Genomic DNA, 54,389 nt, shown 5'->3' on the forward strand with positions numbered 1-54,389 from the left:
CCCGTACGAGGCGCGGGCCCCGCAGGGCGGGCGTGAGGGCGTCGCGGGAGCCCACGGGGCGGCCGGCGCGGTGGCGTCGCGGGCTTACAGAGGGCAGCGGGCACGGTGGCGTCCCCCGGGGGCCCGCACGGGGCAGCGGGCGCAGTGGCGGCGCGAGGGGCCCGCACGGGGCGGAGGCGCGGGCGCGGACCCTCAAGGGCAGGCCCTCTCGGCAGGCGGCGGCGGTGTGGGAGGTGCGGGCTCGGGCCCGCACGGCAGGCGGCGGGGCGCGGCGCGGGCGCCGAGGGGCAGCGCCTATCGGCGGGGCGCAGACCGTAGCGGGGGGCCGGGTGGGGCGCGGGTGGGGCCCGCGCCGTTACCAGTGGCCTTGGGTCCAGGTGGGGTGGGTGGAGAGCATGGCGGCGGTGTCGTCGCGGTTGTGGTGGGTGCCGTCGTCGGTGAGCCAGCGGTGGTGGAGGGCGGCGAGGGCGGGGCGGTCGAGGTGGACGCCGAGGCCTGGGGTGTCGGGGACGGGAAGGTGGCCGGCGCGGAAGGTGGGGCGGGGGGTGATGACGTCTTCGGTCTGCCAGGGGTAGTGGGTGTCGCAGGCGTGGTGGAGGTCGGGGAGGGTGGCGGCGACGTGGGTCATGGCGGCGAGGCTGATGCCGAGGTGGGTGTTGGAGTGCATGGAGAGGCCGATGCCGTGGGTGCGGCAGAGGGCGGCCAGTTCGCGGGTGCGGTGGAGGCCGCCCCAGTAGTGATGGTCGGCGAGGACGATCCGTACCGCGCCCTTCGCGAAGGCCTCGGGGATCTCTTCGAACGTGGTGACGCACATGTTGGTGGCGAGCGGTACGTCGGTGCCGGCCGCGACCCGGGCCATCGCGTCGGTGCCGCTCGACGGGTCTTCCAGGTATTCGAGGACGTCCCCCAGCTCGCGCGCCACGGCGAGTGAGGTCTCGACGGACCAGGCGCCGTTGGGGTCGAGGCGGAGGGGGCGGCCGGGGAAGGCCTCGGCGAGGGCGCGGATCGCGGCGATCTCGCGTTCGGGCTCGAAGACCCCGCCCTTGAGCTTGAAGGAGCGGAATCCGTGGAGGCGGTCGAAGCGGCGCGCCTGGGCGACGACGCCCGCCGGGTCGAGGGCCGCGCCCCAGTCGTCCCTGGGGCCTGCGCCCGGGTGGGCGGCCCAGCGGTGGAAGAGGTAGGCGCTGTATTCGACGGTGTCGCGCACCTTGCCGCCGAGCAGGGCGTGGACGGGCAGGCCAAGGGTCTTGCCGAGGGCGTCGAGGCAGGCGGTCTCGAAGGCGGAGACGACGGAGAGGCGGAGTTTGGCGGCCGTCCTGACGCCGCGGAGACCGCCGGCGTCGACTCCCGCGTCCGTGGCGGGCGGCGGCGTCTCACTCACCCGCGACGGGCCGCTCACTTCCTCCGTCATCGCAGTCTCCGTCGTCGCAGTCTCCGTCGTCGCCACCGCCGCCGTCACCGATGTCGTATCCGTCGTCGCCGTCCCCGCCTCCGTCGCCGTCGCCGTCGCACGAACGTCCTCCGCCAGCGCGAAGAGTCCGTTCACGTCCGTGACCGAGCGTCCGGGGAGGGCTTCGGCCAGTGGGCGGGCGAGGTCCAGGTAGACGTGGTCGCCGTAGGTTTCGCCGAGGCCGGTGACGCCTCCGCGGGTGACGACTTCGACGACGAGGCGGGGGGTGTAGGGCTGGTGGACGCCCTGGAGGTTGAGGAGGGGCGGGTCGGAGATGAGGATCGGGGTGAGTCGGACTTCGTCGACGATCAGCTTCGAATCCATATGTGAACTGTATTCAGGGATGGAATCGAGGGCCAGGGTGCGGGGCGCTGTTTGCCGTCGAACTCTGGACGACATACCGACTGGTCGGTCATGATGAGCGCGACCGAAGCCGACCCGGAGGTACACGCTCATGAGCTCCGCCCCGCTGCCAGGACTCGACCCCGAGCAGCTGCGCCGCTTCCTCGACCGGGAGCGGCCCGGTCTGGTGGCCGGCCCTCTCGAAGCGCGGTTGATCGAGGGCGGCCGGTCGAATCTGACGTACGCGGTGACCGACGGCGCCGGGCGCTGGGTGGTGCGCAGGCCGCCGCTCGGGCACGTGCTGGCGACGGCGCACGACATGCGGCGCGAGCACCGGGTGATCAGTGCGCTGGCCGGGACCGGTGTGCCCGTCCCCCGGGCGGTGGTGTTCTGCGAGGACGAGGCGGTGCTCGGGGCGCCGTTCTATGTGATGGAGTTCGCCGACGGGACGCCGTACCGCTCGGCCCGCGAGCTCGCCCCGCTCGGTCCCGAGCGCACGCGGGCCGCCGTGCTCGGTCTGGTCGACACGCTCGTCGACCTGCATGCGGTGGACCCGGCGGCGGTCGGACTCGGCGACTTCGGCAGGCCGGAGGGTTTCCTCGACCGGCAGCTGCGCCGCTGGGGGAAGCAGCTGGACGCGTCGCGCGGACGGGAGCTGGCGGGCATCGACGAGCTGCACGCCGCGCTCGGCCGGTCGCTGCCGGTGTCGCCGGCGCCGACCGTGATCCACGGCGACTACCGGCTCGACAACGTCCTCATCGGCGAGGACGACCGCATCCGGGCGGTCCTGGACTGGGAGATGTCCACGCTCGGCGACCCGCTGACCGACCTCGGTCTCCTCGTCATGTACAGCACGCCGCTCCACCTGCCGAACTCCCCCATCTCCACGACCGCGACGGCGCCCGGGCACCCGAGCGCCGCCGAGCTCGTCGAGCGCTACGCGGCCCGCTCGGGCCGGGACACGTCCGCCCTCGCGTGGTACACGGCGTTCGCCTGGTTCAAGCTCGCCGTGATCCTGGAGGGCATCCACTACCGCTACTCCCTCGGGCAGACGGTCGGTGCCGGCTTCGACCGCATCGGCGAACTCGTCCCCGTGTTCATCGAGCACGGCCTCACGACCCTTCAGGAAGGCTGATCCGTCATGGACTTCGCGTACGACGCCCGCACCGAGGAACTGCGGACGAGGCTGCTCGCCTTCATGGACGAGCACGTGTACCCGGCCGAGGCCGTCGCCGAGGAGCAGCGGGCCCTGCTCGCCTCGCCGTGGGACACCCCGCGGGTCGTGGAGGAGCTGAAGGCCGAGGCGAAGCGGCAGGGTCTGTGGAACCTGTTCCTACCGGACGCGGAGTACGGCGCCGGGCTGACGAACCTCCAGTACGCGCCGCTCGCCGAGATCACCGGCCGCAGCCCGCACCTGGCCCCGACCGCCCTGAACTGCGCGGCGCCCGACACCGGGAACATGGAGCTGCTCGCCCAGTTCGGCGACGAGGCGCAGAAGAAGCAGTGGCTGGAGCCGCTGCTCGCGGGCGAGATCCGCTCGGCCTTCGCGATGACCGAGCCGGAGGTCGCGTCGTCGGACGCCACGAACATCGAGACCCGGATCCGGCGGGACGGCGACGAGTACGTCGTCGACGGGCGCAAGTGGTACATCTCCGGGGCCATGAACCCCGACTGCCGGATCTTCATCGTCATGGGCAAGACGGACCCCGACGGCGCCGACCTCCGCCGACAGCAGTCGATGATCCTCGTGCCCCGCGACACCCCCGGCGTCGAGGTGCGGCGCGCCATGCAGGTGTACGGGTACGAGGACCACTCCCACGGCGGCCACGCCGAGGTGGTGTTCGACGGCGTCCGCGTCCCGGCCTCGCACCTCATCGGCGCGGAGGGCGACGGCTTCGCCATCGCCCAGGCCCGGCTCGGCCCCGGCCGCATCCACCACTGCATGCGCCTGATCGGGATGGCTGAGCGGGCCGTCGAGCTGATGTGCCGCCGTGCCGTCTCCCGTACCGCCTTCGGGAAGTCGCTGGCCCAGCAGGGCGTCGTCCAGAACTGGATCGCGGACGCGCGGGTGACGATCGAGCAGCTGCGGCTCCTCGTCCTCAAGACGGCCTGGCTGATGGACACCGTCGGCAACCGGGGCGCGCACACCGAGATCCAGGCGATCAAGATCGCGACCCCGCGCGCGGTCGTCGACATCATCGACAAGGCCGTGCAGGCGCACGGGGCCGGCGGCGTGTCCCAGGACTTCCCGCTGGCCGAGCTGTGGACGGCGGCGCGGACCCTGAAGCTCGCGGACGGTCCCGACGAGGTCCACCAGCGGTCGCTGGCGCGCCGGGAGCTGAAGAAGTACCTGTAGCGCGGGGCCAGGCGTCAGCAAGCCGCAGGCAGAGGATGCCCGTCGCGGTGTGGACGCAGAGCCGTTCGTCGTCGAGCCAGTCCAGGTCGAGGATCTCGCCGCCGAGGTGGACGCGGTGCAGCACCTCGGTGGTGTCGGCGGCGAACAGCGTCAGGCCGCCGCCGGCGCCCTCGGTCAGGACCGTGGGGCGGCCGCGCCTCCTCCGGGTCCCGGGCCGCCTTCGCGTAGGCCCGCTGGAAGGCCGCGTCGCGGTCGTAGTCCGGGGCGCAGCAGGTGAAACGTTCCTGGTCTGCAGCCGGAAGGCGGTGACGCGGACCCGGTCGGGGCACGGGACGATGCCCCGCGCCGGCGGGTCCGCCCTGAGCGAGGCGGACGCGCCGGCGGGTCCGCCCTGAACGAGGCGGGGAAGCGGGTGTGGACGGCGAGCTCGCCGTCGCGTTCGACGTCACTCAGGACGGCGGGCCCTCCAGCCACCGGCCCAGGTCGTGGACGATCTCCACGGAGCTCCCTCGGAGGGCCAACCGGACCGTGTCGTCCGGCAGCGAGCGCACCGTCAGCTAGAACACGGCCGGTGGCGCCTCGTCGCTGCTGCTGCCGCCGCCGACGTACCGGTACCCGACGGCGACCGCGAGGACGCGTGCGCCGTCCGGCACGAGCCGCAGCGAGGAGACGTCGTCCAGGCCGAGGTGCAGGCGCTCCTTCACGCGGCCGTCCGGCGCGTACAGGGCCAGGTAGTGCTCGGACTTCGTGTGCTGCGCGAGGCTCCGACGAAGCGGGGAGCCCCGGCGCCCGGCACGGGGAAGCCCCAGGCCAGATCGCCCACCTCGGGGAAGGCGACGGGCGGCCCGCCCGCCCACACCCGCACCTCGACCCGGGTGGCGTCGCTTCGTCACCGCGAGCCGGTGGAGGACCGGGGCGCCCGGGTGGGCGTCGACGAGCGGCCCGCCGCCCCGCTCCTCCAAGCGGTCCAGCAGGGCGCCGCTCGCACCGTCCAGGAGACGCCGTGCCCGAGGCGTCCTGCACGACCACGACGGGCCGGCCGGAGCTGCGCCCCGTCCGGACAGTCGTCGTGGGCTCGTCGGCGGTGTCGCCGTCCGCGGGCGGCCCGTCCGGACAGTCGTCGTGGGCTCGTCGGCGATGTCGCCGTCCGCGGGCGGCGGGCCGAGCTGCCAGCCCTTGGCGGACCAGGCGTCGGCCCCGGGGGAGACCAGCCGCAGCCCGCCCTGGTCGTGCCCGGCGGCGGGGAGGTGCCGCACAGGCGCGTGGGTGCGGGTCCTGCCGAGGACTGTGCCGTCGGCGCTCCGCGCGGTCACGGCGTTCGCGGTCGCCGAGAGGCACATGATCGGGCCGGAGTCGTCCTCCGCTCCGGCGCCCGGGGCCGGAAGCAGAGCGGGGCCGTGGGGATGCCCGGACCACTCGACGACCCGGAGGCCGTCGGACCGGACGGTGGACCGAATCCCCACCCGGGACCCGTACAGGGTGAGATGGGTGGCCATGACGGCCTCGCCCCGGTGGAGCGCGAACGCCTCGACGAGGCGGCCGCGCAGGACCCGGCGCCGTGTCCGCTCGACGGTCCGGGAGCCGGCGCCGGCGGAGGCACCGGTGAGGTCCAGACCGCGAGACGGGCCCTGCGCAGCTTCTCGGTCACCGGTGCACGCGGGTCGCGGACACCCGGAGCCGCCCCTCGTGGTGCGCGACGGCCGGCCGGACACCGTCGACGGCACGCCACAGAAGCGCCCGTCGCCGGGCGGCCCGCAGGGTGAGCGGCGGGTCCTCTCCCGAGTCGGATGCCAGGGTGACGGTGCCGCTCCGGTCGAGCGCGATGACCAGGCACTCCCCGCCGACGTCGGTCACCGCGCAGTCCACGGTGTCGCGGGGCGCGGCCACGGCGCCGATCAGGTCGCGGCTCTCCACGTCCCACGCCCAGTCCGGTCGGCGGTCCCGAGGGCGGCCCACAGGCGGGTGGGGCAGCCGTGGACGGCGGTGATCGGACCGAGGTCGGTGGGGAGTTCGGCGAGGAGTTCGCCGCCCTCGGTGTCCCAGACCCGTACGGGCCCGTCGCGCTCCGCGGTCACCACCGCGTGCCGGCCGCCGACGGGCGCTTCTGTGGCGTGCCTTCGACGGCGCCCGCGAAGGTGCCGAGCGTCGTGTACGGCACCGGGGCGACCTCCGCCCCCTCGGTGTCCCACGGCAGCCGCGGGTACCGGCGCCGTACGGCCTCGGCCAGTTCCCTGGCACCGGGCTGGAAGGCGGAGAGCCGCAGTGGGGCGGCGCGGGTGCCCTGGTCGGTGGGGGCGTGCAGCAGGGCGGCGCAGTGCCCCACCGCCCGCGCGGCGGCGCGCCCCCGCTCCGTCCCGGCCCGGTTCAGGACCCGCTGGAGCGCGGACATCGCGGTGGTGAGCTGGTACTCGGCGTCGAGGGCCAGCACGTCGAGCAGCTCCGTCCCCTCGGCGTGCTCGGCGAGGTGGCGGCGTACGTACGGGGGTGCCGCCGCGCAGTCCGGTCCGTGCCTCCTGCGCCTGGACCCGCTCCAGCCTCCGCTGCCGCCTCCGCCGCCGCTCCCGCTCCGTGCCAGCCGGGGTTCGGTGGTGTCGACGGGGCGGGCGGGCGACGACGACGGTCGCTGCCGGCGCCGTCCGTCCGATAAGGCCCAGTCGAGGACGCGGGCCCCGGGTGGCGCCGAGGCAGGCCTCGGCGATCCGCTCGTAGACGCGGTAGCCGAGTCCGCCGAAGAGCTGAACGGCGGCACGTAACTCCTCCGGCATCAGGGGGAGTTCGGGGGCGTGGCGCTAGCTGCCCGTGCCCACGACGACGAGTCTGCGGTCGATGCCCGCCCGCTCGCGCGTCCCGTCGGCCGGGAAATAACCCGCCCGTCCACGGGCCGGTCATACCCCGCGGGGCCGTCAGGGGCGGAGGGCTCGGAGCAGGAGGTCGGCGAGGTGGCCGGCGACCTGCTCGGGGGTGAGCGGTCCGTCGGGGCGGTACCAGGTGGAGAGGTGGTGCACGGAGCCGAAGTGGTAGTCGACGACCAGGTCGGCGGGGGTCGCCGAGGAGAACACCCCGGAGCGCTGGCCCTCCTCGACCAGGGCGCGGAAGCGCTCGTGGTAGCGGCGCCGCTCTGAGCGGACCTGCTTGTGCTTCTCCGGGCTGAGGTGGTGCATGGAGCGGAAGAAGATGGAGGCGTCGTCGAGGTTCTCGATGGTGGTGACGACGACGTCGGCGGCGGCTTCGCGGAGCCGGTCCTCGATGGGGGCGTCGGCGTCCGCGAAGGCGTCGAGCCGCTCCTGCTGGAGACGCAGGACCCGGGAGTAGACCTCCTGGAGGAGGTCCTCCTTGGAGCCGAAGTAGTGGTAGAGCGCGCCCTTGGTGACACCGGCGGCCTCGACGATCTCCTGGACGGAGGTGCGGTCGTAGCCCTGCTCCGCGAAGAGCCGGGTGGCGGCGGCGAGGAGCCTCTGGGGGACGGGCGTGCCGCTCCCGTCCGTCGTCCTGGCCATGCTCCGCCGCCTTCCTTCGTGATCGTCCGCGATCTTCCGTGATCGCCCGTGATCGTCCTGGGTCGGGAAACACCGTTCCCGTCCGTAGATCTTCCCATCCGCCGGGACGACTCCTAGCGGGTGCCCGTCTCCCATGCCTGCTGGACGTGGTTCATGGTGCCGAGCCAGCGCTCCGGATCGGTGGCGCGGTTGCGGTAGTAGCCGGCGACCTCGGGGTGGGGCAGGACGAGGAAGCGGTCCGCCGCGATGGCGTCGAGGAGGGCGTCGGCGACGTCCTCGGGCTCGATGGCGGTCGGTGCGAGGACCAGCTCGCCGGCCGTTCCGGCGGCCGTCAGCATGTCCGTGCGGACGCCCTGCGGGCAGATGGCGTGGACCTTGAGGCCGCGGTGCCGGTAGGTGAGGGAGAGCCATTCGGCGAAGGCGTACGCGCCGTGCTTGGAGACGCTGTACGGCGCCGCGCCGATCATGGTGAGCAGTCCGGCGGCGGAGACGGTGGAGACGAACCGGCCGCCGCCGCGCTCCAGCCACTCCGGGAGCAGGGCGCGGGCCGCACGCACGTGCGCCATCACGTTGACGTCCCAGGCCGCGGCCCAGACGTCCTCGTCGGCGAAGGCGTCGCCGGGCGAGGAGAGCCCGGCGTTGGCGCACCAGACGTCGACGGTGCCGCCGAGCGCCTCCCGCGCCTCGTCGACCACGGCGGAGGCGTCGCCGGGGACGGCGACGGCGCCGATCTCCTCGGCGACCGCCTTGGCACGGACGGCGTCGACGTCGTTGACCACGACCCGGGCCCCCTCCGCGGCGAAGCGGCGGGCCAGGGCGGCACCGATGCCACCGCCCGCCCCGGTGACGACGACCCCGGCGCCCCGGAGCTCGTCCGCACCCGCGCCCGCGCTCGTACCCGCACCCGTACCCGACTCCGTACCCGCGGCCATGGACCCACCTCTCGGCTGTGACGACGTGTTGTGACGACCCGCTGTGAAGCACCGCCGCGGTCGCATGAACCGCTGCGAGGACCCGGACAGACTAACCAGTCGGTATGGAGTGACGGAAGACCCGTTCCGCACGCCTCGTTCCCCGGCGCGGTCAGGAGCGCTAGCGTGCGTGCCCATGTCACCCCGAGGAGGTTCCATGGGTCTGTCGCGACGGAGTCTGCTGGCCGCCGGAGGGGCCCTGGGTGCGGTGGCGGCGTCGGCTTCCGCCGGTCCGGCCGCCGCCGCAGCGGGTCACGGCCGGGTGCGGACCGGCTTCGAGCGGCTGGCGGCGGACGGGTACGCCCTGCTGGCCGGCGAGCGGGTCGGGATCGTCACCAACCCGACCGGGATCACCCCGGACGCGCGGCACGTGGTCGACGTCATGGCCGCCGACGAGCGGGTGGACCTCGTCGCCGTCTTCGGCCCCGAGCACGGCTTCCGGGGCACCGCGCAGGCGGGAGGCTCCGAGGGTCGGTACGACGACCCGGCGACCGGGCTGCCCGTCTACGACACGTACCTGAAGAGCGGGCAGCCGCTGGCGGACGTCTTCACCGCCTCCGGGGTGGACACCGTCGTCTTCGACATCCAGGACGTCGGCGCGCGCTTCTACACGTACATCTGGACGCTGTACGACTGCATGGCGGCCGCCGCGCTCGCCGGGAAGCGGTTCGTGGTCCTCGACCGGCCCAACCCGGTGACGGGGAGGGCGGCGCTCGGCCCCGTCCTTGACCGGGCGTTCGCGACGTTCGTGGGGCGCGAGCCGATCGCGCAGGCGCACGGCATGACGGTCGCCGAGCTGGCCCGGCTCTTCAACGGCGAGTTCCTGGCCGCGCCCGTGGCCCTGGAGACCGTACGGATGACGGGGTGGCGGCGCACGGAGTTCTTCGACGCGACGGGGCTGCCCTGGGTGCCGCCGAGCCCGAACATGCCGACGCCGGACACCGCGCTCGTCTACTCCGGCACCTGCCTCTTCGAGGGAACCAACCTGTCCGAGGGCCGGGGCACCACCCGCCCCTTCGAACTCCTCGGCGCGGAAGGGATCGACCGGCGGTGGGCGGAGGCCGCGAACGCCCTCGACCTGCCCGGCGTCCGCCTGCGCGAGGCGTACTTCGCGCCCACCTTCTCCAAGTTCCAGGGCAAGACCGTCGGCGGTGTCCAACTGCACGTCCACGATCGGGAGGCCTTCGACCCGGTACGCACCGGGATCGGGCTCCTCGTCACCGCCCGCGTCTCGTGGACGGGCTTCGCCTGGCGCCCCGACCACTGGATCGACAAGCTCACCGGCTCGACCCTGGTACGGACCCTGATCGACGCGGGCGCGGGCGTCGACGAGGTCGTCGGGGCGTGGGAGGCGGGCCTTGCCGCCTTCCGCGCGGTGCGCGAGGAGTACCTGCTCTACCGCTGATCCGCTCCACGCGCAGGGACCGCCCCGTCCCGTACGGGGGCGGGGCTGCCCCCGTACGGTACGGGTGGGGTCTGCCCCCTCCTCCGGTACGGGCGAGGTCTGGCCCCTCGTCCGGTACAGGAGGGGGGCCGGCCCCCCGTCCGGTACGGGTGCGTGCGGGATGTCCCCCGGGCGTGCCGCGGACCACCGAGCCCACCATCCGGTCGAGCGGCCTTAGATCGGTCAAGGGGTGTGCGGAGCGGGCCAAGGGCCGGATCTTCGAACACCTCGTGGAATCACGGGGGTTCACGACCTTCGCCCTGGAGGCGAACTGGTCCAGCGGACTGCGCGTCGACGAGTGGGTCCGCACCGGACGGGGCGACATCCGGGCGATCATGCGGGACGAGTTCCAGGAGTCGTACCGCCTCTGGAACACCGAGGAGTACCTCGACCTCTTCCGGTGGATGCGGCGGCACAACCTGGCCCACCCCGACCACCAGGTCCGCTTCATGGGCAACGACCTCGGCTACGCGGGCCCGAACCTCTTCGACGCCGTCACCTCGTACGTCGCCCGCGTCCACCCGGCACTGCTCCCCCGCTTCCGGGAGCTGTACCGGGCTTCCCGGCCCAGCGGCGGGGTGGAGACCTGGATGAAGGGCTACATGGACCGGCCGCGCCCCGAGCGGCAGCGGATGGCCGCCGACGTGAACCGTGCCCTCGCGCTCCTGGAAGGGCAGCGGCCCGGCGAGGGGGCCGGGGAGAGGGAGGCCCACGCCTGGGCCGTGCAGCACGCGCGGGCCATCGCCCAGGTCGGGACCGAGTACGCCCACGACCTGACGACGGAGGCGGGCGTCGCGGCCGCGATGCTCTACCGGGACCGGGTCATGGCCGAGAACACCGTGTGGTGGCAGCGGCGGACCGGCGACCGGATCGTGCTCTCCGCGCACAACGGGCACATCGGGTACGAGACCACCCAGCCGGCCCAGTACCCGCGGCTCCAGGGTGCCTTCCTGCGGGACGCGCTCGGCCGGGACTACGTCGGCGTGGGCGCCTCCTTCGGGCAGGGCTCGTTCAACGCGCACGACACCGGGGCCCCCGGCGAACCGCTCCGGGTCTTCACGGTCGCCCCGCTCGGCCCCGACAGCGGCTCCCACACCCTGGACCGGGTCTCCCCAGGCGCCTTCTACCTGGACCTGCGCCGGACGACTCCGGCCGCGCGGGACTGGCTCGCCGCGCCCCGGCCGGCCCGGAGCATCGGAACGGCGTACCCCTGGCCGGGCGACACCCTGCCCGTGCGGCTCTCCGCCTCGTACGACCTCCTGATCCACTTCCCGCGGATCTCGGCGGCGCGGCTGCGCTGACGACCCGCCCCACGTCTGGACGGGGCCGTGCGCGGGCATGCTGGCCGTGGAGTCGCCGCCCGCGCACGCGCGCGCCCACGGCATGGCGGCCCGCCTCGACGTGGAGGGACGGTCGGGCCGTGACCGGGATGAGTGTGGATCCGTACCGGGAAATCACCTTCGACAAGGACGGCGACGGGCCGGCGGGCCAGGCCGCGTCCCTCGCCTCACTGGCCCGGCAGGGCGTCACCGACCTGGTGTTGCTCGCCCACGGGTGGAACAGCTCCCCGTCCGGCGCCACCCGCCTCTGCTCGGACTTCTTCGCCCCCTTCCCCGGCCTCCTCACCCCCGGTGTCGAGGCCGGTTACGCGGGCCTGATCTGGCCCTCGATGATGTTCACCGGCGAGCCCGTCCCCGACTACCGGGCCCTGGTGACGGTCCTTCCGGAGAAGGAGCCGGTCCTCGCCCGGATCACCGAGCTCCTCTCCTCGGCACCCGCGGACGAACGGGCCTTCGCCGAGTTCGGCGCCCTGCTGCGCGAGCTGACGGACGTGCCCGGCCCGGACCTCCGAGGTGCCACCGCCACCCGGGAGCGGGTTCCCGACTTCCTGCTCGCGGACCCGGTGGAGGTGTGCGCGCTGTTCACGGAGGCACTGGAGGCCGGAACGGGGGGCGAGGGCCGGGATGACTTCCGGGGGGAAGGGGCCGGGGACGGATTTGGGGAGGGGTCCGGGGACGGGGACGGGGCCGGGGACGGCTTGGAGGAGGGATCCGGGGACGGATTCGGCGAGGGGCTCGGGGAGGGGTTCGGGAACGGATTCGGGGAGGGCTTCGGGGACGGATTCGAGGAGGCGTTCGGGGACGGATTCGGGGAGGGGCTGAAGCGGTACTGGAAGGGGGGCCGGGAGGCCCTGCGCCAGGCCACGTACTACGTCATGAAGAAGCGCGCCGGGCACGTCGGCGAGCAGGGGCTCGGGCCGCTGCTCGCCGAGGTCGCCCGGACGGCGCCCGGTCTCCGCGTCCACCTGGTGGGCCACAGCATGGGTGCCCGGCTCGTCGCGTACGCCCTGCGGAGCCTGCCCGCCGGGGTCCGGCCGGTCGCCTCCGTGACCCTCCTTCAGGGCGCCTTCTCGCACTACGCCTTCGCGGCCCGACTGCCGCACGACCCCCGGCGGTCCGGCGCGCTGAGGGACGCCCAGTACCGGGTGCGCGGCCCGGTGGTGGCCTGCTACTCGCGGCACGACTCGGCACTCGGGGTGATGTACCCCCTGGCCTCCCGGGTCGCGGGCGACTCCGCGTCGCTCGGCGGGATCGGGATCGGGATCGGGGCAGGGGCCGAGGCAGGGGCCGAGGCTGGCTCCCGGGCCGGACTGCTCGGCTCGGACGACTCGAAGTGGGGTGCGATCGGGCATGACGGCGTGCAGGCGGTGCCGGGGACGCCCGACCGGAGCCTGGACGCGGTGCTGCGCGAGGGAGTGCCGGCGGCGGGCTGCGTGAGCGTCGACGCGGCGGCCGTCGTCCGCTCGCACAGCGACATCCTCCGGCCCGAGCTGGCCAGGGTGGTGGTGTCGGCGGCCCGGATGGGGCGAGCGTAGAGGCGAGCGTAGAGGCGAGCGTATGAGGCGGGCGGGAGAAGGCGGGCGAAAAAGGCGTGCCCGGGGGCCGCGCCCGGCTGACCGTACGGGAGCCGGGCGAACCGGTGTACGCATCCTGACCTGCCGCGTCGAGAGGCCGCGCCCTGCACCCGAACCCACCGGACGCGCTGGTTCCGGTGGGTTCCGGGAGTCCCTCGGGCCCCGCTGATGGCTGCCATCCGCATTTCGATGGAACATCGCGGGCCGCTCGTTCGTCCCTCTGATATCGCGGAAGGACCAGCGGCGGAGGTGGCGAGAGATGGCCGGTTTCCGGAGTCTCGCGAGACAGGTGCGCGATCCGGGGTACGACACGGCGCTGCGCAGGTACTCCCTGCGCAAGTGCCTGGAGCGGTTCGCGCCGTACGGGCACCGCGCGACCTGGGACCATCTGTGCCGTCGGCACAGGTTCGGGCCCGAGGACCGGGAGCTCGATCCGGGGCGGCTGGTGGCCGCGCTCGACGAACTGGAGGAGGCGCGGGCCGTGTGGCTCGCGTACGAGGAGGAGTTCGCCGCCCGGCGCCGGCGCGAGAAGCACGAGGGCCTGCGGCGGCTCGGCGCCCTCGACGACTGGCACCGGCGCGTCTGGGGTGGCAACGGGGTCGTCCGGTGCGGCGACCCGGCCGTGCACCCGTCCGACCCCCTGCCCGAGGTGCTGCGGCGGCTGATCACGGCCCTGGAGACCGGACCCGGCGAGGGATGCCCGGTGTGCGCGGGCCCCCGGATCGAGTGGGCCGGCCCCGGCGACCCGTACGAACCCTCACCCGGCCCCGTCTGCGCGGACTGCGGCGTCGGCGTCCCCCGGGCGGTGCTCACCTCGGGCGCGCTGGCCAGGGCCCGCACGGACCGGCACCGCCCACTCGCCTCGGCGGCATGACCCGGGCTCCGTCCGCCGTGCTCCAGGTCTGCCTCAACGGGTCCCGGGGGCCCGGGGATTCCGCTGCGGTGCCGATGTCACCGGAGTCCCTCGCCGCCTCCGCCGCCGCGGCGGTGGCCGCCGGAGCGGGCGAGGTGCGGGTCCACCCCCGTACGCCCTGCGGCCGTACGTCGCTGTCGCCACGGGTGCTCACGCCGGTCCTCACGTCCCTCCGGGCGGCGGTCGGCCCGTCGGGCGCCGCGCCCGGCACGCTGCCGGGCGCCCCGGTCCGCGTGACGACGGCCCTGTCCGCCGAACCCGACGCGGAACGCCGTACGGAGCGCGTCCGCTCCTGGACCGTCCACCCCGACCTCGTCTCGGTCGACTGGCACGAGCCGGGTGCCGAACAGATCGCGACGGCGCTCCTTGACCGCGGAATCGCCGTCGAGGCCGCCCTGCGGCCGGACACGGACGGCCCCGCCCGGTTCGCCCGCTCCCCGCTGGCCCCCCGCGTCGCACGGATTCTGGCGACGGCGCGAAGCACGGTCCCGCCCGTGCGGCCGCGACCCTCGGGGCCGACGGCGCAGGGTTCCGGCCCTGGGGCGGGTCCAGGGCTGGGGTCCGGTCCAGGCCTGGGGTCGGGTCCCGGCCCGGCCGCGGGTTACGACCTGGCCGCGGGTTACGACCCGGCTGCTGCCGAGGCCGTGGCCCTGGCGCTCGCCCTGCTCGCGGAGACCGGCGCACGCCCGGCCGGCATTCCGGTGCTGCTCCACGGCGTGGACTGCGGTGCCTGGCCGGTGTTGCGGCTGGCCGGCCGCCTGGGTCTCGCCGCCCGGATCGGTCTGGAGGACACGCTGTTCCTGCCGGACGGCACCCGGGCCCGCTCGAACGCCGAACTGGTGGCGGCGGCAGTCCGGTACTAGCTGGTGTCCGGCCTCGGCCCGCCGGACCTGCAGGCCCCGGCGAGGGGGTGTCTTGGCTTGCCCAGCCTGATCGGCAAGAACGTCCTAGGAGGCATCGGTGGAGCGGCGGACGGGGAGGAGGCGGGAGCCGGCCATGCGCTCGCCGATGACGTCGTCGGGGTTGGAGAGGACGCAGGTCTCCAGGGAGAGGCAGCCGCAGCCGATGCAGTCGGTCAGGTGGTCGCGGAGCCGGCCGAGCTGCTTGATGCGTTCGTCGAGTTCGGTGCGCCAGGCGGCCGAAAGGCGGGCCCAGTCCTCGTTCGTGGGGGTGCGTTCCTCGGGGAGCTGCGCGAGCGCCTGCCGGATGGTGGCGAGGGGGATGCCGACGCGTTGCGCGGCGCGGACGAAGGCGACGCGGCGGAGGGTGTCGCGGCCGTAGCGGCGCTGGTTTCCGGTGGTGCGGCGGCTGCTGATGAGCCCCTTCGCCTCGTAGAAGTGCAGGGCGGACACGGCGGCCCCGCTCCGGGCGGAGAGCTGGCCGACGGTGAGCTCGTGGATCTTCTCTGGAATCTGCGGCACTCACCGAACCCTACTGCTGCGGCACCGTGGGCCGTTGACAGTGGCCCCTTCACCCCACATGCTGAGCAAGCGCTTAGATACCGACCGTTGGGTATGCCGTACCAGAAGGGACACGAACATGGCCGAGCCGAGGATCTTCACCTCCGCCGAGGAGCTGCGCGCGGGGGTCGGCGAGCAGCTGGGACACAGCGACTGGCTGGAGGTCGACCAGAAGCGGATCGACCTCTTCGCCGAGGCGACCGGCGACCACCAGTGGATCCACGTCGACCCCGAGCGCGCCGCCTCCGGCCCGTTCGGCACGACCATCGCGCACGGCTATCTGACGCTGTCGCTGCTGCCGCTGTTCGTCCCGCAGGTGCTGTCGGTCCAGGGCATGAAGATGGGCCTCAACTACGGCACGGAGAAGGTCCGCTTCCCCGCTCCCGTACCCGTCGGATCGCGGCTGCGCGCCACGGCCGTCCTGACGAAGGTCGAGGACGCGGGCGAGGGCGTGCAGGTGACGGCGGCGGTGACCGTGGAGCGCGAGGGCTCCGCCAAGCCGGTCTGCGTCGCCGAGTCGGTCTCCCGCTACTACTTCTGACCGCCGCCAGGAGGCCCTGGCGGCGGAAACGCCCCCAGGCCCCTCCTACGGGGTGCGGACCCCCACCATCCTGAGGACGAGGTCGGCGTAGAGCGCGCCGACCTCGTCGGCCGTCCGGCGGCCCTGCGCGTTGAACCAGCGCGAGACGTCGATGCAGAGGGAGAGCACGGCGACGGTGGTGCCGGCCGCGTCCGGCACGTCGAACTCGCCGGCGGCCACGCCCTCGTCGATGATCCCGCGCACGGTCGCGTCGGACTGGCGGCGCAGCTCCACGATCTCGGCGCGGTGCTCCGGGCCGAGGGCGTCGAGCTCGTACTGGACCACCCGCGCGGTGGTGTGGCGCTCGGCGTGCCAGCGGACGAACGAGCGGACGGCGTCGGCCAGGCGCTCGGCGGCCGTGCCGTCGCCGGCGGCCGCGGCCCGGAGGATCTCCAGGGCCTTGTCGTGACCGATGCGGCTGATCCGGTGGAGCAGCTCTTCCTTGGTCTTGTAGTGGATGTAGAGCGCGGCCGGGCTCATTCCGGCGCGACCGGCGATGTCCCGGGTGGTGGTGGCGTGGTATCCGCGCTCGGCGAACGCCTCCACGGCGGCCACCAGCAGCCGCCGCGCCGCCTCGGGCGTGACCTCGCCCCAGGGCATGTCGTCGCCCCCGGGCGTCTCCTCCGCCACGCTCATCGCACACTCCTTCTCGGACCCCGTCAGGACGAACACCATACAACGAGGGTGAGCAAGCGCTTAGAGCGTCTCGGCATCAGAGCTTCTGGAAGGGGTCGTGCTCGGCGAGGAGCTTCTCCAGGCGGGCCTGGTCGACCCTGCTGACGATCTGGCCGGCCTCCTGCCGGTCGCGGACGACCTTGGCCAGCGTGAAGGCCGAGGTCGTGAGGTAGAGGACCGAGACGGCGAGGAAAGCCCGCACCCAGGCGCTGGCTTCGAGCTGGTAGACCCCGATGGCCACGGCCAGGGCGGCGACCGCGAAGGAGATCACGGCCTGCATGTAGTAGGCGGCGGTGTTCTGCTGCTTGACCGGTGTGTCGCTCATGGGAAGAGTTTCGGGCGGATGCGCACCGCACCACATCCGCCCGCGTACTCATCCCAGGTACTCATCTCGCCTGCGCATCCCGCGCATGCCCCGGTGCGCACATCCCTCGTACGCATCCCTCGTACGCCCCGGTTCGCACATCCCTCGTACGCACTCCTCGTACGCATCCCATGCCACGCATCCCGTGCACGCGTCCCGCGTACGCGTCCGGTCAGAAGGCCGAGACTCCCGTAAGCGCCCGCCCGATGATGAGCTTCTGGATCTGGCTGGTGCCCTCATAGAGGGTCATGACGCGCGCGTCGCGGAGGAGCTTGCCGACGGGGTACTCGTCGATGTAGCCGTAGCCGCCGAAGACCTGGAGGGCGTTGTTGGCGGCGCGGACGGCGGCCTCGGAGGCGTACAGCTTCGCCTTGGAGGCGGCGGTGGCGAAGTCCTGCCCCCGGTCGACCAGGTCGGCGACCCGCCAGGTCAGCAGCCTGGCGGCGTCCACGTCGACGGCGATGTCGCTGATCAGCTCCTGCACGAGCTGGTACGAGGCGATGGGCTTCCCGAACTGCTCGCGCTCCCCCGCGTACCGCACGGCGGCGTCGAGCGCGGCCTGTGCGATGCCGACGCAGCCCGCGGCGACCGACATCCGCCCCTTGGCCAGGGCGGACATGGCGACGGTGAAGCCCTTGCCCTCGGGGCCGAGCATCGCGGCGGCGGGGACGCGGACGTCCTCCAGGACCAGTTCGGCGGTCGCCTGGCCGCGCAGGCCGAGCTTGCCGTGGATGGCGCGGCGGGTGAGGCCGGGGGTGTCGGCGGGGACGAGGAAGGCGGAGACGCCCTGGTGGCCCGGGGTGTCGTTGGTGCGGGCGAAGAGCAGCACGACATCGGCCCAGGTGCCGTTGGTGATGAACGTCTTGCCGCCGTTGATCACGTACTCGCCGGTGGCGCCGTCCAGGGCCGCCCGGGTGGTCAGGTTCCCGGCGTCGGAGCCGGTGCCCGGCTCGGTGAGGCCGAAGCAGCCGAGTGCCTCGCCGGCGGTGAGGCGGGGCAGCCAGGCCCGCTTCTGCTCCTCCGTGCCCCAGGAGGCGATCGTCTTGGCGACCAGGCCGAGGGAGACGGAGACGATGCCGCGCACGGAGGAGTCGCCGCGACCGAGCTCCTCGGTCACGAGGCAGTACGCGAGGTGGTCGCCGCCGGAGCCCCCGTACTCCTCCGGGATCGTGAGCCCGAGGAATCCGACGGAGCCGAGCTTCTTCACGATCGCCCGGTCCACCTCCTCGGCGCGGTCCCACGCGACGACGTGCGGAGAGACCTCACGGGCGACGAAGTCCCCGGCGAGCCGCCGCACGGCCTCCTGCTCCTCGCTCAGCGCCAGATCCACCGTGCACCACCTCGCCAGTCCGTTTAATTACCACTGCTAGTTTTAAAGCGCAGGCCTACTATGTGCGCCATGGCCCGACCGCGCAAGCCCCTCCTCAGCCGAGACCGCATCGTCGAGACGGCGGGCGCGCTGGTCGACGCGGAGGGCCTCGCCGCGCTCTCCACCCGCAGGCTCGCCGCCGAACTGGGGGTGAGCGGACCGTCGCTCTACAACCACTTCCGCACGAAGGACGAGATCCTCGACGCGGTCGCCGACGCCGTGAGCGCGAAGATCGACCTGTCGATGTTCGCGGAGGACGACGTCCGGGACTGGCGCACCGCCCTCCACGACTGGGCCGTCTCCTACCGCGCCGCCCTCGCCGACCATCCCCACATCGTCCCGGTCCTCGCCCAGGGCCCCGGCCGCCGCCCCGCCGGCCTCCGCGTCGCCGACGCGGTCTTCGGCGCCATGGTCCGCGCCGGCTGGCCCCCCGCACAGGCCACCTCGATCGGCGCCCTCATGCGCTACTTCGTCACCGGCTCCGCCCTCGGCTCCTTCGCCCGCGGCTTCGTCGACGACGAGACCGCCTACGACCCCGCCGACTACCCCCACCTCGGCCAGGCCCACCTCCTCGCCGAACACCGCCAGAAGGTCGACCAGCGTGCCTTCGACACGGGCCTGCGCGCCCTCATCGACGGGCTCGGAGCGCAGTACGACGCCGTGGCGGCCCGCACGACGACGGCGCCGTCGGACGTTTCGGCCGCGACCGAAGGGTGAGTGCGGCACGCTGGGGTCATGGCAGCCAGTGACCTCGCCGCGTTCGCGGCGCTCTTCGCGGACGAGAGCCGTGCCGCGTTCCTGCTCGCCCTGCTCGACGGACGCGCCTGGACGGCGGGCGAGCTCGCCCGGCACGCCGGGGTGGCGCCGTCGACGGCGAGCGAGCACCTCGGGAAACTGGTCGCGGGCGGGATCCTCGCCGAGGAACGGCAGGGCAGGCACCGGTACGTGCGGCTCGCCGACCCGGGGATCGCGCACCTCGTGGAGGACCTGGCCGCCCGGTCCGAACCCGAGGTTCGCGCGCGGCCGCGCTCGCTGCGGGAGGCGAGCGCCGGGGAGGCGATGACCCGGGGCCGGACCTGCTACGACCATCTCGCCGGGCGGCTCGGCATCGCGATCACGGAGGCGATGACCACGCGCGGACTGCTGCGCCAGGACACCGGTTTCGCGCTCACGGACCGAGGCCTCGCCTGGTTCGACGAGCGGGGCATCGCCCTCGTGCGCAGCGGGCGGCGGCCCGTGGCGCGCGGCTGCCTCGACTGGACCGAGCGGCGGCCTCACCTCGCGGGGCTCGCCGGCGCCGCCCTGTGCCGGCACGCCCTCGACGCCGGGTGGTGCGTACGGATCGGGTCCGAGCGGGCCGTGAAGGTGACCGGGGAGGGCGAGTCCGCCCTGCACGCGTCCCTGGGCATCGCCCCGGCCGCCCTGCGGTGACCCGCGAGGGGGTCGATATTGCGGTGAGCGCCGAAGGGTTCACGCCCTACGGTCGAGCCATGCAGAAGCAATCGTCGCGGCTCGCGCTCGGCGCCGCCGGTGTGACCGTGGTCCTGTGGGCCTCCGCGTTCGTCTCGATCCGCAGCGCCGGGGCCGCCTACTCCCCCGGCGCGCTGGCCCTCGGCCGCCTGCTCGCCGGGGTGGTGGTCCTGGGGCTGGTGCTGGTGGTGCGGCGGGAGGGGCTGCCGCCGCGGGCGGCGTGGCCGGGGATCGTGACGTCGGGGCTGCTGTGGTTCGGGGTGTACATGGTGGTGCTCAACTGGGGTGAGCAGGAGGTCGACGCGGGGACCGCGGCGATGGTCGTGAACATCGGGCCGATCCTGATCGCGCTGCTCGGCGCGCGGTTCCTCAAGGAGTCGCTGCCGCCCCGGCTGCTCGCCGGCATGGCCGTGTCGTTCGCGGGTGCGGTCGCCGTGGGGCTGTCGATGTCCGCCTCGTCGTCCGGCGGTCACGCCTCGGTGCTCGGCGTCGTGCTGTGCCTGCTCGCGGCGATGGCGTACGCGGGCGGGGTGGTGGCGCAGAAGCCGGCGCTCGCGCACGGCAGCGCGCTCCAGGTGACGACGTTCGGGTGTCTGGTGGGCGCGGTGGCGTGCCTGCCGTTCGCCGGACAGCTGGTCGAGGAGGCGGGCCGGGCCCCGCTGTCGGCGACGCTCAACATGGTCTACCTGGGGGTGTTCCCGACCGCGCTCGCGTTCACCACCTGGGCCTATGCCCTGGCCCGTACGACCGCGGGCCGCATGGGCGCGACGACGTACGCCGTGCCCGCGCTGGTCGTGCTGCTGGCCTGGGTGTTCCTCGGCGAGCTGCCGGGGCTGCTCACGCTCGCCGGCGGCGCGCTCTGCCTGGCCGGCGTGGCCGTCTCCCGCTCCCGGTCGAGGGCCTCCGTCGCCGCGGGAACGGCCGGATCCTCCTGACGGCCGTTGCCCAGGGTCCCTTCCTTCTGGGTGCGACGGGGGAGCTCATGGCGATTCAGACGGGGAGCTCATGGCGATTCAGCAGCGGGCGGAGCGGACGAGACAGGCGATACGGGAACGCCGGTCGCCGCGGTCGGCGACCTGAACGTCGTCGTCCTCGACACGGCCGGCTCTCGTCGGCGGCCCGCGCCTTCGACCGGCTCGGCTACGAACGCGGCGTGGACGCGGCGGCCGTCGCGGCGCTCGTCGCGGCGGTCGTCGCGGCGCCGATCGGCTACGTCGTGACCGGCGTCGAGCTGGAGATGCGCTGCCCGCGCGCCCCCGCCGACGCCCCCTGGCCGCCGGGGCGCGGCCCCGCCGGAAACACCGCACCGCGCCGCCCCTCCGACAGCGGCGCCCTGCGGGGCCCCGCCGAGGAACGCCGCTGCCGCATCTGGGAGTTGATCCTGCCCGGCCTCGTACGCCCGGCCGCCCCACGACCTGGCGTCACCCGACCCCGCGTCACCCGACCCGGCGGCTCCGCCTTGGGACGTGGGGAGCCGGGCACGGCCTCCGCCCCGGCCTGACCGGCAGCCGACCCGGCCCGCCCGTCAGCCGCCGCCCGCCCCTCAGCCCCCGCCGACCCGTCAACGCCCGCTCCCACCCCCGCCCTCACCCCGATCCCCGCCCCCGCCCCCGGGTGCGAGGAGCCGGCGGGCGAAGGTCGTCAGAGAGTGGCCGATGCGCTCGACGGACAGGCCGAGTTCGTGCCGCTGGAACCGGAAGAGCTCGGGTGACAGCGGGCTGAGGGCGATGTCGATCAGCGGGTCGGGGTCGCGGACGCCGTGGGCGACGAGCAGCGTGCGGACGTGGACGCGCCAGAAGCCGTAGGCGCCGGTCCGGAAGCGGGCGGGGCCGGTCTCCGCGCCGAGCGCCAGCGGGAGATGACGCTCCAGCAGGTCGAGCATCGCCAGGTAGAAGGCGGCGAGCCGTTCGCCCGCGGGCGCGCCGGGGCCGAGCGGCGGGGGGCCGTAGATGAGCTGTCCCTGGAGGCGGCGCTCGTGTTCGTCGAGCAGTGCCACGGCGACCGACGAGGGGTCGGGGAAGCTCCGGTAGAGCGTGGCGCGGCCCACTCCCGCGGCCTTGGCGATCCGGTCCATGGTGACCGTCCGCGGGTCCTGTTCGGCTTCGGCGAAGAGCCGCTCGGCCGCCGCCAGGATCTGGGCGCGGTTGCGCTCCGCGTCTGCCCGTCGCCGCGGGGTGACCGGCTGCTCGTCCGCGGCCTGCAGATCTCCCAGGAGCCCGCCGACCCGGTGCACGGAGGCGGCTCCACGTCCACGCTGCTCGTCGTCGCTCATGGATCAGACCCTACTTCCCTCCAGACCAAGTGGACACCTTGTCCGTTTAGCTTGCCCCGTGGCATGCTAAACGGACGCAGTGTCCACTTATCCGCTCGCGTCCCCGCCCCAGGGAGATCCAGATGCACACCGCGCTTCTCGCCGCGGCCCTGCTGGTCGGCTGCCTCCTGGCCGTCCAGGCCTCGGTGAACCTCCAGCTCAACTCGGCCGTCGGCACCCCGTACGGCGCTTCGACCATCCAGCTCGGCGTCGCGACCGGACTGCTCGCCGTGCTCGCGGTGGCCGCCGGCGCGCTGGGCGCGCTCGGCGGACTTCCCGACGTGGAGCCCTGGCAGCTGCTCGGCGGACTGGCCAGTCCGCTCTACATCACCACCGGCATCCTGCTCTTCCCCCGGCTCGGCGCCCTCGCCGCCGTGGGCCTGTTCGTGACCGGCCAGATGTTCACCTCGCTCGCCCTCGACCTCTTCGGCCTGCTCGGGCTCGAACAGAAGGACCTCAGCGCCGGGATCGTCACCGGGGCCCTGGCCGTGCTCGCCGGCATCGTCGTGATCATCCGGGGCATGAACGCGGCGGCCCCTCCCGGAGCCCCGCGGATGTCGAACGCCGGCCGCGCGGGCTGGCTCGCCCTCGGCGTCGTCGCCGGCGGCGTCCTGCCGGTGCAGGGCGCGGTCAACGCCCAGCTGCGCGCCCAGCTCAAGGAGCCCCTCACCGTCGCCGTGATCAGCTTCGCCGTCGCGACCTTCACGATCGCGGTGGTCCTGCTCGTGCTGTACGCGACCCGGCGCACCCCGAAGCCCAGGATCGCCCCGCTGAAGAGGATGCCCTGGTGGGGCTGGCTGGGTGGCGCCTGCGCAGCCGCCTACGTCACCGGCACCTTCCTGCTCATCCCGTCGATCGGCGCGGCGGTGACGATCGCGCTCACGGTGACCGGCCAGCAGCTGACGTCGGCACTGATCGACCACAAGGGCCTGTTCAAACTCCCCCAGCGCTCCCTGACGAAACCGCGCGCCCTGGGCCTCGCCCTGCTGATCGCCGGCTCCCTGACCATCCAGCTCGCCTGACGACGCGTCACGACGGTCCGTCATGAAAGCGGACGCGTCACGAAAGGTCCGCCGTGAAAGCGGAACCCGTCACGAAAGGTCCGTCATGAAGGCGTCGTACACCGCCGGTCCCGACATCCACGTCCTCCCCTCGGCGCTGCCCCTGCCGGGCCTCGGCGACCAGCCCGTCAACGCCTTCCTCTTACGGTCGGGGCAGCCCCTCCTCGTGGACACCGGCATGCCCGTCGACCGGGAGGGCTTCCTCGACTCGCTCTGGTCGCTCGTCGACCCGGCCGATCTGCGCTGGGTCGTCGTCACCCACGACGACCGCGACCACACCGGCGCGCTCGCCCGCGTCCTGGAGGCGGCCCCGCACGCGAAGGTGCTCGCCCACGCGATATCGGTGACGCGAATATCGGAGGAGTTCGACATTCCGCGGGAGCGGGTAGTGACAGCGAACCCGGGCAGCCGGGTGAAAGTCGGCGACCGCGAGCTGAGTTTTCATCGGCCGCCCACCTTCGATTCACCGGGCACGCTCGCTGTGTTCGACCATTCCGATGGGACGCTCTACAGCTCCGACAGTTTCGGCACCGTCATCGAAGAGATCGCCCAGGATTTCACCGAACTGTCCGAGGAGGAGTTCTTCCGCGGATTCGACGTACTGAACCGGGCCATCGCCCCGTGGACCGCCCTGGTCGACGAGGCGAGGTTCGTCCGGCCCGTACGCGACCTGGCCGCGCTGCGCCCCGCGCGGCTCCTGAGCGCCCACGGGCCGACCGTCCGCGCGGACGCCGTGCCCCGGCTCTTCGAGGCGATGGCCCGCATCCCCTCCCTGCCCGCCTGGCTGCCGGGCGCCGACCTCGACCTGGGGGCCGCGCTCGACGCCCACGAGCCCCCCGCCGGCTGAGCCCACGCCCGCCGACACACGACCGGAACCGACCCACGACCCGAGGAGAACCATGTCCGACCCGACCATGTCCGACCCGACCACCGCCGATCTGACCCCGCCGCGCGGAGTCATCACCGTCTTCTCCGACATCTGGTGTTCGTTCGCGCACATCGCCGTCCACCGGCTGCACACCACCAGGGCCCGCCTCGGCCTGGAGGAGCGCGTCTCCTTCGACCTGCGCGCCTTCCCGCTGGAACTGCTGAACGACGCCCCCAGCCCGCGCCCCGGCACGGACAGCGAGGTGGCGCGGATGGGGAGCCTGGAGCCGGCCGCCGGCTGGCAGCTGTGGCAGGCCAAGGACTGGCTCTACCCCTCGACGACACTGCCCGCCCTGGAGGCCGTCCTCGCGGCGAAGGAACAGAGTCTGAACGCCTCCGAGCAGCTCGACCTCGGGCTCCGCCGAGCCTTCTGGGCCGAGTCACGCTGCATCAGCCACCGAAAGGTGATCCTCGACGTGGCCGCGGACACCGGCGTCGTCGACGTCGACGCCCTGGCCGAGGCACTGGACGACGGGCGGGCCCGCCGAACGCTCGCCGACCATGCGGCCGTGTCCAGGACGGACCGGGTGAACTGCAGCCCGCACCTCTTCCTGCCCGACGGGTCCGACCATGCCAACCCGGGCATCGACGTGGGCTGGGAGGGCGCGTACGGCATCGGCTGGCCGGTGATCGCCTCGGACGACCCGAAGGTGTACGAGGACATCCTGACGCGGGCCGCCACCGCATAGCGGAGAAAGCCGCCGCGGCGGCCGAACAGCGAGAACGACGGCCAGGCATTCACTTCCGCGGAATGCCTGGCCGTCGTTCTCTACTCATCCCCGCAGAACATCGCGATGACTATTCATTGCGTTACCCTGCCGTGCCGCCATTCGCAAGCCGGTCGAAACTCATGAAGTCGTTCCCGCCGTCCGGAATTCCGGACGGCGGGACGACATGGCATCCCCGGCCGCATTCGCCACGTCAGTCGCATCGAAAGCGGGACTTCTTGTGAGCTGAGAACAGGTCGGCCGCTGTGACGACCTCCTGTGGGCGTACGAGCGGGGAGTTCAGGACGCGTACTGACCCTTCATGGACGTCCTGCACACCGACCTGCCGTCAACCGGGTCGGCTACGACGAGGGGGACGTCCGCCGGGCCTTGACCGCACCCGGGCTCGACGGACTGCCCACCCATGAACGGCTCGTCCTCGCGCAGGTCTTCGGCAAGGGGGGCGTGCTCCGCACAGCGAGCCCCCGGCTACTCCGTACACCCGGACTTCCCGTCGAACCGATCGTGCGGGAGGGCACTCGACGCCCGGTGGAGGAACCCTCGTTCCCCGACCACCTGAAGGAGCTCTACCAGCGGTCGCTGGTCCTGACGACGGTCGCGGGCCGCACACCTCTGAACGGGCCGCCCCACCCACCCCGAACCACCTCCGGCACACCTCCCGAAGGGCACCCCAGTCACGCCTGGCACCTACTCCGGGACCACCCTCCCGCTGATCACCCCGCTCGACGAGTACGGCACCGTAGACGAGCGGAGCGTCGTACACCTCCCTGACCACGTCCGCGCCGAGGTCACCGGCCTCATGCCGGCCCTGCCCTCCGGCGAGGGCTGGAAGCTCGTCGGCGAGGCCATGGGGCGGCGATCACCCGGGCGCGGGAGACCGTCGCGTGACGGCCGTGCCCGCCGGGCGGCGGGCGCCGGTGAGCCCGCCGTCCGCCAGCTGACCGAGGAGCTGGTCGAGGCCGGCGGCGGGAGGTCCTCGCGGCCGCCGTCTACCCCCACTGCGGGGTCGGCTCAAGTACGGCCGACTCGACGGGGACCGGCTGCGCATCACTTGCTGCCTGCACCACACGGTCTTCGACCTCACCAGCGGCGAGCGCCTCTCGGGGGCGGCGCGTGCCGCCCTGCGGGTGGTCGACGCGCTACCGCCGGGCGATCCCGGCGAGCGGGACCGGGCCGGGGGCACCCCATGACCACCACACCGCCGGGGCGGCGTCCACCGTGACGCCGCCCTGTGCGGCGGCCGGCCAGGACGGCATCGCGCCGGTGCCGGCGGCCGACCGGACCTCGGCACCGGCCGCGTTCGGCCGGACCTGGCCGTCCGCGCAGTTCTCGCTCCCACCGTCCGTTCCCACCGTCGTCGTCCTGGGCGGGCGCGTTGCCCGGCGTCCTCGGCCTGAGCCGGTGAGCCTCGGCGAGCGCCCTCACGGTGGGCGTCGCGGTCGGCACGGTGCTGCCGGCGCCGCTCGCCCGGTTCGGCGGCCGTACCAGCAGCACTGATCCGGTGGCGAGCGGGGCGCGCTTCGCGGGGCAGGGTCGTCGGCAACGTGCTCACGACAGTGACGGCGCTCGGCTTCTTCGCCATCGCGATGTGGACCGGCGGCACCGCGGCCATGGCCGCGGGACACCGGCTGCTCGACACGCCCGCGGGTCCCGGCGCGCTGACCGTCGCCATGTTCGCGACGGCGGCGGCGGTCGCGCTGGTCGCCGTACGCGGCCACGGGACGCTGGTGCGCACGTACCGGATCACGCGGTCACCGGCGGGGCCGTGCTGCTCGGCACCGTCCTCGTGCTCGCGCACCGGTTCGACCCGGGGTACCCCGGGCGGGGCGCTCGCGCTCGACGGCACAGGCTGCACCTGGCTGTTCGCGGCGACGGCGTCCGCGGCCGTGCCCCTGTCGTACGCCACCCTCCACAGGCCTGGCTGTGCCTGTACGCGGCCGGGCTCTCGGCGAACTCGGTGTTCTGGCGCTCCTCCCGGGCCGTCGTGGCCGGGGTGGTCGCGCTGCTCGCGGCGGCCGTGCTGCACCTCGGGGCGGTGGTGTACGACGCCATGGACGCGATGTCGGCGTTCGTGACGCTGCTGCTCACGGTCGTGGCGCCGTGGGCGGCCGTGCTCACCGTGGGGTACGCGTTCCACCCGGGCGGGTACGACTCCGAGGCGCTCCGCGCGTTCACCACGGGCGGCGGCGGGCGGTACCGCTACACGGGCAGGGTCGACCCGCGGGCCGTCACCACCGTCACCGCCTTCGCCGCAGGCTCGGCCGTCGGCGTGCTGGGGGTCGACACCCGCTGTACGCCGGCCCGTTGACCGGTCTGACGTCCGGCGTCGACCTGAGCCCTGCCGGCCTCGTACACGTCGCCACCGTGCTGTACGGGGCGCTGTGCCCGCGAAGGCGAGGGCCCGAGCCGCTCCTCCTCCCGACCCCGACGCCGAGGTGATGCCATGTCCGCGGTCCCGCTCACGGTCCGTTCCGTCGCCCGGGAGGGTCCTGGGGGCTGCTGCTCGCCGCCCCCACGGGCGCCGCCGACCTCGCGCCGTGGGAGCCCGGCGCCCATCTGGAGGTGAAGCTGCCGTCCGGTGCGGTCCGGCATCACTCGCTCTGCGGCGACCTGGCCGAGCGGAGCACGTACCGGCACGGGGTGCTGCGCGAAACTGCGGGCCGGGGCGGCTCCGAGGAGATCCACACCGCCGCTGGCGAGGGCACGGTCCTCGGGGTGCGCGACCCGTTCACCCGGTTCCCGCTAGTGCCCGCCGAGCGGTACCTGTTCCTCGCGGGCGGCATCGGCTCACCCCGCTGCTCCCGATGCTCCGCTCCCTGCCGTCGGCGGCGTACCCGGAAGAGCTCGCCGGGCTCCCCGGGGTCACGCTCGTCCCACGGGACACGGCGGGGCCGCTCGCCCTGGCCGGCGTCCTGGCCGGGCTGCGCCACGACTCAGTCCTCGGCGAGGAGGAGAGGGCCTCCGGCACGACGATGATGATCTGCGTCGGCCGGTCGCGCGGCCCGCGCCTCGCACTGGACCTGTGACGGACGGCCCGCACCACCTGCCGGGGGGGTGCGGGTCCGTCGGGGCGTCCGTCCGTCGGGGCGTCCGTCCGTCGGGGCGTCATGCGTCACGCGTCAGGGGAAGATCACCAGTGCGCGGCCGCCCTTGCCGGCGAGCATGTTCTCGAAGGCGCCCGGGATGCCGTCGAGGGTGATCCGCTCGGTGACGAGGGCGCCGAGGTCGAGGCGGCCGGCTCTGATGTGCTCGGCGAGGACCGGGAGGTCGTCGGCCGGGTTCGAGTTGCCGTAGACGCAGCCGGCCAGGGTGCGGCCCCAGTGGAAGAGTTCCAGGGCGTTGAAGGTGACCTGCTGGTCCTTGCCGCCGATGCCGACGACCGTGGTGCGGCCGCCGCGCCGGGTGGACTCCCAGGCGGTACGGATGGTGACGGCGCGGCCGACGCACTCGACGGCCACGTCGACGCCGTGGCCGCCCGTCAGCTTCCGGATGTCCTTCGCCGTGGTCTCGGAGGCGACGACGTACTCGGTGGCTCCCGCCGCCCTGGCCAGCGCCTCCTTCTCCGGGGAGACGTCGACCGCGACGATGGTCGACGCGCCCGCGATCCGGGCGGCCTGGAGGGTGGCGAGGCCCACTCCGCCGACGCCGAACACGGCGACCGTCTCGCCCTCCCGGACCCGGGCGGAGTGGTGGACGGCACCCCAACCGGTGAGGACGGCGCAGCCGAGGAGGGCCGCGTCGGCGAGCGGCACGCCGTCGGGGACGGGCAGGACGCAGTTCGCGGCGACGACCGTCTCCTCGGCGAAGGCGGCGACGTTGAGTCCGGGGTGGAGCTCGGTGCCGTCCGCCGTGCGAGCGTGGATGTTCGCCGAGCCGGTCAGGGCGTTCACGCAGAGCCACACCTCGCCGAGCGAGCAGGGGTGGCAACTGCCGCAGGAAGGGGCCCAGTTGAGGACGACGCCGTCGCCGGGGGCGACGTGGGTGACCCCGTCGCCGACGGAGACGACCGTGCCGGCGCCCTCGTGGCCGAGGACGGCCGGGACGGGCACCCGCATGGTGCCGTTCGAGAGCGACAGGTCGGAGTGGCAGACCCCGGCGGCGGCGAGCCGGACACGGACCTGGCCGGGGCCGGGCTCGGGGAGTTCGATGCCGGTGATCTCCAGGGGAGAGCCGACGGCGGGCAGGACGGCGGCGCGGATCACGCTCGTTGCTCCTTCTGCACTCGGGAGGTCAGAACTGTCGGGTGGTTGGAACCGTCGGGAGATCAGAACTGGAGGGACTTGGTCTGGAGGTACTCGGCGAGGCCGTGCGCGCCGAGCTCCCGGCCCACGCCGGACTGCTTGTACCCGCCGAAGGGGGCCCGCGGGTTGAAGCGGCCGCCGTTGATGTCGACCTGGCCGGTGTCCATGCGGCGGGCGAAGGCGACGGCCGCCTCGGGCTCGCCCCAGACGGCGCCGGCGAGGCCGTAGTCGGTGCCGTTGGCGATGGCCAGGGCGTCCGCCTCGTCCTCGTACCGGAGGATGGAGACGACCGGTCCGAAGATCTCCTCCCGGGCGATGGTCATGTCCGGGGTGACGTCGGCGAAGACGGTCGGGGAGACGTAGTACCCGGTCTCGCGCGGGGCGTCGGGGCCGCCGGCGACGAGCCGGGCGCCCTCCTCGATGCCCTTCTCGATGTAGCCGCGGACGCGTTCCCGCTGCTTCGCGTTGACGAGGGGGCCGACGCGCTCGCCGGGGACGTACTTGGCGACGGCCTCGGCGGCGAGCGCCACCGCCTCCTCGTACCGGTCGGCGGGGACGAGCATCCTGGTCCAGGCGCTGCACGTCTGGCCGGAGTTGGACATGACGTTGGCGATGCCGACGGCGACGGCCTTGGGGAGGTCGGCGCTCGGGAGGATCACGTTGGCGGACTTGCCGCCGAGTTCGAGGGCGACCCGCTTGACGGCCCCGCCCGCGAGCGCGCCGATGCGGCGGCCGACGGCGGTCGAGCCGGTGAAGGAGACGAGGTCCACGTCCGGGTGCTCGGCCAGCGCCTGGCCCGCGACCGGACCGAGGCCGGTCACCAGGTTGAAGACGCCGGCGGGCAGGCCCGCCTCGTGCACGGCCTCGGCGAAGAGCTGGGCGGTGAGCGGGGTGTCCTCGGCGGGCTTGAGGACGGTGGTGCAGCCGGCGGCCAGGGCCGGGGCGACCTTGGCGACGATCTGGTGGAGCGGGTAGTTCCACGGGGTGATCGCCGCGACGACGCCGACCGGCTCGGCGTAGACGGTGGAGTTGCCGATCCTCTCCTCGAAGGAGTGGGTGGCGGCGAGCTCGGCGTACGAGCCGGCCACGGCGATCGGCAGGCCCGCGTGCACGGCGGCGGCGAGCTGCGGCGGGGCGCCGAGTTCGGCGGTGACGGTGGCGGCGATCTCATCCGCGCGGGCGGCGAGCGCGTCGCGCAGTGCGGCGATCCGGGCTCCGCGCTCGGCGGGCGGGGTGGCCGCCCAACCGGAAAGCGCGGCACGGGCGGCGCGTACGGCGGCGTCGACGTCCTCGGCGGTGCCGGCCGGGACGTGGCCGATGACCTGCTCGTCCGCCGGGTTGATCACCGGGATGGTGTCCGCGGAGGACGCGGGCCGCCACTCCCCGCCGATGTACATCGCGTCGTGGGCCTTCATCCGCTGTCTCCTCACGTTGCCGGTTCCCCGTCCGCAACAAACTAGCGCCGTTAGTTTTTCGGCGCCAGAGTCCACCGGAGTGCCCCCGGTCTCACCCGTCGGCACGTCACGGCACCGCTCGATCGTGCCGCCCCGCCCCACGAGCTGTCCACGTCCACCCGGCACAGCCGTACACCACCGGAACCGGCGGATCCCCCCTTGCCCGCCGGGGCGCAGACCGGGAATGGTCCGGGCCAAGCCAAGCCGATCGGCGCCGCACCCACGCACGCACGGCACGCCCCGCCCGACGGAGCGGCTGGGTCCGTCGAGCGGGGCGCAGTCTGGGGGGCGGGGCGCGGTCCTGGGGCGGGGCCCGGGCCCGGATCGCCGATCCGGCTGGGCGGGGCCCGGGGCTTAAATCGCCGATCCGGTGAGTGGGCCCGAGGTCCGGATCGCCGATCCGCCCGCGGGCCGCCGGCGGACCGGTGGTCAGATCTTCTCGGCGAGGTCCGTGAGGTGGGCGAAGACGACGATGTTCGCCTCGTAGCCGGTGCTGCGGTCGAAGGCTCCGCCGCAGGTGAGCAGCCGGAGTTCGGGCCGCCCGGTGGCGCCGTACACCTCCTTGTCGGGAAAGTCGGCCTTGGCGTACGTGCGCACGCGGTCGACCGTGAAGACGGCGACCTTGCCGTCGGCGCGGGCGACCCGGACGGTGTTGCCGGGGCTGAGGGAGTCGAGGTTGAGGAAGACGGCGGGCCCGGTGCGGGTGTCGCGGTGGCCGACGACGACGGCCGTGCCGCGCTCACCGGGGGTGGCGCCCTTCGCGTACCAGCCGACGACCCTGGGGTTGTCGACGGGCGGCGTGGCGAGCCGCCCCTTCGCGTCGGTGCCGAGCTCGGTCACCGGGGCCTCGATGGTGATGGCGGGAACGGCCAGGATGGTGGGGCGCGAACGCGACAGCGGCGCGGGCGGGGGCGCCGGCCGGGGCGACGGCACGACCTTCGGCCGGGCCCTGGGCTTCGCCTTGTGGTCCACGGCCGCGGGGGCTCCGGCCGCGGCACCGCCCGCACCGGCCTGGCCGGCCCGACCCGGAGCGGCCGGGCCGGCGGCGAGCGGCGGGTCGGCCGACTCGCCCTCGTCGCCGGCCCACCAGACGCCCCCGGTGACCAGGACCGTGACCACCGCCACGGTCCTGGTCAGCCGGAGGATCCGCCGCCTGCGTCGCGTGAGGCGGGACCTACGCGGCGCCATTGTCGCGGCGGCGCGAACGGCGGATCAGGACCAGTCCGGCCGTGCCGGCGAGGCCGGCTGCGACGGCGGCCCCGATGCCGAAGGCGGAGGAGTCCTCGGCGGCGAGCTCCGCGCTGCCGCCGCCGCCCGCACCGACCGGGCCGTGCGGGGGCCGGCCGTGACCGTGCCCACCGGGACCGCCGTTCGGCGGGCTGGTCGGCGGGTGGCTCGGGTTGGTGATGACGTCACCGGGGCACTCGACCTGGAAGACCTTCTGCTTGCCGGCGCCGTTCGCGCCCTCGAAGGTCCAGACGAGCTTGTACTGACCACTGGGCAGCGACAGCTGACCGGTGTGGCCCGTGCCCGTGGCGAGGGCGATGTGACCGCTGAGGCTGGGGTCGTCCGCCTTGGGTGGCTGGGGCGTGATCTCCCAGTCGACTTCCTGGAGCGTGTCGAAGTTGAAGGCCGCGAGGTAGAACCTGCAGACCTTCGGCTCGTTGCGCTGGTCGGTGAAGGGCGTGCCGACCTTGTGGATCTTCACGTCGCCGTTGTCGCCGGGGGCGGCGTACGCCGTGGGCGCGCCCGCGAGGGCGAGGCCGCCGAACGCGAGTGCGGCTGCGGCGGTGGCGGCGAGGGGTCGGACGGTACGAGCGGGCATGCGGGTTCCTCCGGAGGGAGATCGTCGAACTGATTAACCGATAATCCGACCATCTGTTATCGAACGACCACGCAGCGTGGCGACATGCGCACACCACCCCCCGATGTCGCCCGTCCGGCGCACACCGGGACGCGATGACGGGCCCGGGCACGGCTACGGGCCCGGACGCCGCTTCCGGCCGGGCCCGTCCCTCGCGACGGAGGATTTCCGCTCCCTCGCGTCGGAGGATTTCCGCTCCCTCGCGTCAGATGATCCCGAAGAGGATCCCGGCCGCCAGCACGACCAGCGAGGTCAGCGCGGCCCACTTCACCGTGAACCGGGTGTGGTCGCCGAACTCCACCTTCGCCATGCCGACGAGCACGTACACCGCCGGCACCAGCGGGCTCGACATGTGCAGGGCCTGCCCGACCAGCGACGCGCGGGCGATCTCCAGCGGCGACACCCCGTGGGCCGCGCCCGCCTCGGCGAGGACCGGCACCACGCCGAAGTAGAAGCCGTCGTTCGACATGAAGTACGTCAGCGGGATGCTCAGTACGCCGGTGACCAGGCCCATGTGCGGGCCCATGCCCTCGGGGATGGCGCCCACGAGCCAGTCGGCCATGTGCTTCACCATGCCCGTACCCGTGAGGACACCGGTGAAGACGGCGGCGGCGAAGACCATGCCGGCGACGTTGAGGACGTTGTCGGCGTGGGCGGCGATGCGGGCCTTCTGCTCGGCCATGTTCGGGTAGTTCACGGTGAGCGCGAGGGCGGCGCCGAGCAGGAACAGGACCGGGATCGGCAGCAGTTCGAGGATCATCGCGGCGAGCAGCGCGACGGTCAGGCCGGCGTTGAACCAGTAGAGCCTGGGCCGGAGCGTCGCGCGGTTCGGGTCGAGCCCCTGGAAGCCGTCAGCCGCCGCGGCACCGGCGCCAGAGCCGGAACCCGTGCCCGTGGAGCTGTTAGCGGTACCGGTGGAGCCCGTTCCGGTGCCGGTGGAGCTGGTGTCGGTGGAGCTGGTGCCGGTGGAACCGGTGCCGCCCGCCGCGACCAGGACGGTCTCGGTCTCGGTCTCCGGCTCGAGGGCCTCGTCGAGGGTGAGGTAGCCGATCCGCTTCCGCTCGCGGCGACCGAGGACGTACGCGAGGGCGAAGACGAAGAGCAGGCCCATGCCGAGCGCGGGGATCATCGGGACGAAGATGTCGGCGGCGTCGAGCTTCAGCGCCGTCGCGGCGCGGGCCGTGGGACCGCCCCAGGGCAGGGTGTTCATGACGCCGTTGGCGGTGGCGGCGACACCCGTCATGACGACCAGGCTCATGCCGAGCCGCTTGTAGAGCGGATACATCGCCGAAACGGTGATCATGAAGGTGGTGGAGCCGTCGCCGTCCAGCGAGACGATCGCGGCGAGCACCGCGGTGCCCACGACGACGCGCACGGGGTCGGCCTTACAGAAGCGCAGGATGCCCCGGACGATCGGGTCGAAGAGGCCGACGTCGATCATGACGCCGAAGTAGACGATCGCGAACATCAGCATCGCGGCCGTCGGCGCCAGCTTGCCGACGCCTTCGATGACGTAGTCGCCGAGCTGGGCCCCCTGCCCGACCGCGACGCAGAAGAGCGCGGGGATCAGCACGAGCGCCGCGATCGGCGACATCTTTTTCATCATGATCAAAACCAGGAAGGTCGCGATCATGGCGAAACCGAGGACGGTCAGCATGGAGGACACCTCACGTTCACCCTTGAACTGCCGCCGAGCGGCGGTCCGGATGACGGTAGGTGTCCGCTTCCGCGGTTAACAAGACGTCGACCCGTGAGCAATACGAGCAAAACCCCAGGTCACGGCAGGGGCGACACCTCGACGGGGAAGCCGTTCAGGACGGCGGTGCCGGAGAGGGGGTCGATCCGGGAGCCGTCGAGCAGCTGGTTGACGTTGATGCCGGGGCGGGCTGACGCCACGGCGAGGCGGGTGCCCGGCCGGTCGTGCCCCCAGCCGTGCGGAAGGCTCACCACCCCGGGCCGCACCCCGTCGGTGACCTCCACGGGCACCTCGACCTCCCCGCCCTCCCCCGTGACCCTGGCGTGGCCGCCGTCGGTGAGCCGGAGCCGCTCCGCGTCCGCCGGATGCACCTGAAGGGTGCAGCGGTTCGATCCGCCGCCGAGCGCCGGGGTGTTGTGCAGCCAGCTGTTGTTCGAGCGCAGGTGCCTCCGCCCGACGAGCTGGAGGGTCCCCGGCTCCGGTACGGCGTGGAGCGCGGCCCGCAGCCGCGGCAGGTCGGCGGCGAGGGGCGCCGGGAACAGTTCGATCCGTCCGCTGCGGGTCTTGAGGAGCTGGGGAACCCGCGGTTTCAGCGGCCCCAGGTCGAGGCCGTGCGGGTGGGCCTTCAGCTCGTCGAGGGTGAGCCCGTACGGACCGAGGCGCAGCATCAGGTCGAGCCGCCGCTCGGGGCCGGTGTCGCCGGAGAGCCCGGCCGCGAACTCCTTGGGGTCGGCGCCGTACGCGGGCGAGTGCTCCTGGGTCACGGCCCTGGCGAGCGTCATGTCGATCGCCAGTTCGTCGACGGCGGACGGCGGGGCCCCGTCCGGCCCGGTCACGGCGAGGATCAGCCGGGCGTGGATCTCGCACTCGTCCATGCGGTCCGCTTCGAGGGGAACGGCGGCCGGGGTGTAGCGGGCCTGGTCGCGGACGGCGAAGCCGTTGAAGGCGAAGTCGAAGTGGGCGCTCCGGGAGGGCGGTGGCGGGGGCAGCAGGACGTCGGCGTGACAGCTGGTCTCGTTGAGGTACGGGTCGACGGCGATCATGAGGTCGAGGGAGCCGAGGGCCGCGTCGAGGCGGTCGCCGTCGGGCGCGGACAGGACGGGGTTGGCGGCGACGGTGATCACCGCCCTGATGCGCCCCTCCCCCGGTGTCTCGATCTCCTCGGCGAGCGCGACCATCGGCAGTTCGCCCTTGACCTCGGGGTGGTGCGAGACCCGGCTGTGCCGGCGGCCGAGGACGAAGCCCTTCCCGGGTCCGGCGGGGCGCGGGGCGGGCGCGGTGGCGGACAGCGGGAAGAGGGCGCCCCCGGGCCGGTCGAGGTTGCCGGTGAGGATGTTGAGGACGTCGACGAGCCAGTTGCCGAGGGTCCCGTACGCCACGGTGGAGCTGCCCATCCGCCCGTACACGGCGGCGGTGGGCGCGGCGGCGAGTTCGCGGGCGAGGGTACGGATGGTGGCGGCGTCCACGTCGCAGGCGGCGGCGACCGCCTCGGGGCTGAATTCCTCGGTCGCGGCCCGCACCTCGTCCACCCCTTCGACGTGGGCGGCGAGCGGTCCGAGGTCGGTGAGGCCCTCCTCGAAGAGGGTGTGCACGAGGGCGGCGAGGAGGAGCGCGTCGGCGCCGGGGCGGATCGCGACGTGCCGGTCGGCGAGGCGGGCGGTGCGGGTGCGCCGGGGGTCGACGACGGTGAGGGTGCCGCCGCGTCGGCGCAGCGCCTTGAGCCTGCCGGGGAAGTCGGGGGCGGTGCAGAGACTTCCGTTGGAGTCCAGCGGGTTGGCTCCGAGGACGAGCAGGTGGTCGGTGCGGTCCAGGTCCGGCACGGGGATGGCGAAGGGGTCCCCGAAGAGCAGGCCGCTGGAGACGTGCTTGGGCATCTGGTCGAGCGTGGACGCGGTGAAGAGGTTCCGCGTCCGCAACGCACCGATCAGCAGGGGCGGGTAGAGGGCGCCGGCGAACGTGTGCGTATTGGGGTTGCCCAGGACGATACCCACGGCATCCGGCCCGCACTCCTCGATCAGCGGCCGGATTCGCGCGGCGATCGTGTCGAACGCCTCGGCCCAGGTGGCCTCCTGGAGTCTGCCGTCCTTCCGGACCAGCGGGCCGCGCAGCCGGTCCGGGTCGCCGTCGACCTCCGGGAAGGCGGCGCCCTTCGGGCAGATGAACCCGTGACTGAGCACGTCGTCACGGTCCCCGCGCGCCCCCGTCACTCGGTCCCCGTCGAGGGTGAGGGTCAGTCCGCAGGTCGCTTCGCAGAGTGGGCAGATGCGCAGGGCGGTGGACATGGCGTCTCCCTGGGGCGGCGTCGGGTGGCGCCGAGCATACCGACCGGTAGGCACGTACGGGAGGGGTCTGGGCGGGCGTTGTCCGGGCGGACCTTGTCCGGGCGGAAGTCGTACGGAGGAACAGCGGGGGCCCCGGGCCGTGCGGTGGGCCGGGCCGTGCAGGGCCCCGGGCCATGCAGGGCCCCGGGCCGTGCGGTAGGCCTGGCCACCCGGACGACCAGCCCCGGCCGGCCGCTCCCGGCCCCCGGCCCCGCCCCCTGCCCCCTGCCCCCGCCCCCGGCCCACCACACGGCGTCCCAAAGGACCTACGACGACAGCGAGGGCGCCAAGTAGGCGTGGAGCAGGTGGCGCGTCTCGTCGACGAGCGCCGGATCGCCCGCGGGGTCGACCCGGAAGGCGAGCCGGACGAGGGCGTCGGCTGTCTCGACGCCGACGAGGACCTTCCGCCGCAGGTCGTCATCAGCGGTGCGGCCGAGGTGGGCGGCGAGGAGCCCGCAGATCCGTTCGGCGACCAGGCGGTTGGGGTCCTCGGCGAACGCGTCGACCCCGGCGCCGGCCCCGGCGTCAGGCCCGTCGTGGGCCCCGTCGCCCACCCCCTCGCCGTCCCCGTCACCGGCACCGCGGTCGTCCGCGTCGCCGGGTGCTCCTCCGGACGCTCGACCGGAACCTTCGGAGCCCTCCCGGCCGCCCTCCCGGCCGCGCCCCGGCCCGCCCTTCGGCCCACCCCCCGGGCCGTCGTCGGGCGCGGTGGTGGGCACCCCGAAGTCGACGAGCGCGAACCCCGGGACGGTCCGCTTCATCGCGATGAACTCGTCGAGGACGCCGTCGATCGCCCCGTGCGCGTCGAGGAGCGGTGTCGCCGCGAAGCGGGTGGAGATCCGCTCGGCGTACTCGTCGAGGTTGCGGTGGGCCAGGGCGGCGACCATCGCCCGCTTGTTGCCGAAGAAGCGGTAGACGGAGCCGATCGGAACGCCGGCGCGGACGGCGACGGCGCGGGTGCTCAGCTGCTCGTACCCGGTCTCGTCGAGGAGTGCGGCGCAGGCGTCGAGGATCCGGGCGAGCCGCTCGGCGCTGCGCTGCTGCACGGGGGTGCGACGGAGCACCGGGGGTGTCTGGGGGCTGGTCTGGGGCACGGGGACCATGATGCCGCTCCGGTCGGGGATCGGGCGAAGCCGGGCCTCAGGCGATGAGCAGGCCGATGCCGCCGAGGGTGTACGCGATCATCAGCACGAAGAGCGGGAGTTGGCCGGCGACCGCCCGGTCGGGCGGGAAGAGGCGGACGGACCGGTCGTGCGCGACGACGACACCGAGGACGTGACCGGTGACGATCGCGGCGACCTGGAGGGTCGCGAGGCCCCCTGGACCCAGTGGTGGAGCGGGCGCGGGGGCGTTGTCAGTGCCCGCTGCCATGATGACTGTACGTGCTCCTTCGGTTGCGAAGAGTGAGAAGTAGTGGGCGACGAGGTAGCCGAGGGCGATGGGCAGCAGCGAGTGGGCGAAGGAGGTGAGGGGGGTGGTGAGGTCACGGTTCATCAGCCGTAGGGCTCCCGCGCAGAGGCCGTAGCAGGCGGCGGCGAGGGCGACGGCGGCGAGGAGGCCGAGGGTGGCGGTGGCGGTGGGGCCGAGGGGTGAGGTCTGGAGGGTGGTGATCCAGCGGGGGTTGTCGGAGAGGCCGTCGTAGGCGGTGGAGCCGAGGAGGACGCAGACGGTGGCGACGAGACCGGGGGTCTGCGGGGTGGAGTCGAGGCTGTGGAAGGGGGAGCGCAGGACGAGCCGGCCGTCGGCGCGGCGGCCGAGGGGCGAGAGGCGGGCGAGGAGGGAGGAGTAGACCTCGAAGGGGTCGGCGTGGGCGAACCAGCGGTCGCCGTGGCGGGCGGCGCCGAGCAGCTGGACGGCGGTGTGGACGGCGAGGGCGATGAGGAGGGTGGTGCGGGAGGTGTTGTCGGGCGCGACGAGTTCGAGCCAGGTGAAGAGGAGGAGCCCGGCGGCGGCGGGGCGGATGCCGAGTGCGGGAGGCAGCGGACGGGGGTGTCGCTGCGGGCGGAGGGCGTGGGCGGCGCGCAGGGGGTTGAGGAGGCGCCAGACGGGGCCGAGGAGGAGGGAGGCGGGGACGAGTCCGACCCAGAGGAGGACGTAGAGCGCGCCGGGTGCCGGATTGCGGTCCGGGTCGTCGGGGCCGAGGAGGAGGTGCAGGAGGAAGAGCAGCGCGAGGGCGGTGCCGAGGATCCGGAGGGCCGCGCGGGTGGCCGGCGCGTCGGCCACCCGCTGGAGAGGGGCGGGGATCGGGCGTCCGGCCAGGTCGCCGCGGAAGCGGGAGGAGGACCAGAGGAGCCCGAGGGCGAGGAAGGAGACGAGGAGCGCGGTGAAGGCGCCGGCGTAGGCGTAGAAGGGAGAGAGGGGGAGGTCGTGCCGGGAGCCCACGCCGTGGGCGAGCGGGACACCGAGCGACTCGACGTGGGCGAGCGGGAGACCAAGCGGCTCGGCGTGGGCGAGCGGGAGACCAAGCGACTCGGCGTGGGCGAGCGGGAAACCGAGCGACTCGGCGTGGGCGAGCGGGAAACCGAGCGACTCGACGTGGGCGAGCGGGACACCGAGCGGCTCGGCGTGGGCGTGGGCGGCGGCGGGAACGGCGGTCATCGGACGACGAGTTGGGTGAGCACGAGTCCGGACTCGTGCGTCTCGACCTCGAACAGACCGGTGCGGTCGGCGGTGAGGGTGAGGGTGGTGGGGGCGCCGGGCGTGAGGGGGAGCTCGCGGTCGTAGCCGTGCACGTGGACGGTGTCGGCGCGGTCGCCGGTGACACGGAGGGTGACGCGTTCGCCCTTCTTCAACTCGATGCGGGAAGGGGGTGGTTCGACGGTCGTTCCCTTGATGGTGAGGGTGACCGTCCGGCCGGTGTCGGCCGGACGGGGGCCGGTTGGCGCGGAGGTGGTGGGCGTGCCGTCCAGGCGCACGGTGGCCTGGACGGGGGTTCCGGCGACGGCCCAGGCGGTGTGGTCGTCGGCGTGGAGCCGGACGGTCAGGGTGTGGGCGCCCGGCGGGACGTACCCCCAGGGTCCGTAGAGGCGGGCGGTCTCCCGGCCGTCGACCAGCAGGCGGGCGTGGCCCCGGCCCGGGAGGGCCGCGCCCCCGGTGCTCTCGGGGGTGAAGCGGAACCTCTCCACGGTGAGGTGGACGTTCCAGCCGCCCTCCGGGTCGGGGCGGGCCTCGGCCCTGACGGTGGGCGCGTCCGCCGCGGGGAGTTCCCGGAGCCGGTGGCCGCCCTCGTCCTTCGCCGGGAGCAGGGTGCCGCTGCTCCCGGTGGCCTCCTGGTGGGTGGTGCCGGGCTTGTGATGGGTGGTGGCCCGGCCGCCGCAGCCCGTGAGGGTCAGCGCGGCGGCCAGGACGGCCGTGAGGGAGAGGAGCGACGCCGCCCCGGGCGGCCGCGTCACGGCGTCCCCGCGGTGGAGTCCGCGGCGTGCTCGGGTGCGGGAGGTGCGGGGGAATCGGCGTCCGGGTCCGGTGCGGGGGTCGGCCGGGGCGGCCGGGCGCCGGAGGCGATGACGGCCCAGAGGACCCAGACGCCGCCGAGGAGGAGGCGGAGCCAGGCGGGGCTGAGGGGGATGCCCGGCACCATGAGGACCGCCTTGTCGAAGGCGTCGAGGAGGGTGAGGGCGCCGAGGGCCAGGGTGGTCCAGGCGAGGACGGGGCGGGTGGGCCGCAGGGCGAGGCCGATGAGGGTCCACCAGGTCCCGGTGAGGAGCAGCGCGAGGGCGGGGACGAAGGTCGGGGTGAGGGCGAGGGTCGAGCCCACCACGTCGAGGGTCAGGCCCGCGAGGCCGATGAGGGTGGCCACGCCGGCGAGCCGGCTGCCGCGCAGTCGGCGCCACCAGAGGGCGCAGCCCGCGAGGGCGAGGACGAGGGCGGCGCCGAGGGCGAGCTGGGTCTCGACGCGCTGGAGGCCGCGGGCGCCGTACCAGTCACAGCCTGCCGGGAGGCGGCGCGCCTGGACGTTGTAGTCGGCGCAGACGAGGAGTTGGGCGAGTTTGACGGGTTCGCCGACGAGCCGGTCGGTGTTCCCGGAGACGTCGCCGCGGCGGGCGCCGCAGCCGGGCAGGGCGCCGGGGGTGGTGGCGCCGGCGTCGGACTGCCAGCAGTTCCCGCCGCCCTGGCCGTCCCACCAGACCTCGGTGCGGTTGGGGCGGGTGTTGCCGGCCTTGTCGACGCCGAGGTGGTTGCCGGCGTAGCGGTTGTGGTGGGAGGTGTCGGTCTGCTTGCCCCAGGCGGACTCGCCGCGGATGAAGGCGGGGACGGCGCTGAGGAAGAAGGCGGCGCGCTGGTGGCCGTAGATCCAGTTGTCCTCGTAGAGGTTCCAGTTGCCGCCCGCGGTGATGATGCCGGTGCCGGGGGGCATGGAGATCTGGGGGCAGACGACGCCCTGTTCGTAGCCGCGGTCGACGGGCGGCTTGGCGCAGGTGCCGTCGGCGACGTACGGGTAGTAGTTCTGGTTGTTGTCGTGGATCAGGTTGCGTTCGAAGCGGGCGTGGTTCTGGGGCAGTCCGGGGTGGCCGGGGAAGGCGGAGTCCATGGAGGCGCCGCCCATGTTGTGGTCGAGCTCGTTGTCGTGGACCCAGACGGAGTCCCCGGCGGTGCCGGAGTAGCCGACCATGTTGTGGTGGCTGCGGCAGCCGGTGATCTCGATGGAGTAGCGGGGGACGTCGTAGCCGTAGCCGTCGTTGATGTTCGAGGCCGAGCCGGGGTAGATGCCGGAGTCGCCGTTGCCGTACGACTCGCAGTTCTTGTAGAGGCCGTGGTCGGAGGCGAAGGTGAGGAAGCCGTACTCGTCGTTCCAGCGGGTGAGGACGTCGTCGATGACGAAGCCGTCGGCGGCGAGCACGTACAGCGAGTTGAAGGTGGTGCGCTGCGCGGTGAAGTTGCGGAAGTAGATGCCGTCGGAGCCGTCCGCCCTGAGGGCGTTGAGCTTCTGGTACTTGGCGTCGATGACGACGTCGAGGCGGGAGGCGCCGGTGCCCTCGATCTGGAGGTTCTTCTTGCCGAGGATGGCGACGAGGTTCTGGTTGTGGGGGCAGCTCAGCTGCTGTTCGTAGCTGAGGATCTGGTAGCCGAGCGAGGACTTGGGGGCCTTGAGCGTGGCGCACGCCCCGGTGGGCTGCGGCAGGGACGGCTCCTCCTCGTACAGGCCGGGGAGGATCGCGATCGTCATGCCGGGCCGGTCGACGGCGTCGACGGCCTGCTGGAGGTGGCGGTATCCGCCGCGGGCGCAGCGCTCGTACAGGGCGAGGTTGCGGGTCTTGAGGGCGGCCGGGAAGCCGGCGATCCGGCGGTCGAAGTCGGCCCGGTCGGTCTTGCAGACGAGGAGGTCGGGTTCGCCCGTGCGGAGCTTCGGCACGCTGCCGGAGCCGTCGGGCAGGGTGATGGGCCGCTCCTCGTGGGCCTGGGCCCCGGGTGCGGTGAGCAGGGCTGCGGCGAGCGCCGCGAGCACGACCGTGAGCGCGAGGACGAGTCTTCGGGTCCAGGACATGCGCGTGAGAGTAGAGCATTGTTCATCTTTTCTGACCCCCTCGTGCACGGACTCGTACGGACGGCGGCGGGGAATGCCGGGAAACGGGCCTCGGCGGGCGCGGCGAAGAGGTCGCGGGGGCCTTGGGGATCTGTGCCCCGTTGACGTGAGCCGCGCGGAATCCTACGGTCAGCCATAGGATTCCCTTGTGGCCTCAGGCCAGGGGCTCAGGACAGGAGCGGGCGATGACCACGGAGCAGGCCAGGAAGACGGCCGAGGCGCTCACCTACAGCACCGGTTTCGGCAACGAGCACAGCTCGGAGGCGGTCCCCGGGGCCCTGCCGGACGGCCGCAACTCACCGCAGCGCGCACCCCTCGGCCTGTACGCCGAGCAGCTCAGCGGCAGCGCCTTCACCGAGCCGCGGTCCCACAACCGCCGCTCCTGGCTCTACCGGATCCACCCCTCGGCGGCGCACCCGCCGTTCACCCGGATCGACAACGGCGCGCTGCACGGCGCGCCCTTCACCGAGACCGTGCCCGACCCCAACCGGCTGCGCTGGAACCCGCTGCCCGACCCGGCCCCCGGCACCGACTGGCTGGCCGGCCTGTGGACCCTCGGCGGCAACGGCGACGCGGCGCAGCGGACCGGCATGGCCGTGCACCTCTACCACGCCAACGCGTCCATGGACCGGGTCTTCGGCGACGCGGACGGCGAGCTGCTGATCGTCCCGGAGCGCGGCGGCCTGCTGCTCCGCACCGAGCTGGGCCTGCTCGCCGCCCACCCGGGCGAGGTCGCGCTGATCCCGCGCGGGGTCCGCTTCCGCGTCGAACTGCTCGACGAGACCGCCCGCGGCTACGTCTGCGAGAACTACGGCGCCCCCTTCCAGCTCCCCGACCTCGGCCCGATCGGCGCCAACGGCCTGGCCAACGCCCGGGACTTCCGGGCCCCGGTCGCCGCGTACGAGGACGTCGAGGGTCCGGTCGAGGTCGTCAACAAGTACTGCGGCAACCTCTGGTCCGCGACGTACGGCCACTCGCCGCTCGACGTCGTCGCCTGGCACGGCAACCACACGCCGTACGTCTACGACCTGCGCCGTTTCAACGTCATCGGGACGATCTCCTACGACCACCCCGACCCGTCGATCTTCACGGTCCTCACCTCACCCACCGACACCCCGGGGCTGGCGGGCGTGGACTTCGTGGTCTTCGCACCGCGCTGGCTGGTCGGCGAGGACACGTTCCGCCCGCCGTACTTCCACCGCAACGTGATGAGCGAGTACATGGGCCTGATCGAGGGCGCCTACGACGCCAAGGCGGAGGGTTTCGTGCCGGGCGGCGGCTCGCTGCACAACATGATGTCCGCGCACGGCCCCGACCGGGAGACCTTCGACAAGGCCAGCGCCGCCGAGCTGAAGCCGCAGAAGATCGACGACGGCCTTGCCTTCATGTTCGAGACCCGCTGGCCGATGACCGCGACCGCGCAGGCCGCGGGCGCGGACCACCTGCAGAAGGGATACGACGACGTATGGCAGGGTCTGGAGCGCCACTTCCGGCCGTAATGTCTCGGCCGTAAGCCCGTAGCCTTCGTACGGAGAACCCGTGACCGCCTTCGCACCCGACTCGCTGGTCCTGAACCGCAAGCTGCCGCTCTGGTATCAGGTCTCGCAGTCGTTGCGCGCCTCGATACTGGGCCGCACGCCCGACGCCTCGCTGCGGCTGCCCACCGAGGAGCAGCTCGCCGCCCACTACGGCGTGAGCGTGCTCACCATGCGCCAGGCCCTCAAGGAGCTGGAGGAGGAGGGGCTGATCAGCCGGCACCGGCGGCGCGGCACGTTCATCGAGCCGGGTGCCCGGCGGTGCACCCCCCGCCGGCTGCTGGGCTCGATCGACACGATCGTGGCCCAGCAGTCGGGCGAGCGGACGACGGTCCTCGGGCACGGCCCCGAACCGGTGCCGGGCGAGCTCGCCGAGTACTTCCCCGACGTGCCGGAGGTCGTGGCGTACCGGCGGCTGCGCCGTGACGGGGAGAGCGACGAGCCGACCAACTGGGCGGAGAACGCGGTGCTCCCCGAGCTCGCCGCCTCGATCGACCCGGCCGATCTGGTCCGCTGGCCGATGACGAAGGTGCTGCGGGACGTCGTCGGGGTCCGGATCAGCCGCATCACGGACACCGTCGAGGCCCGGCTCGCCGACCCGGAGACGGCGGGCCTCCTTCAGGTCCCGCTCCTCTCCCCGATCCTCCACTACACCGGCGTGACCTACGACGAGGACGGCCGGGTCGTCGACGTGGCCCGCATCCGCTACCGCGGCGACCGCTTCTCCTTCACGGTGACCGTGGGAGCGCAGTGACCCCTGCGGGACGGCGGTGGCTGCCGGACCCGGGCAGAGACGGTTGCGACACGCTGCCGGAACCAGCCTCTCACCCTCCGGTCCGCACCGTGCCAGCCTGACGGCGGGGGGATGACCACATGAGGCACGTACCTTTCTTCCGCTGGGTTCTGACGGTCGGTTTCACACTCTTCGCGTGTTCGGTCGGGCTGTACGCGATCGAGTCGGACGCGGAGCTGCCCGCGACGCGCCAGATCGACCTGGCGGTGGTCCACGAGGAGCCCGACGGCACCTGCCGGGTCCGGTGGAGCGACCCGTACGGGAAGAAGACCCGTGAGGGGCCGTACCACTGCGACGCCGGCCGGAGCGACAGCCTCAAGGCGCCGAACTACGGGGACAGCCGGGGCTACGGCTGGGCGTCCGGGTTCATGTTCACGGAAGGGCCGGACCGGGGGGACCTGGACGACGTCGAAGCCGACTCGCAGGAGGGCCTCTCCACCTCGGACACCCTCCTGCTGCTGGGGGTGCCGCTCATCCTGGCCGGACTGGTCGGCGGGAACCTCCGTGCCCTCCCCCGGGTCCTCGGCGTGGAGGCGCGGCTCGTGCACCGCGCGGTCCGGCTGGCCGAGGCCGCCGGGTGGGCGTCCGAGGACTACGCGCGGGCGGTGAACGCGGTGCGGGACGCGGGGCGGGACGCGGGGCGGCGGGGGAAGCTCGGCGCGGTGCCCGACCCCGAACTGGTCCGCGCCCTGTGGGTGCTGCGGGAGGCCGGACCACAGGCGCGCGCGGCGGCGGCGACCGCCCGCATGCTCGCGAAACGACTGCGCCCGCTGCTGGAGAGGGCGGCCCCCGCCGCCGGGCTGGGCAACAGACTCCAGGCCGGACCGGCGGCCCGCGCCGACGCCGAGGCCGCGGTCGCCGAGCTGCGCCGGCTGCTGGCCGACGCCGAACGGCACGGCCTGTGGGAGCGGTTCGCACAGACCTCGGTCGACCTGCTCCGAGGGCAGGACGCCGACCGGGCCGCCCTCGCGGCCGGGGCGGACTTCGAGCAGGACCCCGAGGCGTACCGCCGTCTCCTGGAGGACCTCGCCGATCGAGCCGGCGCCCGGCCGAATCCCCCGCGCCGCCACCGCGGGCACCGCTGAGAGGTCCGCCGCGGCACGGCCGGCGCTGGCCCCGTACGGACGGCCGTCGTTAGCATGCGGGGCGTGACGGAAGCCCCCCGAACGGAAGCCGCCCGCGCCGATGACGAGCCGCCCCTCCTCGACGAGCTGATGCCGTGGTCCGTGGCCCCGCTGCGGTTCGGGCGGTCATGGATCGTCGCCCCCGACGCGCGCACCCTGCGGGCACGCTGGGACCGGTTGGCGGCGGCCGAGGGGGCCGAGCGGGAGGCACTGTTCCGGCCGAGCCGGGCGCGGACGCCGGTGAGCGCGGTGGCGGCGCTGCCCGGGCAGCGGACCGGGACCGCGCGGTTCGCGCGTGAGCCGGGCCCGTGCCCGGCGCCGGTGCGGGTCGCGCACGGGCCGTTCGACGAGCAGTGGCTGCTCCCGGACCATCGTCTGATCGACACCGCGCGCCCGGAGCTGTGGCGGGTGGCCGGGGAGCCGCAGCTCTTCGCCGTCGAGCAGGGGTACGTGGCCGGGGCGCCCGGTCCCGCGCTCCTGGTGACCGCGGCGCTCCCCGAGGGGCGTTCCCCGGCGGGCCGTCCGGGCCGCATCCGGCCGCTGTTCCGGCGCCCCGGAGGCCTGGAGCCCAACCTCGCCCCCGGTCTGCTCGGCTTCCTCGGGGAGCGGTACGGGCGCGAGGTCGACGCCCGGGAGTGGCTGGCGTGGACCGTGGCGGCGGCCCTCCCCTCCCCCGCCGGGTGCCGGGTCCCGCTGGCCGGGGACCCGGAGGTGTGGGCGGCGGGCGTGGCGCTCGGCCGGGAGCTCGTGGACGTGCAGGCGCGCGGCGCGCTGAGCGGGACGAAGCCGAGGCTGCCGGGTGGGCGCAGGCCCTATGTGCGGGCGGCGGTCCCGGCGCGGCCGACGTCGATCGCGTACGACGCCGGGGAGGAGGTGCTCGATCTCGACGGGGGCCGTATCTCGCCCGTACCGGTGGAGGCGTGGGACTACCGGGTCGGCGGGGTGCGGGTGCTGGAGCAGTGGTTCGCGCACCGGACCGCGCCGGCGGAGCCCGGGTCCCTGGAGGCGATGGGGCCGGGCGACTGGCCGCAGGAGTGGACCTCGGAGCTACTGGACCTGATCACCGTGCTGGCGCTGCTCGGCGCGCGGGAGCCGGAGCGGGCGGCGTTCGCCGCCGGGGGCCTCGGCGGGTCGGAGCTCCGGGCCGCCGGGGTGCTGCCGCCGCCGGACGGGTCCCGCCGTCCCGCGTCGGTGCTCGATCATCAGGAGGAGGGCCCGGAGGGGCAGTTCATGCTCCTGTGACGGGCGTTCCCGCGGCCGGGGGCGCGAAGGAGTCGAGGAGGCGGGCGATGGTCATCGCGAAGATCTCGTCCGCGTCGACGGGTGCGGCGGGAGCCTCGGCGAGCAGTCCGGCGAGGTGCGGGTAGCGTCCGCTCGCCACCTGTCCCATGAGGTAGGCGCCGCGGACGGCCTGTTCCTCCGCCTCGGACCAGGGAAGTCCGCGGGCGCGCTCGGCGATGGCCTGCTCGTTGGCGACGGTGGCCATGACCGTGCCGTTGACCATGGCGATCAGCTGCATCTTCAGTCCGGCGGGGACGTCCAGGGGCGCGAGGCAGCCCAGGCACCACTCCAGGAAGAGCAGGGCGTTGGGGCTGAATCCGTAGGCGGTGGTCATCACGCGGGGCAGCCAGGGGTGCCGGTACATGATCGCGCGGGTCTGGTGGGCGATCGAGGTCATGTCGGCGCGCCAGTCGCCGCTGGGCTCCTCGGGGAGCTCGTACTCGCCGCTGACCGCGTCGACCATCAGCTCGTACAGGTCCTCCTTGCGGGGGACGTAGTTGTAGAGCGACATGGTGCCGCAGCCGAGTTCGGCGGCGACGCGGCGCATGGAGACCCCGTCGATGCCGTCGGCGTCGGCGATGCGGACGGCCGCGTCCACGATGTCCCGCCGGCTGTACGCCGGTTTCGGGCCGCGGCCCGTGCGCTCGGGGCGCGCCCAGATCACTTCCGGTTCGGCCGCTCGGCCCGCCATGGATCATCACCTCCCCACCATCGTAGTTACGTACACCGTACGTAGTGAGCTATGGTCACCCCATGACGACTACGTACGCTGTACTTAGTGAAGGTCTGCAGAAGCGGTACGGCGAGGTCCACGCCCTCCGCGGCCTCGACCTGGCCGTCCCCGAGGGCACCATCCACGGGATCCTCGGCCCCAACGGCGCCGGCAAGACCACGGCCGTCCGCGTCCTCACCACCCTCGTCGCCCCCGACGCCGGCAGCGCCCGGGTCGCGGGACACGACGTGGCGCGCGACCCGGCCGGGGTACGGAAGCGGATCGCGGTCACCGGGCAGTACGCCTCCGTCGACGGCGACCTCACCGGCGCCGAGAACCTCCGCCTCTTCGCCCGGCTCCTGCGCGCCCCGCGCTCCCGCGCCGACGAGCTCCTTGAGCGCTTCGGCCTGGACGCCGCCGCCGACCGGCCCGCCCGGACCTACTCCGGCGGCATGCGGCGGCGCCTCGACCTCGCCGCGAGCCTGCTCGTACCGCCGCGGGTGCTCTTCCTCGACGAACCCACCACCGGCCTCGACCCGCACAGCCGGAACGGGATCTGGGACGCCGTACGGGAGTTGGCGGCCGACGGCACGACCGTGCTGCTCACCACCCAGTACCTGGAGGAGGCCGACCGGCTCGCCGACGACATCGTGCTGATCGACGAAGGACGGGCCGCGCAGCGCGGCACCCCGGCCGAACTCAAGGCGCTCGTCGGCAGCTACGCCGAGGTCACCGTCTCCGACCCGTCGTCCCTCGAAGCGGCAGCGGCCGTCCTCGACCGGCTGACCGGCTCGGCCCCGACCCTGGACACCGAGCGGCACACGGCCGGCGCGGTGACCACGGACACCACGCTCACGCTCCCCCGGATCGTCCGTGCGCTCGACGCGGCCGACGTCCACATCATCGACGCCTCGCTGCGCCCGCCCACCCTCGACGAGGTGTTCCTCCGCCTCACCGACCGGAAGGAACTCGCCGCATGAACGCCCTCGCGCACGACGGGACCGCCGTCCTCGGCCGCCACCTCCAGCGGATCCGGCACGCGCCCGCGATCACCGTCATGACGCAGACGATGCCGATCGTCTTCCTCCTCTTCTTCGGGTACGTCTTCGGCAGCGCGCTCGCCACGCCCGGCGCCGAGTACCGGGCCTTCCTGGTGCCCGGCATGCTGGTCGCGACGGCGGCCGGCGGCCTCATGACCGGCATGTTCCAGGCCGCGCAGGACTCCCACCGGGGCGTGATGGACCGCTTCCGGACCCTCCCCGTCAGCCGGTCCGCCGTCCCCCTCGGCCAGGCGCTGGCCGACCTGGTGGCGAGCGCGGTCGGCACGGTCCCGCTGGTCCTGGTCGGGCTCGCGATGGGCTGGCGCGTCGAGGGCACGCTCCCGCAGGCCCTGGGCGCCTTCGGCCTGCTGCTCCTCTTCCGCTTCGCGACGACCTGGGTGGGCATCCTCCTCGGCCTGGCCTCGCGCAGCGAGGAGGCGGCGGGCCAGCTGGGCAGCGCCACCTTCATGCTGCCGCTCCTCTCGAACGCGTACATCCCGACCGGCGGCATGCCCGGCTGGCTGCGGACGGTCGCCGAGTGGAACCCGATCTCGGCGGTCACGACGGCCGTACGCCACCTCTTCGGCAACGCGCCGATCCCCGCGGACGCGGCCTGGCCGGTGGCCCACCCGGTCGCCGGGGCGCTGCTGTGGTCGCTGGGCCTGCTCGCCGTCTTCGCCCCGCTCGCGGTCCGGCGGTACGCCCGCCGCTGAGCAACGCCCGCCCGACGCACCCGAGGCCCTCCGGCGGGCACCCCACCGGCCCCGCGTGACGCATCCCCTGATGACAGGAGCCGCGGGGCACGGTAGGCAGGGCTGTCATGAGCACCCAGCCACTCCCCCTCGAAGGGGTCACGGTCGTCGCCGTCGAACAGGCCGTCGCCGCGCCCTTCGCCACCCGGCAGCTCGCCGATCTCGGCGCCCGTGTCGTCAAGATCGAGCGCCCCGACGGCGGGGACTTCGCCCGCGGTTACGACACGGCGGCCCGCGGCCTCGCCTCCCACTTCGTGTGGTGCAACCGCGGCAAGGAGTCCGTGGCGGTCGACCTCAAGGACCCCCGGGGGCTCGACCTCGTCCGGCGGCTGGTGGCCGGCGCCGACGTCTTCGTCCAGAACCTCGCGCAGGGGGCCGCGGCCCGCCTCGGCCTCGACGCCGCCACGCTCTGCGCCGCGCACCCGCGGCTGATCGCCGTGGACGTCTCCGGGTACGGGGCGACGGGACCGTACGCGCACAAGCGGGCGTACGACATGCTCGTCCAGTGCGAGGCGGGGCTGGTGTCGGTCACCGGGACCCCGGAACAGCCGGTCAAGTCCGGGATCCCGGCCGCCGACATCGCGGCCGGGATGTACGCCTTCTCGGGCGTCCTCGCCGCCCTGGTCCGGCGCGGCACGACCGGCCGGGGCGGTCCGGTGGAGGTCTCCCTGCTCGACTCGCTGGCCGAGTGGATGGGACACCCTCTGCACCACGGGGCGCACGGGGGCGCCGCCCCGGCGCGCACGGGACTCGCGCACGCGGTCATCGCCCCGTACGACGCCTACCCGACCGCCGACGGGGGCCTGGTGCTGCTGTCCGTGCAGAACGACCGGGAGTGGCGGCGGCTCGCCGGACAGGTCCTCGGCCGGCCCGGTCTCGCCGACGACCCGGCCTTCGCGACCAACACGGCGCGGGTCGCCGGACGCGCGGCGACGGACGCGGTCGTCGCGGGGGCACTGGCCCCGCTGACGACCTCCGAGGCGCTGGCCCGGCTCGACGCGGCGGGCATCGCCTGCGCCCGCCTCAACTCCGTGGCCGAACTCGCCGCCCATCCCCAGCTGACGTCACGCGACCGCTGGCGGGAGGTCGAGTCGCCCGTCGGGCCGCTGCGCTCGCTGCTGCCGCCGATCGTCTTCCCGGACGCGCCGGAGCCGCGCATGGACCGGATCCCGGCCCTCGGGCAGGACACGGACGCCGTGCTCACCGAACTCGGGGTGGCCGAGCGGGAGCTGAAGGAACTGCGGAGCACCGGCGTGATCGCCTGACGGACACCGCATGAGGGCCGCGCGGGCCCCGGACACGACTGAACGCCGGACGGGCGGGGACACGTCCGGCGGGGTCGCAGTCGGGGCCGTACGGACGGCCCGGGGTTCGCTAGCGGCGCGCGCCGAAGAGCGAGCGGCGCAGTCGGCGGAGCGGGGCGAAGAGCGAGACCCGTGCGCTGCGGCTGCGATGACCGTGCACCGCCGGCTCGTGCGTACGCGCCGTCAGTTCCCGCATCAGCAGCGTCGCCTCGGCCACCTCGCGCTGGGGCACGGCGGGGCCGCCGAGCACCGCGAGATGGCGGTCGAGTCGCGAACTCGTCGCGCTGCTCCCGCAGGTGATGGCAGGCACTCGCGGCCTGCTGCGCATTGCTATCTGTTCCATGTCACTCCCCACCCGTACAAGGGCACCCGGCCCGGGCAGGCTAACCCTATCGCCCCGCCACGACACCCGTGTATCCCGCCGACGGGATTCACCGCACTCGTACGAGGGTTGACGGTCACTGTCCGAATCCATCTGATTCCAGGGCGAGTTGGACAGCACTCGAACACCTGCCGAACCATCACGAACCATCCTGCACCCCGGCCCCTCGGTCTCGGACCGGAAGGCCGGTGTGATCTCCGACACCAAGATCGTCGGGACGCTCCCGCCGACGGACCGGGGCCAGGAGGGCGCCCCTCGGGCTACCGTGGATCCATGACGGTGATCGCGGGTCGTTACCGGCTTCTGGACGTCCTCGCCGAGGGGGCGACGGGCACCGTCTGGCGCGCCCTGGACGAGTCGCGCATGCGCGAGGTGGCCCTCAAGGAGCTCCGGCTCCCCGACGGCGTCCCCGCGGGCGACGTCCCCCTCCTGTACGCGCGCCGCGAGCGCCGGGCGCGCGCGGCCGCCCGGCTCTCCCACCCCGCGGTGGTGACGGTCCACGGCGTCGCCACCGAGGACGGCCGGCCCTGGATCGTCATGGAACTGGTCCGCGGCCTCACCCTCGCCGAGACCCTCGACGCGGGCGACCCCCTCCCCCCGCGCGAGGCGGCGCGCGTCGGCCTCGACGTCCTCGGCGCGCTGCGCGCGGCCCGCGAGGCGGGCGTCCCGCACCGGGGCGTGGCACCGCGCCACGTCCTCCTCGGGAACGACGGGCGGGTCGTCGTCACGGGCTTCGGCAGCGACCCGGGCGCCGGCCCCTCCGCCGGTGGCACGGGCGCCGGCCCCGCCGGCGGTGTCCTCGGCAGCGGCTCCGCGGCTCCCGGCGGTCCACCGGGACCGGACCTGCGGTCGCTCGGCGCTCTGCTCGACGCGGCGGCGGGCGCCAGGATCGGGCCTCTGGGCGCGCTGATCGAGGAGTTGCTGGGGTCCGAACCGCCGGCCCCGGACCGTGTCGAGCGGGAGCTGCGGCAGTTGTCCGGCCAGGCGTCCGGGCCGACCCCGCCCGTCCGTCCCGGATCCGGACGGGGCCGCGACAACAGCCGTACCGCCCGGAAGGGTTCCCCTGCCAGTGAACGGGCGGCCGGATCGGGAGGCGGACCGGGTCGCGGACCGGGAGGTGGACCGGGAGGCGGACCGGCACGCGGACCGGGAGGCGGGTCCGGAGACGGGCCGGGAGGCGGGTCGGGAGACGGCTCCGGAGGGGGCTCGGGAGACGGGCCCCGCCCCGTGACGGCTCGCCTCCGGGACCCCCGGACGGGTGCGCCCCGACGGGGACCCGTCCTGGTGGCCGGGGTCGTCGGGGCGCTGCTGATCGCGGGGGCGCTGACGTATCACGTGGTGCGGGACGGCGGTTCGGGCGCCGGGCCGGAGCGGGGCGGGGCGACGAGCACCGCTCCGGCCGGTCCCGGCGCCACGGGTACGGGCGACGGCCCGGTTACACCGCGCCGTTGAAGGAGGGCAGGTAGCCGCCGGACTGGCCGGCCGCGGTCGGGTGGTACGACTCCCCGACGTTGAGCCAGTTGAGGCTGTGGAGCCAGGCGGAGCCGGAGCAGATCTCGTGGCCGGTGAAGGGCGGGACGACGCTGGCGAAGGCGAAGCCGTGGTCGGCGGCGCGCTTGGCGACGGCCGCGTTGAGGTAGTCGGAGGCGCCGTTGATGGCGCTGCGCTCGCCCTCGCTGAGGCCGGCGATGCAGCTGCCGTTCAGCTGGTAGAAGCGCGGGTAGCCGAGGACGACGACGCGGGCGGCGGGTGCCTTGTTCCTGATGGCCGTGTAGACGGAGTCGAGCTTGCCGGGAAGCGTGGTGTCCACGTAGCTCTTGGCCTGATTCACACGGCTGATGCAGGTGGCCTCGGACTGGAGCACACAGGTCGTCATGACGTCGGCGAATCCGGCGTCATTTCCCCCGATCGTGATCGACACCAGGTCGGTGGCGGACGAGAGGGGTCCGAGCTGGTTGGCGGTCACATCACCCGTTCGGGCGCCGGAGCAAGCGGTGAAGGCGAACGACGAGGGGGCGTTGGCGTTCTTCCAGAGGACCGGGTACGCCTTCGTGGAGCGCTTGCAATCGCCGCTGGCGCTGTCGTAGCTGCCGGCACCGACGCCGGAGGAGTACGAGTCCCCCAGGGCCACGTAGTCGAGCGCGGCGGTCTCGGCGGCCTGTGCCGCGCTCGCCCCGGTGAGGGCGAGGACGGCACCGAGCAGGAGCGAGGACGAGAGCGCGGTGAATCGGGACAGTCTCATGGAACCTCCTGTAGCAGGGTCTCTGCGTTACCAGGTAGTAGCATCGGATCCGCCGCGCCGGAAGTGTTCATGTCAAAACTGGGGGTCGACAGCCCCCGATCCTCCGTCAGCGACCGTCGAGATCCGGCCACTCCGCACCGAACGGCGCGGAGAACGTCCCGTTCAAAACACAGTGCGCGGAATGCCCGGTTGCCGGATCATGGGCGCCATGGCTGACACCCCACCAGCACCGTCCGAGCCGCAGCGGTCGCTGCCGATCCGGCTCAACCTCGACGACAGCGACTCGCCGTCGGACGTCGTCGACGCGCTGTTCCTCGGCCGCTTCGCGACCGGCGAGCAGCCCCACTCGCACAGCACCACCGTGGACCGGGTCAAGCCCGAGGCGACGCTCCTCCCGGCGGGCGCCCGGGTGTTGCGGGCCGCGAAGGACGACGACCGCAGCGCCCTGCTCGCCGAGGGCGACGGCTGGACGCTGCTGGTCTCCCGCTGGAACCGGGGCGCGGACGTCACCGTGACGGCCGCCGACGCGGACCTGGCCGAGCGGATCCTCAAGGAGGCCACCGACGGCGCCAAGGACGAGCCCGAGCCGCAGCCCGAGAACGTGACGATGGGGTTCTGGTACGTGTCCCCCCGGCGCGGCCCGCACCGGACCACCCGGCAGATCAGCGCCGGCACGTGGGACGAGGTGCGGCCCAACTACTCGGCGCCGGTGGCCGACTCCATGGACCGCCTGATGAAGGTGACCCCCGACTCCGTCGCCGGCCGGCTCCTGCTGCTGCACGGGCCGCCCGGCACGGGCAAGACGTCCGCGCTGCGGACCCTGGCCCGGTCGTGGCGGGACTGGTGCCAGGTGGACTGCGTGCTCGACCCGGAGCGGCTCTTCAACGACGTCGGCTATCTGATGGACATCGCCATCGGGGAGGACGAGGGCACGGCGAAGGGGCGGTGGCGGCTGCTGCTCCTGGAGGACTGCGACGAGCTGATCCGGGGCGAGGCGAAGCACACGGCCGGGCAGGCCCTGTCACGGCTGCTCAACCTGACGGACGGTCTGCTCGGCCAGGGGCGCAACGTCCTGGTCGGCGTCACCACCAACGAGGACCTGGAGCGGCTCCACCCCGCCGTGGTCCGCCCCGGGCGCTGCCTGGCCCGCATCGAGGTCGGTCCGCTGACCCGGGCGGAATCGGTGCGGTGGCTGGGCCGCGAGGAGGACGTGCCGCGCGAGGGCGCGACGCTGGCGGAGCTGTTCGCGCTGCGCCGCGGCACGCCCCCGGCGGAACTCCCGGAACCCCGCACGG

At 73.8% G+C, this 54,389-nt stretch carries 53 protein-coding genes (1 of these 53 running past the window's edge); 27 read left to right on the forward strand and 26 right to left on the reverse strand.

Translation table 11 applies throughout. The annotated features are described in order from the left end of the window. Positions 1–355: 355 nt before the first annotated feature. Complete coding sequence (locus MRBLMG1_RS09415) at positions 356–1,774, reverse strand: enolase C-terminal domain-like protein (RefSeq protein WP_367822644.1); 1,419 nt, start codon at positions 1,772–1,774, stop codon at positions 356–358. Between the two features lie 130 nt (positions 1,775–1,904). Here MRBLMG1_RS09415 and MRBLMG1_RS09420 point away from each other — a divergent pair, with 130 nt between their 5' ends. Continuing rightward, positions 1,905–2,927, forward strand: coding sequence for a phosphotransferase family protein (locus MRBLMG1_RS09420; RefSeq protein ID WP_367822646.1), 1,023 nt, complete (start codon positions 1,905–1,907; stop codon positions 2,925–2,927). A gap of 6 nt (positions 2,928–2,933) precedes the next feature. Continuing rightward, on the forward strand, positions 2,934–4,148 hold the full coding sequence (locus tag MRBLMG1_RS09425) for an acyl-CoA dehydrogenase family protein (protein WP_367822648.1): 1,215 nt from the start codon (positions 2,934–2,936) through the stop codon (positions 4,146–4,148). A 557-nt stretch (positions 4,149–4,705) separates the two neighbouring features. Here MRBLMG1_RS09425 and MRBLMG1_RS09430 read toward each other — a convergent pair. The 6 genes from MRBLMG1_RS09430 to MRBLMG1_RS09455 all read right to left on the reverse strand — a co-directional run bounded on the left by MRBLMG1_RS09430 (position 4,706) and on the right by MRBLMG1_RS09455 (position 8,577). Beyond that, positions 4,706–5,644 (reverse strand): hypothetical protein, encoded by a 939-nt coding sequence (locus MRBLMG1_RS09430; RefSeq protein WP_367822650.1) that lies wholly within the window; start codon positions 5,642–5,644, stop codon positions 4,706–4,708. Between the two features lie 148 nt (positions 5,645–5,792). Continuing rightward, the gene (locus tag MRBLMG1_RS09435; RefSeq protein ID WP_367822652.1) at positions 5,793–6,062 is read right to left on the reverse strand and encodes a hypothetical protein; all 270 of its coding nucleotides are present in this window, start codon (positions 6,060–6,062) and stop codon (positions 5,793–5,795) included. Beyond that, positions 6,044–6,223: a hypothetical protein gene (locus MRBLMG1_RS09440; RefSeq protein ID WP_367822654.1), complete on the reverse strand. Its 180-nt coding sequence runs from the start codon at positions 6,221–6,223 to the stop codon at positions 6,044–6,046. Before MRBLMG1_RS09440 ends, MRBLMG1_RS09435 begins: the two co-directional genes overlap by 19 nt. Further along, a complete protein-coding gene (locus MRBLMG1_RS09445) occupies positions 6,220–6,576 on the reverse strand; it encodes a hypothetical protein (protein ID WP_367822655.1) in 357 nt (118 codons plus the stop codon). Before MRBLMG1_RS09445 ends, MRBLMG1_RS09440 begins: the two co-directional genes overlap by 4 nt. 475 nt (positions 6,577–7,051) lie before the next feature. Beyond that, a complete protein-coding gene (locus MRBLMG1_RS09450) occupies positions 7,052–7,645 on the reverse strand; it encodes a TetR/AcrR family transcriptional regulator (protein ID WP_367822657.1) in 594 nt (197 codons plus the stop codon). Between the two features lie 113 nt (positions 7,646–7,758). Continuing rightward, positions 7,759–8,577: an SDR family oxidoreductase gene (locus MRBLMG1_RS09455; protein ID WP_367822659.1), complete on the reverse strand. Its 819-nt coding sequence runs from the start codon at positions 8,575–8,577 to the stop codon at positions 7,759–7,761. 196 nt (positions 8,578–8,773) lie between these two features. On the opposite strand from MRBLMG1_RS09455, the gene MRBLMG1_RS09460 reads away from it, so the two are divergent. The 5 genes from MRBLMG1_RS09460 to MRBLMG1_RS09480 all read left to right on the forward strand — a co-directional run bounded on the left by MRBLMG1_RS09460 (position 8,774) and on the right by MRBLMG1_RS09480 (position 14,750). Then, positions 8,774–10,021: an exo-beta-N-acetylmuramidase NamZ family protein gene (locus MRBLMG1_RS09460; RefSeq protein ID WP_367822661.1), complete on the forward strand. Its 1,248-nt coding sequence runs from the start codon at positions 8,774–8,776 to the stop codon at positions 10,019–10,021. Positions 10,022–10,194: 173 nt separating this feature from the next. Beyond that, a complete protein-coding gene (locus MRBLMG1_RS09465) occupies positions 10,195–11,361 on the forward strand; it encodes an erythromycin esterase family protein (RefSeq protein ID WP_367822663.1) in 1,167 nt (388 codons plus the stop codon). A gap of 128 nt (positions 11,362–11,489) precedes the next feature. Then, a complete protein-coding gene (locus MRBLMG1_RS09470; RefSeq protein ID WP_367822866.1) occupies positions 11,490–12,935 on the forward strand; it encodes an alpha/beta hydrolase in 1,446 nt (481 codons plus the stop codon). A 298-nt stretch (positions 12,936–13,233) separates the two neighbouring features. Then, a complete protein-coding gene (locus MRBLMG1_RS09475) occupies positions 13,234–13,848 on the forward strand; it encodes a hypothetical protein (protein WP_367822665.1) in 615 nt (204 codons plus the stop codon). Then, a complete protein-coding gene (locus MRBLMG1_RS09480) occupies positions 13,845–14,750 on the forward strand; it encodes a 3-keto-5-aminohexanoate cleavage protein (RefSeq protein ID WP_367822667.1) in 906 nt (301 codons plus the stop codon). The genes MRBLMG1_RS09475 and MRBLMG1_RS09480 overlap by 4 nt, the downstream gene beginning before the upstream one ends. Positions 14,751–14,834: 84 nt before the next feature. On the opposite strand, the gene soxR is transcribed toward MRBLMG1_RS09480, so the two are convergent. Next, positions 14,835–15,308 carry a redox-sensitive transcriptional activator SoxR gene (gene soxR, locus MRBLMG1_RS09485; protein ID WP_367822669.1) on the reverse strand — a complete coding sequence of 158 codons (474 nt, stop codon included), beginning with the start codon at positions 15,306–15,308 and terminating at the stop codon, positions 14,835–14,837. Positions 15,309–15,426: 118 nt separating this feature from the next. Here soxR and MRBLMG1_RS09490 point away from each other — a divergent pair, with 118 nt between their 5' ends. Beyond that, positions 15,427–15,888 carry a MaoC family dehydratase gene (locus tag MRBLMG1_RS09490; RefSeq protein WP_367822671.1) on the forward strand — a complete coding sequence of 154 codons (462 nt, stop codon included), beginning with the start codon at positions 15,427–15,429 and terminating at the stop codon, positions 15,886–15,888. 45 nt (positions 15,889–15,933) lie between these two features. On the opposite strand, the gene MRBLMG1_RS09495 is transcribed toward MRBLMG1_RS09490, so the two are convergent. The 3 genes from MRBLMG1_RS09495 to MRBLMG1_RS09505 form a co-directional block, all read right to left on the reverse strand. Further along, positions 15,934–16,563: a TetR/AcrR family transcriptional regulator gene (locus tag MRBLMG1_RS09495; protein WP_367822672.1), complete on the reverse strand. Its 630-nt coding sequence runs from the start codon at positions 16,561–16,563 to the stop codon at positions 15,934–15,936. Positions 16,564–16,639: 76 nt separating this feature from the next. Further along, the gene (locus tag MRBLMG1_RS09500) at positions 16,640–16,927 is read right to left on the reverse strand and encodes a YiaA/YiaB family inner membrane protein (RefSeq protein ID WP_367822674.1); all 288 of its coding nucleotides are present in this window, start codon (positions 16,925–16,927) and stop codon (positions 16,640–16,642) included. 211 nt (positions 16,928–17,138) lie between these two features. Further along, complete coding sequence (locus tag MRBLMG1_RS09505; RefSeq protein ID WP_367822675.1) at positions 17,139–18,296, reverse strand: acyl-CoA dehydrogenase family protein; 1,158 nt, start codon at positions 18,294–18,296, stop codon at positions 17,139–17,141. Positions 18,297–18,356: 60 nt separating this feature from the next. Here MRBLMG1_RS09505 and MRBLMG1_RS09510 point away from each other — a divergent pair, with 60 nt between their 5' ends. The 4 genes from MRBLMG1_RS09510 to MRBLMG1_RS09525 all read left to right on the forward strand — a co-directional run bounded on the left by MRBLMG1_RS09510 (position 18,357) and on the right by MRBLMG1_RS09525 (position 21,306). Further along, positions 18,357–19,052 carry a TetR/AcrR family transcriptional regulator gene (locus tag MRBLMG1_RS09510; RefSeq protein WP_414721516.1) on the forward strand — a complete coding sequence of 232 codons (696 nt, stop codon included), beginning with the start codon at positions 18,357–18,359 and terminating at the stop codon, positions 19,050–19,052. Positions 19,053–19,070: 18 nt separating this feature from the next. Continuing rightward, positions 19,071–19,766: an ArsR/SmtB family transcription factor gene (locus tag MRBLMG1_RS09515; RefSeq protein ID WP_367822679.1), complete on the forward strand. Its 696-nt coding sequence runs from the start codon at positions 19,071–19,073 to the stop codon at positions 19,764–19,766. A 59-nt stretch (positions 19,767–19,825) separates the two neighbouring features. Further along, a complete protein-coding gene (locus tag MRBLMG1_RS09520) occupies positions 19,826–20,740 on the forward strand; it encodes a DMT family transporter (protein WP_367822681.1) in 915 nt (304 codons plus the stop codon). A gap of 218 nt (positions 20,741–20,958) precedes the next feature. Further along, entirely contained in the window at positions 20,959–21,306 is a 348-nt protein-coding gene (locus MRBLMG1_RS09525; protein ID WP_367822683.1) for a hypothetical protein, read from the forward strand. Positions 21,307–21,366: 60 nt separating this feature from the next. Here MRBLMG1_RS09525 and MRBLMG1_RS09530 read toward each other — a convergent pair whose 3' ends face one another. Further along, positions 21,367–22,077 carry a TetR/AcrR family transcriptional regulator gene (locus MRBLMG1_RS09530; RefSeq protein WP_367822685.1) on the reverse strand — a complete coding sequence of 237 codons (711 nt, stop codon included), beginning with the start codon at positions 22,075–22,077 and terminating at the stop codon, positions 21,367–21,369. 122 nt (positions 22,078–22,199) lie between these two features. Here MRBLMG1_RS09530 and MRBLMG1_RS09535 point away from each other — a divergent pair, with 122 nt between their 5' ends. The 4 genes from MRBLMG1_RS09535 (at position 22,200) to MRBLMG1_RS09550 (ending at position 25,603) form a co-directional block, all read left to right on the forward strand. Next, positions 22,200–23,138: a DMT family transporter gene (locus tag MRBLMG1_RS09535; protein WP_367822687.1), complete on the forward strand. Its 939-nt coding sequence runs from the start codon at positions 22,200–22,202 to the stop codon at positions 23,136–23,138. Between the two features lie 85 nt (positions 23,139–23,223). Then, positions 23,224–24,024 (forward strand): MBL fold metallo-hydrolase, encoded by an 801-nt coding sequence (locus MRBLMG1_RS09540; RefSeq protein WP_367822689.1) that lies wholly within the window; start codon positions 23,224–23,226, stop codon positions 24,022–24,024. 67 nt (positions 24,025–24,091) lie between these two features. Continuing rightward, positions 24,092–24,793: a DsbA family oxidoreductase gene (locus tag MRBLMG1_RS09545; protein WP_367822867.1), complete on the forward strand. Its 702-nt coding sequence runs from the start codon at positions 24,092–24,094 to the stop codon at positions 24,791–24,793. 408 nt (positions 24,794–25,201) lie between these two features. Continuing rightward, the gene (locus MRBLMG1_RS09550; RefSeq protein WP_367822691.1) at positions 25,202–25,603 is read left to right on the forward strand and encodes a DUF6190 family protein; all 402 of its coding nucleotides are present in this window, start codon (positions 25,202–25,204) and stop codon (positions 25,601–25,603) included. 368 nt (positions 25,604–25,971) lie between these two features. Here the strand turns inward: MRBLMG1_RS09550 and MRBLMG1_RS09555 are convergent, their stop codons facing one another. Then, a complete protein-coding gene (locus tag MRBLMG1_RS09555; protein ID WP_367822693.1) occupies positions 25,972–26,184 on the reverse strand; it encodes a hypothetical protein in 213 nt (70 codons plus the stop codon). Positions 26,185–26,597: 413 nt separating this feature from the next. Between MRBLMG1_RS09555 and MRBLMG1_RS09560 the strand changes: the two genes are divergently transcribed. Beyond that, positions 26,598–27,140, forward strand: coding sequence for a cytosine permease (locus MRBLMG1_RS09560; protein ID WP_367822695.1), 543 nt, complete (start codon positions 26,598–26,600; stop codon positions 27,138–27,140). A 496-nt stretch (positions 27,141–27,636) separates the two neighbouring features. Beyond that, a complete protein-coding gene (locus tag MRBLMG1_RS09565) occupies positions 27,637–27,858 on the forward strand; it encodes a hypothetical protein (protein ID WP_367822697.1) in 222 nt (73 codons plus the stop codon). 93 nt (positions 27,859–27,951) lie between these two features. Here the strand turns inward: MRBLMG1_RS09565 and MRBLMG1_RS09570 are convergent, their stop codons facing one another. From MRBLMG1_RS09570 to MRBLMG1_RS09615, 10 genes are all read right to left on the reverse strand, one after another. Then, on the reverse strand, positions 27,952–29,034 hold the full coding sequence (locus MRBLMG1_RS09570) for a Zn-dependent alcohol dehydrogenase (protein WP_367822699.1): 1,083 nt from the start codon (positions 29,032–29,034) through the stop codon (positions 27,952–27,954). A gap of 62 nt (positions 29,035–29,096) precedes the next feature. Next, positions 29,097–30,488: an aldehyde dehydrogenase family protein gene (locus tag MRBLMG1_RS09575; RefSeq protein ID WP_367822701.1), complete on the reverse strand. Its 1,392-nt coding sequence runs from the start codon at positions 30,486–30,488 to the stop codon at positions 29,097–29,099. A gap of 468 nt (positions 30,489–30,956) precedes the next feature. Then, on the reverse strand, positions 30,957–31,715 hold the full coding sequence (locus MRBLMG1_RS09580; RefSeq protein WP_367822703.1) for a class F sortase: 759 nt from the start codon (positions 31,713–31,715) through the stop codon (positions 30,957–30,959). Further along, the gene (locus MRBLMG1_RS09585) at positions 31,702–32,352 is read right to left on the reverse strand and encodes a hypothetical protein (protein ID WP_367822705.1); all 651 of its coding nucleotides are present in this window, start codon (positions 32,350–32,352) and stop codon (positions 31,702–31,704) included. The genes MRBLMG1_RS09580 and MRBLMG1_RS09585 overlap by 14 nt, the downstream gene beginning before the upstream one ends. A gap of 244 nt (positions 32,353–32,596) precedes the next feature. After that, positions 32,597–34,048, reverse strand: coding sequence for a CitMHS family transporter (locus MRBLMG1_RS09590; RefSeq protein WP_367822707.1), 1,452 nt, complete (start codon positions 34,046–34,048; stop codon positions 32,597–32,599). A 119-nt stretch (positions 34,049–34,167) separates the two neighbouring features. Beyond that, entirely contained in the window at positions 34,168–36,369 is a 2,202-nt protein-coding gene (locus MRBLMG1_RS09595) for a molybdopterin-dependent oxidoreductase (RefSeq protein WP_367822709.1), read from the reverse strand. 305 nt (positions 36,370–36,674) lie between these two features. Then, on the reverse strand, positions 36,675–37,511 hold the full coding sequence (locus tag MRBLMG1_RS09600) for a TetR family transcriptional regulator (RefSeq protein WP_367822711.1): 837 nt from the start codon (positions 37,509–37,511) through the stop codon (positions 36,675–36,677). A 37-nt stretch (positions 37,512–37,548) separates the two neighbouring features. Further along, the gene (locus tag MRBLMG1_RS09605; RefSeq protein ID WP_367822713.1) at positions 37,549–39,006 is read right to left on the reverse strand and encodes a hypothetical protein; all 1,458 of its coding nucleotides are present in this window, start codon (positions 39,004–39,006) and stop codon (positions 37,549–37,551) included. Then, complete coding sequence (locus tag MRBLMG1_RS09610; RefSeq protein WP_367822715.1) at positions 39,003–39,800, reverse strand: hypothetical protein; 798 nt, start codon at positions 39,798–39,800, stop codon at positions 39,003–39,005. The genes MRBLMG1_RS09605 and MRBLMG1_RS09610 overlap by 4 nt, the downstream gene beginning before the upstream one ends. Beyond that, the gene (locus tag MRBLMG1_RS09615; protein ID WP_367822716.1) at positions 39,797–41,890 is read right to left on the reverse strand and encodes a right-handed parallel beta-helix repeat-containing protein; all 2,094 of its coding nucleotides are present in this window, start codon (positions 41,888–41,890) and stop codon (positions 39,797–39,799) included. The genes MRBLMG1_RS09610 and MRBLMG1_RS09615 overlap by 4 nt, the downstream gene beginning before the upstream one ends. 224 nt (positions 41,891–42,114) lie before the next feature. Between MRBLMG1_RS09615 and hmgA the strand changes: the two genes are divergently transcribed. From hmgA to MRBLMG1_RS09635, 4 genes are all read left to right on the forward strand, one after another. After that, positions 42,115–43,428 (forward strand): homogentisate 1,2-dioxygenase, encoded by a 1,314-nt coding sequence (gene hmgA, locus MRBLMG1_RS09620; protein ID WP_367822718.1) that lies wholly within the window; start codon positions 42,115–42,117, stop codon positions 43,426–43,428. A 40-nt stretch (positions 43,429–43,468) separates the two neighbouring features. After that, positions 43,469–44,218: a GntR family transcriptional regulator gene (locus MRBLMG1_RS09625; protein WP_367822720.1), complete on the forward strand. Its 750-nt coding sequence runs from the start codon at positions 43,469–43,471 to the stop codon at positions 44,216–44,218. Between the two features lie 119 nt (positions 44,219–44,337). After that, complete coding sequence (locus MRBLMG1_RS09630; protein ID WP_367822722.1) at positions 44,338–45,342, forward strand: hypothetical protein; 1,005 nt, start codon at positions 44,338–44,340, stop codon at positions 45,340–45,342. Positions 45,343–45,396: 54 nt separating this feature from the next. Next, positions 45,397–46,623 (forward strand): type ISP restriction/modification enzyme, encoded by a 1,227-nt coding sequence (locus MRBLMG1_RS09635; protein WP_367822724.1) that lies wholly within the window; start codon positions 45,397–45,399, stop codon positions 46,621–46,623. Here the strand turns inward: MRBLMG1_RS09635 and MRBLMG1_RS09640 are convergent. Next, positions 46,610–47,353, reverse strand: a complete 744-nt coding sequence (locus MRBLMG1_RS09640) for a TetR/AcrR family transcriptional regulator (protein ID WP_367822726.1) — start codon at positions 47,351–47,353, stop codon at positions 46,610–46,612. The two genes, MRBLMG1_RS09635 and MRBLMG1_RS09640, sit on opposite strands and share 14 nt — an antisense overlap. Before the next feature lie 62 nt (positions 47,354–47,415). On the opposite strand from MRBLMG1_RS09640, the gene MRBLMG1_RS09645 reads away from it, so the two are divergent. From MRBLMG1_RS09645 to MRBLMG1_RS09655, 3 genes are all read left to right on the forward strand, one after another. Further along, positions 47,416–48,354: an ATP-binding cassette domain-containing protein gene (locus tag MRBLMG1_RS09645; RefSeq protein WP_367822728.1), complete on the forward strand. Its 939-nt coding sequence runs from the start codon at positions 47,416–47,418 to the stop codon at positions 48,352–48,354. Further along, positions 48,351–49,127, forward strand: a complete 777-nt coding sequence (locus MRBLMG1_RS09650; protein WP_367822729.1) for an ABC transporter permease — start codon at positions 48,351–48,353, stop codon at positions 49,125–49,127. The genes MRBLMG1_RS09645 and MRBLMG1_RS09650 overlap by 4 nt, the downstream gene beginning before the upstream one ends. Before the next feature lie 107 nt (positions 49,128–49,234). Beyond that, on the forward strand, positions 49,235–50,431 hold the full coding sequence (locus MRBLMG1_RS09655) for a CaiB/BaiF CoA transferase family protein (RefSeq protein WP_367822731.1): 1,197 nt from the start codon (positions 49,235–49,237) through the stop codon (positions 50,429–50,431). A gap of 109 nt (positions 50,432–50,540) precedes the next feature. Here the strand turns inward: MRBLMG1_RS09655 and MRBLMG1_RS09660 are convergent, their stop codons facing one another. Continuing rightward, positions 50,541–50,813, reverse strand: a complete 273-nt coding sequence (locus MRBLMG1_RS09660) for a hypothetical protein (protein WP_026058652.1) — start codon at positions 50,811–50,813, stop codon at positions 50,541–50,543. A 312-nt stretch (positions 50,814–51,125) separates the two neighbouring features. Here MRBLMG1_RS09660 and MRBLMG1_RS09665 point away from each other — a divergent pair, with 312 nt between their 5' ends. Next, complete coding sequence (locus tag MRBLMG1_RS09665; protein WP_367822733.1) at positions 51,126–52,304, forward strand: protein kinase domain-containing protein; 1,179 nt, start codon at positions 51,126–51,128, stop codon at positions 52,302–52,304. On the opposite strand, the gene MRBLMG1_RS09670 is transcribed toward MRBLMG1_RS09665, so the two are convergent. After that, on the reverse strand, positions 52,288–53,094 hold the full coding sequence (locus MRBLMG1_RS09670) for an SGNH/GDSL hydrolase family protein (RefSeq protein ID WP_367822735.1): 807 nt from the start codon (positions 53,092–53,094) through the stop codon (positions 52,288–52,290). The genes MRBLMG1_RS09665 and MRBLMG1_RS09670 overlap by 17 nt on opposite strands. Positions 53,095–53,293: 199 nt before the next feature. On the opposite strand from MRBLMG1_RS09670, the gene MRBLMG1_RS09675 reads away from it, so the two are divergent. Next, positions 53,294–54,389, forward strand: partial view of a DUF5925 domain-containing protein gene (locus MRBLMG1_RS09675; RefSeq protein ID WP_367822737.1) — the 5' portion only. The gene runs 23 nt beyond the window's last position; 1,096 of the gene's 1,119 nt are visible here — the first part of the coding sequence; its start codon is at positions 53,294–53,296; the stop codon falls past the right edge of the window.

The organism is Streptomyces sp. LMG1-1-1.1 (assembly GCF_040815545.1).
Lineage (GTDB): Bacteria > Actinomycetota > Actinomycetes > Streptomycetales > Streptomycetaceae > Streptomyces.

What these genes read in the sequence shown, in the direction of transcription:
- MRBLMG1_RS09415 (WP_367822644.1), bottom strand. Translation starts at nt 1,774, where the DNA reads ATGGATTCGAAGCTGATCGTCGACGAAGTCCGACTCACCCCGATCCTC.
- MRBLMG1_RS09420 (WP_367822646.1), top strand. Translation starts at nt 1,905, where the DNA reads ATGAGCTCCGCCCCGCTGCCAGGACTCGACCCCGAGCAGCTGCGCCGC.
- MRBLMG1_RS09425 (WP_367822648.1), top strand. Translation starts at nt 2,934, where the DNA reads ATGGACTTCGCGTACGACGCCCGCACCGAGGAACTGCGGACGAGGCTG.
- MRBLMG1_RS09430 (WP_367822650.1), bottom strand. Translation starts at nt 5,644, where the DNA reads ATGGCCACCCATCTCACCCTGTACGGGTCCCGGGTGGGGATTCGGTCC.
- MRBLMG1_RS09450 (WP_367822657.1), bottom strand. Translation starts at nt 7,645, where the DNA reads ATGGCCAGGACGACGGACGGGAGCGGCACGCCCGTCCCCCAGAGGCTC.
- MRBLMG1_RS09455 (WP_367822659.1), bottom strand. Translation starts at nt 8,577, where the DNA reads ATGGCCGCGGGTACGGAGTCGGGTACGGGTGCGGGTACGAGCGCGGGC.
- MRBLMG1_RS09460 (WP_367822661.1), top strand. Translation starts at nt 8,774, where the DNA reads ATGGGTCTGTCGCGACGGAGTCTGCTGGCCGCCGGAGGGGCCCTGGGT.
- MRBLMG1_RS09470 (WP_367822866.1), top strand. Translation starts at nt 11,490, where the DNA reads ATGAGTGTGGATCCGTACCGGGAAATCACCTTCGACAAGGACGGCGAC.
- MRBLMG1_RS09475 (WP_367822665.1), top strand. Translation starts at nt 13,234, where the DNA reads ATGGCCGGTTTCCGGAGTCTCGCGAGACAGGTGCGCGATCCGGGGTAC.
- MRBLMG1_RS09480 (WP_367822667.1), top strand. Translation starts at nt 13,845, where the DNA reads ATGACCCGGGCTCCGTCCGCCGTGCTCCAGGTCTGCCTCAACGGGTCC.
- MRBLMG1_RS09490 (WP_367822671.1), top strand. Translation starts at nt 15,427, where the DNA reads ATGGCCGAGCCGAGGATCTTCACCTCCGCCGAGGAGCTGCGCGCGGGG.
- MRBLMG1_RS09495 (WP_367822672.1), bottom strand. Translation starts at nt 16,563, where the DNA reads ATGAGCGTGGCGGAGGAGACGCCCGGGGGCGACGACATGCCCTGGGGC.
- MRBLMG1_RS09500 (WP_367822674.1), bottom strand. Translation starts at nt 16,927, where the DNA reads ATGAGCGACACACCGGTCAAGCAGCAGAACACCGCCGCCTACTACATG.
- MRBLMG1_RS09510 (WP_414721516.1), top strand. Translation starts at nt 18,357, where the DNA reads ATGTGCGCCATGGCCCGACCGCGCAAGCCCCTCCTCAGCCGAGACCGC.
- MRBLMG1_RS09515 (WP_367822679.1), top strand. Translation starts at nt 19,071, where the DNA reads ATGGCAGCCAGTGACCTCGCCGCGTTCGCGGCGCTCTTCGCGGACGAG.
- MRBLMG1_RS09520 (WP_367822681.1), top strand. Translation starts at nt 19,826, where the DNA reads ATGCAGAAGCAATCGTCGCGGCTCGCGCTCGGCGCCGCCGGTGTGACC.
- MRBLMG1_RS09530 (WP_367822685.1), bottom strand. Translation starts at nt 22,077, where the DNA reads ATGAGCGACGACGAGCAGCGTGGACGTGGAGCCGCCTCCGTGCACCGG.
- MRBLMG1_RS09535 (WP_367822687.1), top strand. Translation starts at nt 22,200, where the DNA reads ATGCACACCGCGCTTCTCGCCGCGGCCCTGCTGGTCGGCTGCCTCCTG.
- MRBLMG1_RS09540 (WP_367822689.1), top strand. Translation starts at nt 23,224, where the DNA reads ATGAAGGCGTCGTACACCGCCGGTCCCGACATCCACGTCCTCCCCTCG.
- MRBLMG1_RS09545 (WP_367822867.1), top strand. Translation starts at nt 24,092, where the DNA reads ATGTCCGACCCGACCACCGCCGATCTGACCCCGCCGCGCGGAGTCATC.
- MRBLMG1_RS09565 (WP_367822697.1), top strand. Translation starts at nt 27,637, where the DNA reads ATGCTCCGCTCCCTGCCGTCGGCGGCGTACCCGGAAGAGCTCGCCGGG.
- MRBLMG1_RS09575 (WP_367822701.1), bottom strand. Translation starts at nt 30,488, where the DNA reads ATGAAGGCCCACGACGCGATGTACATCGGCGGGGAGTGGCGGCCCGCG.
- MRBLMG1_RS09580 (WP_367822703.1), bottom strand. Translation starts at nt 31,715, where the DNA reads ATGGCGCCGCGTAGGTCCCGCCTCACGCGACGCAGGCGGCGGATCCTC.
- MRBLMG1_RS09585 (WP_367822705.1), bottom strand. Translation starts at nt 32,352, where the DNA reads ATGCCCGCTCGTACCGTCCGACCCCTCGCCGCCACCGCCGCAGCCGCA.
- MRBLMG1_RS09590 (WP_367822707.1), bottom strand. Translation starts at nt 34,048, where the DNA reads ATGCTGACCGTCCTCGGTTTCGCCATGATCGCGACCTTCCTGGTTTTG.
- MRBLMG1_RS09595 (WP_367822709.1), bottom strand. Translation starts at nt 36,369, where the DNA reads ATGTCCACCGCCCTGCGCATCTGCCCACTCTGCGAAGCGACCTGCGGA.
- MRBLMG1_RS09600 (WP_367822711.1), bottom strand. Translation starts at nt 37,511, where the DNA reads ATGGTCCCCGTGCCCCAGACCAGCCCCCAGACACCCCCGGTGCTCCGT.
- MRBLMG1_RS09605 (WP_367822713.1), bottom strand. Translation starts at nt 39,006, where the DNA reads ATGACCGCCGTTCCCGCCGCCGCCCACGCCCACGCCGAGCCGCTCGGT.
- MRBLMG1_RS09615 (WP_367822716.1), bottom strand. Translation starts at nt 41,890, where the DNA reads ATGTCCTGGACCCGAAGACTCGTCCTCGCGCTCACGGTCGTGCTCGCG.
- hmgA (WP_367822718.1), top strand. Translation starts at nt 42,115, where the DNA reads ATGACCACGGAGCAGGCCAGGAAGACGGCCGAGGCGCTCACCTACAGC.
- MRBLMG1_RS09630 (WP_367822722.1), top strand. Translation starts at nt 44,338, where the DNA reads ATGAGGCACGTACCTTTCTTCCGCTGGGTTCTGACGGTCGGTTTCACA.
- MRBLMG1_RS09635 (WP_367822724.1), top strand. Translation starts at nt 45,397, where the DNA reads ATGCGGGGCGTGACGGAAGCCCCCCGAACGGAAGCCGCCCGCGCCGAT.
- MRBLMG1_RS09640 (WP_367822726.1), bottom strand. Translation starts at nt 47,353, where the DNA reads ATGGCGGGCCGAGCGGCCGAACCGGAAGTGATCTGGGCGCGCCCCGAG.
- MRBLMG1_RS09645 (WP_367822728.1), top strand. Translation starts at nt 47,416, where the DNA reads ATGACGACTACGTACGCTGTACTTAGTGAAGGTCTGCAGAAGCGGTAC.
- MRBLMG1_RS09650 (WP_367822729.1), top strand. Translation starts at nt 48,351, where the DNA reads ATGAACGCCCTCGCGCACGACGGGACCGCCGTCCTCGGCCGCCACCTC.
- MRBLMG1_RS09655 (WP_367822731.1), top strand. Translation starts at nt 49,235, where the DNA reads ATGAGCACCCAGCCACTCCCCCTCGAAGGGGTCACGGTCGTCGCCGTC.
- MRBLMG1_RS09660 (WP_026058652.1), bottom strand. Translation starts at nt 50,813, where the DNA reads ATGGAACAGATAGCAATGCGCAGCAGGCCGCGAGTGCCTGCCATCACC.
- MRBLMG1_RS09665 (WP_367822733.1), top strand. Translation starts at nt 51,126, where the DNA reads ATGACGGTGATCGCGGGTCGTTACCGGCTTCTGGACGTCCTCGCCGAG.
- MRBLMG1_RS09670 (WP_367822735.1), bottom strand. Translation starts at nt 53,094, where the DNA reads ATGAGACTGTCCCGATTCACCGCGCTCTCGTCCTCGCTCCTGCTCGGT.